53 protein-coding genes and 1 pseudogene (2 of these 54 running past the window's edge) are annotated in these 55694 nt (G+C 65.5%); 26 read left to right on the forward strand and 28 right to left on the reverse strand.

The window, feature by feature from the left end:
- Both ACLIJ1_RS04750 and ACLIJ1_RS04755 read left to right on the forward strand, forming a co-directional pair.
- Positions 1-485: the 3' end of a DUF1566 domain-containing protein gene (locus tag ACLIJ1_RS04750; protein WP_411364322.1), read on the forward strand. Its footprint begins 1360 nt before the window's first position; the window shows 485 of its 1845 coding nt (coding positions 1361-1845); the start codon falls outside the window, past its left edge; its stop codon occupies positions 483-485.
- 23 nt (positions 486-508) lie between these two features.
- The gene (locus ACLIJ1_RS04755) at positions 509-2335 is read left to right on the forward strand and encodes a DUF1566 domain-containing protein (protein WP_411364323.1); all 1827 of its coding nucleotides are present in this window, start codon (positions 509-511) and stop codon (positions 2333-2335) included.
- Positions 2336-2378: 43 nt separating this feature from the next.
- On the opposite strand, the gene ACLIJ1_RS04760 is transcribed toward ACLIJ1_RS04755, so the two are convergent.
- Positions 2379-4109: a hybrid sensor histidine kinase/response regulator gene (locus ACLIJ1_RS04760; RefSeq protein ID WP_411364324.1), complete on the reverse strand. Its 1731-nt coding sequence runs from the start codon at positions 4107-4109 to the stop codon at positions 2379-2381.
- A 31-nt stretch (positions 4110-4140) separates the two neighbouring features.
- On the reverse strand, positions 4141-4770 hold the full coding sequence (locus tag ACLIJ1_RS04765) for a LuxR C-terminal-related transcriptional regulator (RefSeq protein WP_411364325.1): 630 nt from the start codon (positions 4768-4770) through the stop codon (positions 4141-4143).
- Positions 4771-4944: 174 nt separating this feature from the next.
- Between ACLIJ1_RS04765 and ACLIJ1_RS04770 the strand changes: the two genes are divergently transcribed.
- The 13 genes from ACLIJ1_RS04770 (at position 4945) to ACLIJ1_RS04830 (ending at position 23538) form a co-directional block, all read left to right on the forward strand.
- Positions 4945-6660: a DUF1566 domain-containing protein gene (locus ACLIJ1_RS04770; RefSeq protein WP_411364326.1), complete on the forward strand. Its 1716-nt coding sequence runs from the start codon at positions 4945-4947 to the stop codon at positions 6658-6660.
- Complete coding sequence (locus tag ACLIJ1_RS04775) at positions 6657-8450, forward strand: DUF1566 domain-containing protein (protein ID WP_411364327.1); 1794 nt, start codon at positions 6657-6659, stop codon at positions 8448-8450. Before ACLIJ1_RS04770 ends, ACLIJ1_RS04775 begins: the two co-directional genes overlap by 4 nt.
- Before the next feature lie 109 nt (positions 8451-8559).
- The gene (locus tag ACLIJ1_RS04780; RefSeq protein ID WP_411364328.1) at positions 8560-10389 is read left to right on the forward strand and encodes a DUF1566 domain-containing protein; all 1830 of its coding nucleotides are present in this window, start codon (positions 8560-8562) and stop codon (positions 10387-10389) included.
- A 113-nt stretch (positions 10390-10502) separates the two neighbouring features.
- Positions 10503-12176 (forward strand): DUF1566 domain-containing protein, encoded by a 1674-nt coding sequence (locus ACLIJ1_RS04785; protein ID WP_411364329.1) that lies wholly within the window; start codon positions 10503-10505, stop codon positions 12174-12176.
- A 61-nt stretch (positions 12177-12237) separates the two neighbouring features.
- Positions 12238-14079: a DUF1566 domain-containing protein gene (locus ACLIJ1_RS04790; RefSeq protein ID WP_411364330.1), complete on the forward strand. Its 1842-nt coding sequence runs from the start codon at positions 12238-12240 to the stop codon at positions 14077-14079.
- Positions 14076-15695, forward strand: a complete 1620-nt coding sequence (locus ACLIJ1_RS04795) for a DUF1566 domain-containing protein (protein WP_411364331.1) — start codon at positions 14076-14078, stop codon at positions 15693-15695. Before ACLIJ1_RS04790 ends, ACLIJ1_RS04795 begins: the two co-directional genes overlap by 4 nt.
- Positions 15696-15755: 60 nt before the next feature.
- On the forward strand, positions 15756-16499 hold the full coding sequence (gene rlmB, locus ACLIJ1_RS04800; RefSeq protein ID WP_411364332.1) for a 23S rRNA (guanosine(2251)-2'-O)-methyltransferase RlmB: 744 nt from the start codon (positions 15756-15758) through the stop codon (positions 16497-16499).
- 39 nt (positions 16500-16538) lie between these two features.
- A complete protein-coding gene (locus ACLIJ1_RS04805; protein WP_411364333.1) occupies positions 16539-16880 on the forward strand; it encodes a hypothetical protein in 342 nt (113 codons plus the stop codon).
- Between the two features lie 219 nt (positions 16881-17099).
- Complete coding sequence (locus tag ACLIJ1_RS04810) at positions 17100-18863, forward strand: DUF1566 domain-containing protein (protein WP_411364334.1); 1764 nt, start codon at positions 17100-17102, stop codon at positions 18861-18863.
- Between the two features lie 126 nt (positions 18864-18989).
- Positions 18990-19985 carry an OmpA family protein gene (locus tag ACLIJ1_RS04815; RefSeq protein ID WP_411364335.1) on the forward strand — a complete coding sequence of 332 codons (996 nt, stop codon included), beginning with the start codon at positions 18990-18992 and terminating at the stop codon, positions 19983-19985.
- Positions 19986-20025: 40 nt separating this feature from the next.
- Positions 20026-20148: a hypothetical protein gene (locus ACLIJ1_RS04820; RefSeq protein ID WP_411364336.1), complete on the forward strand. Its 123-nt coding sequence runs from the start codon at positions 20026-20028 to the stop codon at positions 20146-20148.
- 226 nt (positions 20149-20374) lie between these two features.
- Positions 20375-22138, forward strand: coding sequence for a DUF1566 domain-containing protein (locus ACLIJ1_RS04825; RefSeq protein WP_411364337.1), 1764 nt, complete (start codon positions 20375-20377; stop codon positions 22136-22138).
- 164 nt (positions 22139-22302) lie between these two features.
- A complete protein-coding gene (locus tag ACLIJ1_RS04830; protein ID WP_411364338.1) occupies positions 22303-23538 on the forward strand; it encodes a Yip1 family protein in 1236 nt (411 codons plus the stop codon).
- 22 nt (positions 23539-23560) lie between these two features.
- Here the strand turns inward: ACLIJ1_RS04830 and ACLIJ1_RS04835 are convergent, their stop codons facing one another.
- The 7 genes and pseudogenes from ACLIJ1_RS04835 to ACLIJ1_RS04865 form a co-directional block, all read right to left on the reverse strand.
- Entirely contained in the window at positions 23561-24160 is a 600-nt protein-coding gene (locus ACLIJ1_RS04835; protein ID WP_411364339.1) for a chromate transporter, read from the reverse strand.
- Positions 24157-24756, reverse strand: a complete 600-nt coding sequence (locus tag ACLIJ1_RS04840) for a chromate transporter (protein WP_411364340.1) — start codon at positions 24754-24756, stop codon at positions 24157-24159. The genes ACLIJ1_RS04835 and ACLIJ1_RS04840 overlap by 4 nt, the downstream gene beginning before the upstream one ends.
- Before the next feature lie 51 nt (positions 24757-24807).
- Positions 24808-25281 (reverse strand): annotated as a pseudogene (locus ACLIJ1_RS04845) (GNAT family N-acetyltransferase); the annotation flags it as partial.
- Positions 25282-25310: 29 nt separating this feature from the next.
- The gene (fabG, locus tag ACLIJ1_RS04850; RefSeq protein WP_411364341.1) at positions 25311-26054 is read right to left on the reverse strand and encodes a 3-oxoacyl-ACP reductase FabG; all 744 of its coding nucleotides are present in this window, start codon (positions 26052-26054) and stop codon (positions 25311-25313) included.
- Positions 26051-27877 carry a tetratricopeptide repeat protein gene (locus ACLIJ1_RS04855; RefSeq protein WP_411364342.1) on the reverse strand — a complete coding sequence of 609 codons (1827 nt, stop codon included), beginning with the start codon at positions 27875-27877 and terminating at the stop codon, positions 26051-26053. Before ACLIJ1_RS04855 ends, fabG begins: the two co-directional genes overlap by 4 nt.
- A gap of 32 nt (positions 27878-27909) precedes the next feature.
- Positions 27910-30069 (reverse strand): 3-hydroxyacyl-CoA dehydrogenase NAD-binding domain-containing protein, encoded by a 2160-nt coding sequence (locus ACLIJ1_RS04860; RefSeq protein ID WP_411364343.1) that lies wholly within the window; start codon positions 30067-30069, stop codon positions 27910-27912.
- Between the two features lie 21 nt (positions 30070-30090).
- Positions 30091-31296, reverse strand: a complete 1206-nt coding sequence (locus ACLIJ1_RS04865) for an acetyl-CoA C-acetyltransferase (protein ID WP_411364344.1) — start codon at positions 31294-31296, stop codon at positions 30091-30093.
- Positions 31297-31407: 111 nt separating this feature from the next.
- Here ACLIJ1_RS04865 and ACLIJ1_RS04870 point away from each other — a divergent pair, with 111 nt between their 5' ends.
- Positions 31408-32571, forward strand: coding sequence for an acyl-CoA dehydrogenase family protein (locus ACLIJ1_RS04870; RefSeq protein ID WP_411364345.1), 1164 nt, complete (start codon positions 31408-31410; stop codon positions 32569-32571).
- Between the two features lie 16 nt (positions 32572-32587).
- Here the strand turns inward: ACLIJ1_RS04870 and ACLIJ1_RS04875 are convergent, their stop codons facing one another.
- The 10 genes from ACLIJ1_RS04875 to ACLIJ1_RS04920 all read right to left on the reverse strand — a co-directional run bounded on the left by ACLIJ1_RS04875 (position 32588) and on the right by ACLIJ1_RS04920 (position 40893).
- Positions 32588-33103, reverse strand: a complete 516-nt coding sequence (locus ACLIJ1_RS04875) for a YgjP-like metallopeptidase domain-containing protein (RefSeq protein WP_411364346.1) — start codon at positions 33101-33103, stop codon at positions 32588-32590.
- Positions 33100-33717: an ATP-binding cassette domain-containing protein gene (locus ACLIJ1_RS04880; protein ID WP_411364347.1), complete on the reverse strand. Its 618-nt coding sequence runs from the start codon at positions 33715-33717 to the stop codon at positions 33100-33102. The genes ACLIJ1_RS04875 and ACLIJ1_RS04880 overlap by 4 nt, the downstream gene beginning before the upstream one ends.
- Positions 33714-34301, reverse strand: a complete 588-nt coding sequence (locus tag ACLIJ1_RS04885) for a hypothetical protein (RefSeq protein WP_411364348.1) — start codon at positions 34299-34301, stop codon at positions 33714-33716. The genes ACLIJ1_RS04880 and ACLIJ1_RS04885 overlap by 4 nt, the downstream gene beginning before the upstream one ends.
- Entirely contained in the window at positions 34298-34705 is a 408-nt protein-coding gene (locus ACLIJ1_RS04890; protein ID WP_411364349.1) for a GtrA family protein, read from the reverse strand. Before ACLIJ1_RS04890 ends, ACLIJ1_RS04885 begins: the two co-directional genes overlap by 4 nt.
- The gene (locus tag ACLIJ1_RS04895) at positions 34702-35652 is read right to left on the reverse strand and encodes a glycosyltransferase (RefSeq protein ID WP_411364350.1); all 951 of its coding nucleotides are present in this window, start codon (positions 35650-35652) and stop codon (positions 34702-34704) included. Before ACLIJ1_RS04895 ends, ACLIJ1_RS04890 begins: the two co-directional genes overlap by 4 nt.
- On the reverse strand, positions 35649-36605 hold the full coding sequence (locus tag ACLIJ1_RS04900) for a UDP-glucuronic acid decarboxylase family protein (protein ID WP_411364351.1): 957 nt from the start codon (positions 36603-36605) through the stop codon (positions 35649-35651). Before ACLIJ1_RS04900 ends, ACLIJ1_RS04895 begins: the two co-directional genes overlap by 4 nt.
- A 110-nt stretch (positions 36606-36715) precedes the next feature.
- Positions 36716-37600, reverse strand: coding sequence for a general secretion pathway protein GspB (locus ACLIJ1_RS04905; RefSeq protein ID WP_411364352.1), 885 nt, complete (start codon positions 37598-37600; stop codon positions 36716-36718).
- Between the two features lie 8 nt (positions 37601-37608).
- Positions 37609-39246, reverse strand: a complete 1638-nt coding sequence (locus ACLIJ1_RS04910; RefSeq protein ID WP_411364353.1) for an AAA family ATPase — start codon at positions 39244-39246, stop codon at positions 37609-37611.
- 50 nt (positions 39247-39296) lie between these two features.
- On the reverse strand, positions 39297-39848 hold the full coding sequence (locus ACLIJ1_RS04915; protein ID WP_411364354.1) for a bactofilin family protein: 552 nt from the start codon (positions 39846-39848) through the stop codon (positions 39297-39299).
- 142 nt (positions 39849-39990) lie between these two features.
- Positions 39991-40893, reverse strand: coding sequence for a crotonase/enoyl-CoA hydratase family protein (locus ACLIJ1_RS04920; RefSeq protein ID WP_411364355.1), 903 nt, complete (start codon positions 40891-40893; stop codon positions 39991-39993).
- Between the two features lie 69 nt (positions 40894-40962).
- On the opposite strand from ACLIJ1_RS04920, the gene ACLIJ1_RS04925 reads away from it, so the two are divergent.
- From ACLIJ1_RS04925 to ACLIJ1_RS04935, 3 genes are all read left to right on the forward strand, one after another.
- Complete coding sequence (locus ACLIJ1_RS04925; RefSeq protein ID WP_411364356.1) at positions 40963-41808, forward strand: helix-turn-helix transcriptional regulator; 846 nt, start codon at positions 40963-40965, stop codon at positions 41806-41808.
- 82 nt (positions 41809-41890) lie between these two features.
- Positions 41891-43594, forward strand: a complete 1704-nt coding sequence (locus ACLIJ1_RS04930) for an FAD-dependent monooxygenase (protein WP_411364357.1) — start codon at positions 41891-41893, stop codon at positions 43592-43594.
- Positions 43591-43782 (forward strand): DUF2783 domain-containing protein, encoded by a 192-nt coding sequence (locus ACLIJ1_RS04935; RefSeq protein WP_411364358.1) that lies wholly within the window; start codon positions 43591-43593, stop codon positions 43780-43782. The genes ACLIJ1_RS04930 and ACLIJ1_RS04935 overlap by 4 nt, the downstream gene beginning before the upstream one ends.
- 3 nt (positions 43783-43785) lie before the next feature.
- Here ACLIJ1_RS04935 and ACLIJ1_RS04940 read toward each other — a convergent pair whose 3' ends face one another.
- Genes ACLIJ1_RS04940 through ACLIJ1_RS04955 form a run of 4 tightly spaced genes read right to left on the reverse strand, consistent with a single transcriptional unit; the run spans position 43786 to position 45732 of the window.
- The gene (locus ACLIJ1_RS04940) at positions 43786-44517 is read right to left on the reverse strand and encodes a GyrI-like domain-containing protein (protein ID WP_411364787.1); all 732 of its coding nucleotides are present in this window, start codon (positions 44515-44517) and stop codon (positions 43786-43788) included.
- 6 nt (positions 44518-44523) lie between these two features.
- On the reverse strand, positions 44524-44664 hold the full coding sequence (locus tag ACLIJ1_RS04945; RefSeq protein ID WP_411364359.1) for a hypothetical protein: 141 nt from the start codon (positions 44662-44664) through the stop codon (positions 44524-44526).
- Entirely contained in the window at positions 44661-45272 is a 612-nt protein-coding gene (locus ACLIJ1_RS04950) for a GyrI-like domain-containing protein (protein WP_411364360.1), read from the reverse strand. Before ACLIJ1_RS04950 ends, ACLIJ1_RS04945 begins: the two co-directional genes overlap by 4 nt.
- Positions 45256-45732, reverse strand: a complete 477-nt coding sequence (locus tag ACLIJ1_RS04955) for a GyrI-like domain-containing protein (protein ID WP_411364361.1) — start codon at positions 45730-45732, stop codon at positions 45256-45258. The genes ACLIJ1_RS04950 and ACLIJ1_RS04955 overlap by 17 nt, the downstream gene beginning before the upstream one ends.
- Before the next feature lie 129 nt (positions 45733-45861).
- On the opposite strand from ACLIJ1_RS04955, the gene ACLIJ1_RS04960 reads away from it, so the two are divergent.
- Entirely contained in the window at positions 45862-48177 is a 2316-nt protein-coding gene (locus ACLIJ1_RS04960; RefSeq protein ID WP_411364362.1) for a YgiQ family radical SAM protein, read from the forward strand.
- Between the two features lie 50 nt (positions 48178-48227).
- On the opposite strand, the gene ACLIJ1_RS04965 is transcribed toward ACLIJ1_RS04960, so the two are convergent.
- Positions 48228-48788 carry a hypothetical protein gene (locus ACLIJ1_RS04965; RefSeq protein WP_411364363.1) on the reverse strand — a complete coding sequence of 187 codons (561 nt, stop codon included), beginning with the start codon at positions 48786-48788 and terminating at the stop codon, positions 48228-48230.
- Between the two features lie 223 nt (positions 48789-49011).
- Here ACLIJ1_RS04965 and ACLIJ1_RS04970 point away from each other — a divergent pair, with 223 nt between their 5' ends.
- Entirely contained in the window at positions 49012-49980 is a 969-nt protein-coding gene (locus tag ACLIJ1_RS04970; protein WP_411364364.1) for a TraB/GumN family protein, read from the forward strand.
- Between the two features lie 137 nt (positions 49981-50117).
- Entirely contained in the window at positions 50118-50630 is a 513-nt protein-coding gene (locus tag ACLIJ1_RS04975; RefSeq protein WP_411364365.1) for a bacteriohemerythrin, read from the forward strand.
- Between the two features lie 19 nt (positions 50631-50649).
- Here ACLIJ1_RS04975 and ACLIJ1_RS04980 read toward each other — a convergent pair whose 3' ends face one another.
- Positions 50650-51333 carry a DUF1294 domain-containing protein gene (locus tag ACLIJ1_RS04980; protein WP_411364366.1) on the reverse strand — a complete coding sequence of 228 codons (684 nt, stop codon included), beginning with the start codon at positions 51331-51333 and terminating at the stop codon, positions 50650-50652.
- Positions 51334-51420: 87 nt separating this feature from the next.
- On the opposite strand from ACLIJ1_RS04980, the gene ACLIJ1_RS04985 reads away from it, so the two are divergent.
- Both ACLIJ1_RS04985 and ACLIJ1_RS04990 read left to right on the forward strand, forming a co-directional pair.
- On the forward strand, positions 51421-51768 hold the full coding sequence (locus ACLIJ1_RS04985) for a TA system antitoxin ParD family protein (RefSeq protein WP_411364367.1): 348 nt from the start codon (positions 51421-51423) through the stop codon (positions 51766-51768).
- Entirely contained in the window at positions 51668-52420 is a 753-nt protein-coding gene (locus ACLIJ1_RS04990) for an AAA family ATPase (protein WP_411364368.1), read from the forward strand. The genes ACLIJ1_RS04985 and ACLIJ1_RS04990 overlap by 101 nt, the downstream gene beginning before the upstream one ends.
- A gap of 12 nt (positions 52421-52432) precedes the next feature.
- Here ACLIJ1_RS04990 and ACLIJ1_RS04995 read toward each other — a convergent pair whose 3' ends face one another.
- Positions 52433-52906, reverse strand: a complete 474-nt coding sequence (locus ACLIJ1_RS04995; RefSeq protein WP_411364369.1) for an Lrp/AsnC family transcriptional regulator — start codon at positions 52904-52906, stop codon at positions 52433-52435.
- A 112-nt stretch (positions 52907-53018) separates the two neighbouring features.
- Here ACLIJ1_RS04995 and ACLIJ1_RS05000 point away from each other — a divergent pair, with 112 nt between their 5' ends.
- The gene (locus tag ACLIJ1_RS05000) at positions 53019-53711 is read left to right on the forward strand and encodes an aspartate/glutamate racemase family protein (protein ID WP_411364370.1); all 693 of its coding nucleotides are present in this window, start codon (positions 53019-53021) and stop codon (positions 53709-53711) included.
- A 10-nt stretch (positions 53712-53721) separates the two neighbouring features.
- Positions 53722-54567, forward strand: coding sequence for a class II glutamine amidotransferase (locus ACLIJ1_RS05005; protein ID WP_411364371.1), 846 nt, complete (start codon positions 53722-53724; stop codon positions 54565-54567).
- A gap of 14 nt (positions 54568-54581) precedes the next feature.
- On the opposite strand, the gene ACLIJ1_RS05010 is transcribed toward ACLIJ1_RS05005, so the two are convergent.
- Positions 54582-55496, reverse strand: a complete 915-nt coding sequence (locus ACLIJ1_RS05010) for a CoA transferase (protein WP_411364372.1) — start codon at positions 55494-55496, stop codon at positions 54582-54584.
- 85 nt (positions 55497-55581) lie between these two features.
- A protein-coding gene (gene pobA / locus ACLIJ1_RS05015; RefSeq protein ID WP_411364373.1) for a 4-hydroxybenzoate 3-monooxygenase crosses the window boundary here: on the reverse strand, positions 55582-55694 show its final stretch. 1072 nt of this gene lie beyond the right edge of the window; 113 of the gene's 1185 nt are visible here — the last part of the coding sequence; its start codon lies beyond the right edge, outside the window; its stop codon occupies positions 55582-55584.

Raw genomic sequence — 55694 nt, forward strand, 5'->3', positions numbered from 1 at the left:
ATGGAACCGGCATGAGCGCTGTGCGCCTTGTTAGAGGCCGCACCTGGACGGGTCAACGCTATCTGGTGACAACGGTTCCCTACGGCAGTGACGACGCCTATAACGCTGTGATTGATCGCAAGACCGGCTTGGTCTGGCGCCGGTGCCTCGAAGGCCAGAGGTGGGTGGGCAGCAAGACGATGGCTTGCGTCGGTGCAGCGGAACCAGTTACCCATCACTTCGCTCTGGCGCGTGCGACCGGTCAAGACGGCTGGAGATTGCCGAACATCAAGGAGCTCGCCGGATTTGCAGGTTTCAAGCCAACCGGTCCGGTGCTGGGGGTTCCGCCGGTGGTGATGTTTGCTCCCGGCGAAAGCGACTGGTCAGCGACCCCTTTCGCCTCAGATCCGCGGCAAGCCTGGGAGGTCACCATGTCAAATGGAACACTGACACATCTTGAGCGCCATTTCACCCGTACAGTGCGACTTGTGCGTTCGGACCCTTGACGTCCTCGCGCCGGAGTCATCGCATGTTCCCGTCGCAACCGCCCATGTTTTTTCGTCCGATCGCTTCCCGCTGGGCTGCGGTGTTCATGCTGGCGCTGCTTCTCACGGCCTGCGGCGGAGGGCTGGACAGTACCGGCCTCATGTCGACGCAAGCCGACGATCGTTCCACATCGACCAGTTCCTTGCCTGCGAGCTATGCACCGCCAAGCGCGGCGACTGTCTCGGCCCTGCAAGAAGGCGCTCGCCTGAACACGGCCGAGCTGGAAGCCATCGCCAGGACCGGTGTGTTGCCCAACGCGTCTGACGGGCCGCTGCTCGGCGGCGCGGACCCCTCTGCGGCGGCTGCTTCCGCAAAAGCGCAGGGCGTCTTGCGCAAGAGCGCGGCCTCCCGGGTGCCGGTCTACCGCTTCTTCAACACCCGCAACAGCGCGCACTTCTTCACCACCAGCACTGTCGAGCGCGACAACGTCATCGCCACGCTGGCTTTCATGAGCTACGAAGGGCCGGCTTTCTCTGCGAGTGCCACGACGGTTCCCGGCCTGAGCCCGGTGCACCGCTTCTACAACACGCAAACGGGAGTGCATTTCTACACCATCAGCGAGAGCGAGCGGGCACTGGTGGCCTCGACGCTGCCACAGTTCACCTATGAGGGCGTGGCCTACTACGCCAGCACCTTGCCGGGCACCGGCTACACGCCGCTGTACCGTTTTTTCTACACCGCCAAGGGCTTTCACTTCTACACCAACAGTGCAGCGGAGAAAGACACCATCATCGCCACGCTGCCGCAGTACCACTATGAGGGGGTGGGCTACTACGCGTTGGGGGACGACTGGCAGACGCCAGCCATCCCGCACAGTGGCGTTTCCAGCAGCCAGTGTTACCAGGCAGGCAGCTTCGCGCTGGTGAGCTGCAGCAGCACGGGAGCGCTGGCGTTGAACCCGATGCAGGACGGGCATCGCTCCACGATCAACAGGATGAGTTACAGCTTCGTCGGAAACTTTGCTGTGACCAGCTGTGTGAAGGACGATGTTACCGGGCTGATCTGGGAAGGAAAGCGTTCAGGGGGGAGCCGCGACGGCACCTTGACCTATACCCACCTGGGCAACAACGCGGCAAACGACACCAGCGGCTATCTGGCGGCGGTCAACGGCATCAACTTGTGCGGATTCAGCGACTGGCGCCTGCCGACCGTGGAAGAGCTTGAGAGCATTGCGCATTTCGGTGTCGCGGTTTCACCCAGGATCGACACCAATTGGATTCCCAATACCAACACGAGCAACGGCTATTGGACCAGCGATGCAGCCCCCACAGGCGCAGGGGATGGGTATGTCTTTTACTTCATCGACCTGAATCAGGAAGTCCGGTCAAAAACCAGCCCGCGCGCAGTGCGCCTGGTTCGTGGTACGTCCTGGAGCGGGCCGCGCCATGTGATCGCCAGCGCAACCTATGCGGGCGATGCCGCCAACAATGCGGTGATCGACCGCAAGACCGGCGTGATCTGGCGACGGTGCCTGGAAGGCCAGAGCTGGAACGGCAGCGCCTGTACCGGCACCGCGGCCAGCTTTTCGCACGCAGGAGCACTGGACCGGGCTCGAGGCCGGAGCGGCTGGATCTTGCCTGCCATCAGGGAACTTGCCAGTCTCGCGAATCGCGTTCAGTACGACCCCGCACTGGATGCAGCCACCTTGTTCCCGGGCGCGACCGGTGTGAATGCCTGGTCCTCGACGCCGTATGTGACGTCTTCCAACTACGCCTGGGTCGTCAGCTTCACCAATGGACAAACCCAGGTAGCCTCGCGCGATGCGGGCATCGCTGTTCGCTTGATGAGCCTGGCAACGATGCCGTTTTGAAGCGCTATCACGCTTCAACAATCCTGGGGCATGTGTCGACGGATCACGGCCCGGCGTTGGACCTTTCGACCTGCTCCAGATGTGCAGTCAACAACGCACGCAGGCGCAGCGGTCGCACTGGCTTGCTGACCACCGGGAAGTCGGACGGTACTTCTTGCACGTCGTCTCCGGTGAGCAAGGCGGCGAGTCGGGTGGAGGTGTTTTCGCGGGCGTGTCGCAGCACGCTCAGCCCGTCGCCGTCGCCTGGCAGGCGCCAATCACTCAGCACCGCGTCGAAGCTCTCGTGCCTCAGCCGGGCGATGGCGTCGCTGGCGTTGATTTCGGTGGTCGCCTTCATGCCCCAGCCAATGAGCATGGCGTGCAGCGCCTCGCGCACCAGGGCGTTGTCTTCGACCACCAGAATGCGCCACGGCGGCAGCGCGACCGAGCTGGCGCCGGATGCATCCGCCCGGGCAGGGGCTGGCGTTGCGGACGGTGGCTCGCCGCGCGCGACCGACAGCGAGAAGCAGGACCCTTTTCCGTGCGCCGAGCGCACCGATAGCGGGTGGTCCAGCAAACGGGCCAGCCGCTGGACGGTGGCCAGCCCCAGGCCGGTGCCTCGCGACGGATCGCGGGCAGGGTTGTGGAGCTGGGTGAACTCGCCGAAGACCGCATCCAGCCGGTCGTCGGGAATGCCGATACCGGTGTCGAACACCTGCAGCAACAGGAAATTGCCGCGGCGCCGGGCGGCAAACAGGATGCTTCCGCGCTCTGTGTAGCGCACGGCATTGCTCAGCAGGTTCGACAGGATGCGTTCGAGCAGCACCGGGTCGCTCAGCACCCATTCGTCCTGCGTGTGCAGCCTCAGCCGCAGCCCCTTGTCGCGCAACGCGAGGTCGTGCATGCGCGCCACGCGCAGCATCAGCTCGGGCAGGTGGATGGGCTCGACCCCTGCCACCACCTTGCCTGCGTCGAGCCGGGCGATGTCGAGCACGCCCGCGAGCAGGCGGTCCAGCGCATCGATGCATTCACCCATGCGCTCGATCACGTTGGGACTGGTGTCACCCTTGGCCAGGACCGTGTGGTAGAGCGTCAACGCCTGCAGAGGCTGGCGCAAGTCGTGGCTTGCGGCGGCGAAGAAGCGTTGCTTCTCTTCACGGACTTCCTGGGCTTCCATGCGCAGCGACAGCGTTTCTTCAAGCTGCTGGCCGCGATCATGGATGAGTCGGTGCATGACCACAAGAAAGCTGGTGCCGATCATGCCCATGACCCACATGTAGGGCTGCGGACTGATGAACAGCGACACGATGATGGGTCCGACCAGCAAGGGCAGCGCCAGTTTGAGTGTGGGCGCGTGGGACGAGGCGGAAAACGAAAAGCCGATGCAGCTGGACACCATGATCACGGTCAGCGCCAGTTGCCGCGCCGCATTGCCATGGTCGAACAGCAGAATGCCAGCGCTGCCCCAGGCCATCGCGCTGTAGAGCACACGGATCCGGTGCAAGCGAAGCGTGCGGCGGATGGCGTCGGGGTCCGGCCCCGGGTCGCGGGTTCTGAACACCAGGCGCATCGTTTGGCTGAGCGCCGTCAGGCCCAGCCAGATCCCGCCGGCCAGCAGGTGGTCGGGGTATGCGAAATACGCCACCGTCAGCAGGCTGATGGCGGTCTGCCAGACGATCGAGCCCACGGGCACTTTCGCGCTCAGGCGCAACAGTTCCCGCAGGACGCGGGCCCGGTGCTTGTCGAGAATGGCGGGCGATGCGGCTGGCAGGGGCGATCCGGCGCTGTCGGTCATGGGGCGGGCCTGAGATGAACCGGGGCTGCTGCTAGCGCAGCGCGGCCTTGGCGAGCATGACCGCCTGCAGGCGGTTGGTCACCCCCATCTTCTCGAAGATGGCGTCCAGGTGGTTCTTGACCGTGGCCGGCGAGATGCCCATGTTCTGCGCGATCGCCTTGTTGCTCTCGCCGGTGGCCAGCAACTGCAGCACATCCAGCTGGCGCGGTGTCAGCCCGAAGTCCTGCGCGGGCAGGCCGCGCGTGGCCAGGCTGGTGTTGAGGCAGTACACGGTCTCACCGCGGGACAGCTGTCGCAGGGCGTCCAGCAGGGCGCTCATCTCCAGCGACTTGGACAGGAAGGCCACCAGCCCGGCCTCCTTCGCCCGTTGGGGCAGCCGGTCGTCGTCCTCTCCGGAAATCAGTCCGAAGCTGACCATCGGATGGCGGGCCTGCAACTCGCCCACGCACGAGAGCCCGTCGCTGCCGGGCAGCTTGTAGTCGATCAGCACGAGATCGAACCGGTTGGGATCTTCGGCCAGCAAGGCCTTGGCCTGCGGCAGGGTCGCGACCGCCACCACCTCGCAGTCCGGCTCCAGCTTGTTCAGGGCCATCACCAGGCCCTCGCGAAACAGCGGGTGGTCGTCCAGCAGCAGCAGTCGAAAGCTCTTGAGCGTGTCCAAGCGGCATCACCTCGATGGGGTATGAAAGTACAGCTTAACCGGGGAGGGAGAGCATGTTCATAGGCTGTTCGGCCTATTGTCCGGCCCGGTGGGCACGTGTCTCAATGTAAACACGCGTTCGGCTGGTTGCGACAGGGCTGCTCGCGTGCCGTCCAACGCCCGGAGCCCACCGCGATGTTCAAGCCGTTCCCATTTGCCCGCAGCGCAGCAAGGCGTCTGGCCGTGCTGGGGATCGCGTGTTTCCTGGTCGCCTGCGGCGGTGGCGGGCCAGACAGCGCCGAAGCGGTTCGCGAGCCTGCGGAAAAACGCCTTGCCGGGGCTTCGGAAAAGGCCCTGGCCACCCGCATTCCGGTCTACCGCTTCTTCAACACCCGCACAGGCGCCCACTTTTACACCACCAGCGAAGCCGAGAAGGCCGATGTGCTGGCGACCAAGCCGTTCATGACCTACGACGGGCCGGCGTTTTCCGCCGCCAGCGCGTTCTCTCCGGGCCTGAGCCCGGTGCACCGGTTCTACAACACCCGGACCGGCGTGCACTTCTACACCATCAGCGAGACCGAGCGCGCGTCGATCGCCGCGACGCTGCCGCACTTCACTTACGAAGGCGTGGCCTACCACGCCAGCCAGGTCGCCGGGCAGGGCTTGACTCCGCTCTACCGCTTCTTCGTGCCGTCACGGGGCTTCCACTTCTATACGGCCAGTGCGCAGGAGAAGCAGAGCATCCAGAGCACACTGGCGGGCCTCTACACCTACGAAGGCATCGGCTACTACGTGCTCGACAGCCGCTGGCTGCCGGAGAAGCTGCCACACACCGGGATCACCGGCACGCAGTGCTACAAGGCCGACAGCAATGCCTTCGCAGACTGTTTCCCCACGCTCGAGCAGCAGTTGTCCGGACGACCGACCTCGGTCGGCCTCAACGCGCAGCAGGACGGCCGCCGGGGCAGCATCAACCCGATGCGCTACGAGAGGGTGCCGAGCGCCGTGTTGATGAACAGCGACTACGCCGTCACCACCTGCATCAGAGACAGCGTCACAGGCCTCATGTGGGAGGGCAAGACGGCGACCGGAGAGCGGGCCGGGTCCAACCTCTACACCAACGACGGAACCGGCGCGGCCGACGACGCCAGCGGCTACGTGACCAACGTCAACGCGGCAGGCCTTTGCGGCTACAACGACTGGCGCATGCCGACAGCCTTCGAACTGCAGACGCTGCTGGACTACGGCGCTGGATATCCCGCTGGTACCAGCACCTATGACACGTGGTTCCCCAACTCCCGGACGCTCTCCGATGGCATCAGCCTGATCATTTCCTACTGGGCGGTGAAGACACCGAATGCGTACGCACCATTTTTTGTGAGCTTCAACGATGGCTACATCGCGAACTCCACCCTGTCCAACACGTCCAGGAGGTCTGTGCGCCTGGTCAGAGGAGCGCTGCTCAGCGGTACCCGGTTCACCTACAGCAGTGTGCCCTATGGCAGCGACGCGGCCAACAACCTGGTGAACGACGCGCTGAGCGGACTGCAGTGGCGTCGCTGCGCAGAAGGCATGACCTGGACCGGCAGCAGCTGCAGCGGCTCCGCGCTCACCCTCAACCACCAGTCGGCGCTGGCTCGCGCGGGCGGGCAGGCGGGCTGGCGGCTGCCGAACGTCCGGGAACTGGGGAGCCTGGTGGTGCGGCCCACAGGGTTCATCGTGTTTCCGTCGGCCTCCGACTTCACCGACACGATGGCGTTTCCCCAGTCACCCATCGGTACCTTCTGGGCGTCGACCCCGTACGTCAGCAGCCCCCAGCAAGCCTGGACGGTCTCATTTGCAAATGGCGTGGTCGTCTATGGCGACCGTGCCAGCACGCAGGCCGTGCGTCTGGTGCGCACCAACCCTTGATCACCTTGCAAAGGGAACAGATGACCACCTTCTTTGAGATGACTCGGCGGACCTTGGGGGTCATCGCACTGGTCTTGCTGCTTACCGCCTGCGGCGGCGGGCAGGGCAGCAACGGTTCCGCAGAACCGGCCACCCGCAGCGAAGCGTTGAGCGAAGAAGCCACCGTCGCCCTGCAGCAGGAGGGCGCGCGCCTGAACAGCGAAGAGCTGGCGCAGATCGCCAGGACGGGCGTGTTGCCCAAGGCTTTTGAAGGCAAGCTGATCAGCGGAGCCACCGCGAAAGTCGCGGCCACCCGCATCCCGGTCTACCGCTTCTTCAACACGTTGACGCAGGGTCACTTCTATAGCTCCAGCGAGACCGAGAAAGCGACCGTGCTGGCCACGCAGCCGCACATGCACCTGGACGGTACGGCCTTTCACGCCACGATGACCAACGTGCCCGGGCTGAGCCCGGTGCACCGCTTCTACAACACGCAGACCGGGGTGCACTTCTACACCATCACCGAGAGCGAGCGCGCCCACGTCGCCGTCATGCTGCCGCACTACACCTACGAAGGCATCGCCTACTACGCCAGCACGCTGCCCGGGACGGGCTACACCCCGCTGTACCGCTTCTTCTACGCGGCCAGGGGCTACCACTTCTACACCAACAGCGCGGCGGAGAAGGACAGCATCATCGCCACGCTGCCGCAGTACAGCTACGAAGGGATTGGCTACTACGTGCTGGGCGATGACTGGGTGAACCCGGCGGTGCCGCACACGGGCATCACCAGCAGTCAGTGCTACCAGGCGGTAGCGGACGCGCTGGTGTCGTGCACTGGTGCGGCCAATACTCTGAATCCGCAACAAGACGGACACCGCACCGCCGTCAACCCAATGAGCTACAGCGAATTGGTATTCCTTCCAGGTGGTAGCTTCGGTCCGATCAACTACGCCAGGACGGGTTGTGTTCGGGACAACGTGACCGGCTTGGTCTGGGAAGGCAAGACCGATGACGGGGGGCTGCGCGACAAAGACAACCTATACACCAACCAGGGCAATGGCTTGCCGGGCGACACGAGTGGTTACCTCGCTGCCGTCAACGCTGCCAACCTTTGCGGCCATCACGACTGGCGTTTGCCGACTGTGAACGAGCTTCGCGGAATCCTCAAGCATGACATCAACGACAGCTCGATCAGCGTGATCGTTGACTCGACTTGGTTTCCCAACACCCAAGCCGAACGCTACTGGACGGGTGATGCGGATTCGAACGATTCACGGTATGCCTGGTCTGTCAACTTTGGTGCTTCCGGAAGCACCGCTGCGACGCAGTTCCGATCGTCGGGCAATTTTTACTTGCGACTTGTGCGCGGGGCCACCTGGTCTGGGCAACGCTATCTGGTGAATTCCATGGCCTATCCAGGGGACAGTTCAGGCAACGCCGTTCTGGACCGAAAGACCGGGCTGACATGGCGCCGATGCGAAGAGGGGCGCAGCTGGACGGGAACCGCCTGCGCCGGAACACCTTATTCGAGTTCTCATGTCGTGATGCTTGATCAAGCTCGGCAAAGAGCGGGATGGCGTATGCCCAATGCCAAGGAACTCGCCAGTCTGGTGGACCGAACGGTGACGACCGGTGCACGCGTGGACCCGGTGGTATTCCCCGGTGCTGTTCAAAAGTATCTGTGGGCGTCCACGCCCGACACCTTGTACTCCAGCTCCGCAAAGGCCGTCTTCTTTGGGGATGGCACCGAATCATTCCAGGCTCGAGGCCAAGCGCTTACGGCGCGCTTGGTATGGATCGGCCCCTAGCGGGGTTACCCGCTTCCCGCGTCAAGCATTCCCTTCGGCTTCCAGTGCGCGCCGCTGAATGGACGTGGTTGATGTCCCCAGATGAGACGACATCGATAGACGAAATTGCATGAACGACACCATGAATGCGCCCGCCCCATCCCACGCCCCGTTTCTGACCCTCTGGTCCGCGATATTCGCATGCAGCTTTTTGCTTGCCGCCTGCGGTGGCAGCCAGGATAGCGGCGGTCAAGCATCGGCGTCCGTCGCCCGCACTGAAGCGATCGGTACCAGCACCGGCGTCCTTCCGTCCTTCCGCAGCGCAGCGCCCACCGAAGAGACCGTCGCCCTGCAGGAAGAGGGCGCGCGCCTGAACAGCGAAGAGCTGGCGCAGATCGCCAGGACGGGGGTTCTTGCAAAAGCCCTCGAAAGCAAGCTGATCAGCGGAGCCACCACGAAAGTCGCGGCCACCCGCATCCCGGTCTACCGCTTCTTCAACACCCGGACGGGCGCCCACTTCTACACCACTAGCGAAAGCGAGAAGGCCAGCGTGCTCGCCACGATGCCTTTCATGACCTACGACGGTCCGGCCTTTGCCGCAGCAAGCGCGTTCTCGCCTGGGCTGAGCCCTGTGCACCGCTTTTTCAATACGCGCACTGGCGTTCATTTCTACACCATCAACGAAGCCGAACGCGCTTCGATCGCTGCGACGATGCCGTATTACAGCTATGAGGGTGTGGCCTACCATGCCAGCCAGGTGACCGGGCAAGGTTTCACGCCGCTCTACCGCTTTTTCGTGCCGGCGCGCGGCTACCATTTCTACACCTCCAGCCTGGCAGAGAAGCAGAACCTCCAAACCACGCTGAGCGGCACTTACAACTACGAGGGTGTGGGTTACCACGTGCTGGCCAGCAACTGGCGCGCGGAGAAATTGCCGCATACCGGCGTGACCGGTTCCCAGTGCTACAGGGAGGGCGACAACGCCATGGTGGCCTGCAGTGGCATTGCGATCGCTGCGGCGCTTCTGAATTCCCAGCAGGACGGGCACCGCACGGCCATCAATCCGATGAGCTACAGCGAAGTGGTGTATCTCCCGGGCGGCACCTTCGGTCCGATCAACTATTCCAGGACCAGTTGTGTGCGGGACAACGTCACCGGTCTGGTATGGGAAGGCAAAACGGACGACGGTGGAGCGAGGGACAAGGACAACACCTATACCAACCTGGGCAACAACGCAGTCACCGATGCCAGCGGTTACGTCGCAGCGGTCAATGCTGGCAACCTGTGCGGCTTCAACGATTGGAGGTTGCCGTCCGTGCTGGAACTGCAGACGATCGTGGACTACGGCAAGCCCGTCGTTGGTCCGTCCATTGATACCACCTGGTTTCCAAACACAGCGCCTACCTTCTACGCTTCATCCGACCTCTCAGGCGCCACTGACATGCAGGTGTATTTTTGGGGTGATGGCGGGTGGACCTACCTCGGCCCAAGGAGCGAGGCGAAATCGGTGCGGCTGGTGCGAGGAAGCATGCTCAGCGGTCCACGCTATTCGCCAGGCACCGTTGCGTATGCGGGCGATGCGGCAAACAACCTTGTCAACGACGCGCTCTCTGGTTTGCAATGGCGCCGCTGCGTCGAGGGTATGAGCTGGACAGGCAGCGGGTGTGTGGGAACACCGCAGGCGTTCACCCATGAAGAGGCGCTGGTTCATGCACGAAACCAGACCGGATGGCGACTGCCCAACATCAAGGAGCTGGGCAGCCTTGTGGATCGGAGTGTGACCTCCGGTACACGTATCGATTCCCTTGCGTTTCCGCAGGCCCCCCAAAGACTGTGGACATCCTCACCTTATGTGGGAAATCCCGTTGGAGCATGGGTCGTGCAGTTCGCCAACGGCGCTCTGGGCAGCGAGCTGCGCAGTTTCCGAAATGCAGTTCGTCTGGTTCGCACCAACCCGTAAAGCAACCCTGCTCGCTGGATGTTTTTTCCTGAGGAAACAAGGTCATGAATTCAACAGACACAGCTTTTTGCAGGTATGCCGCACGTTGTGGAGCCGCGTGGGTTCTCACGTTCATGGTCGTCGCCTGCGGTGGCGGGCAGGGCAGCAGCGGTTCCGCGGAGCCGACCACCCGCGGCACAGCGCCCAGCGAAGAAACCGTCGCCCTGCAGCAGGAGGGCGCGCGCCTGAACAGCGAAGAGCTGGCGCAGATCGCCAAGACGGGCGTGTTGCCCAAGGCTTTTGAAGGCAAGCTGATCAGCGGAGCCACCACGAAAGTCGCGGCCACCCGCATCCCGGTCTACCGCTTCTTCAACACGTTGACGCAGGGTCACTTCTACACCTCCAGCGAGACCGAGAAAGCGACCGTGCTGGCCACGCAGCCGCACATGCACCTGGACGGCACGGCCTTTCACGCCACGATGACCAACGTGCCCGGGCTGAGCCCGGTGCACCGCTTCTACAACACGCAGACCGGGGTGCACTTTTACACCATCACCGAGAGCGAGCGCGCCCACGTCGCCGCCACGCTGCCGCACTACACCTACGAAGGCATCGCCTACTACGCCAGCACGCTGCCCGGGACGGGCTACACCCCGCTGTACCGCTTCTTCTACGCGGCCAGGGGCTACCACTTCTACACCAACAGCGCGGCAGAGAAGGACAGCATCATCGCCACGCTTCCGCAGTACAGCTACGAAGGCATTGGCTACTACGTGCTGGGTGATGACTGGCGGGTGCAGGCGGTGCCGCACACGGGCGTGACGTCCATGCAGTGCATGCTGGATCAGTCGGGGTATCCGCTGGGCAACTGCAGTGATCCCGCTGCCTTGTCACTCAATCCCAAACAGGATGGTCACCGCACTGCCGTCAACCCGATGAACTACAGCCAGTTGCCGTCGCTGTTTGGTCCCTATCCCAAGACCAGTTGCGTTCGCGACAACGTTACCGGCCTCGTGTGGGAAGGCAAGACCGCCAGCGGGCAGCGCGCCGGAAGCAACACCTACAACCACTACACCGAGGCGGTCGCCTATGTGGCAGCGGTCAATGCGCTCGAACTCTGTGGCTACACCGACTGGCGCCTTCCTTCGGCACAGGAGCTTCAGGGCTTGGTCGACTATGGGGTTGAACTCGGTGCACTGATCAATGTCTCCTGGTTCCCGAACTCGGCGGCCGTGGATCACTGGAGCCAGACAGTCGCTTCCAACGACTCCAGTCTCGCGTGGCGGGTCAGCTTCTTTGACGGCAGCGTGAGTGTCAACACGCGTTCTGCATCACATGCCCTGCGTCTGGTGCGCGGGGCGCAGCCCACAGGCCCACGCTATCTGGTCACCACACGAAGCTACAGCGGAGACGCGGCCAACAACGCCGTGGTCGACCGGTACTCGGGCCTGGTCTGGAGGCGGTGCCTGAGAGCGCAGTTCTGGAATGGAACCGCTTGCACCGACATCGGCGGATCCATGATCTCTTCGCTGTTCAATTCCTTCAGGGACGCCGCGAACGTTTCCGGGTGGAGGCTGCCCAATGTGAAAGAGCTGGGGACCCTCGTCGATAGAACCCGATCGCTGCCCAGCATGGACGCGACAGCGTTTCCTGATACGGGCGGATTCACGTCTCTCGCCGTGTGGTCGTCGACGCCGGAAATCATCAGCGATCGGCGGTTTGTGGTGAATCCTTCCACCGGGGCGGTCAGCAATGGGTACCTCAGCTCATCCTCCAACGCTGTTCGCATGGTCGCGGATTTCGACTAGTCCCCTACCAAGACCTCTGCGAAAGCGCCCAGACCGGTAAACAAGCGCCAAGGGAAACAAGATGAATACCCACTTGATCTGCACCAGCACTCCATACCGGACTTCAGTTCGCTGCGGGGCGACAGCCTGCCTGTGGACGCTTGGTTTTCTGCTGTCCGCCTGTGGCGGATCGCAACCCGACACCAGTCGTTCTGCGGCCAGGGAGGTTCCTTCCATCAGCTCCACCGCAGATCGTTCGACCGCTGCATCGCCCAACGCGAAGCTCACCGAACAATCGCTGGCCGCAGCCGAGCGGCAGGCCCTGGCCGCAGACAACAGATCTGCGGTTGCACTTTCCGATCTCCCGGCGGGCCAGATCGCACCCAAGAGGGCCTATCTCTCCGGCGAGGTTGCCCGCAAGGCGCTGGCGGTGCGCATCCCGGCCTACCGCTTCTACAACGGCAGCACCGGCGCCCACTTCTTCACCACCGACACCTCGGAGCGGGACAACGTGATCGCGACGCTCTCGCCACCGTTCAGCTATGAAGGCCCGGCCTTCTCGGTGGCCAACGCGTATTCACCGGGCCTTTCACCCGTGCACCGCTTCTACAACACCCAGACCGGCGTGCACTTCTACACCATCAGCGAAACCGAACGGGCCAACGTGGTGGCCACGCTGCCGCACTACAGCTACGAAGGCGTGGCCTATCACGCCAGCCAGGTGCCCGGTGCGGGGCTGGTGCCGTTCTACCGGTTCTATGTGGCGTCCAAGGGCTTTCACTTCTACACCGCCAGCGAGACCGAGAAGAACAGCATCGTGGCCAACCTCGGCGCGGTCTATGCCTTTGAGGGCATTGGCTACTACGTGCTTGACAGCAACTGGCGGACCGAGAAGCTGCCGCACACAGGCATCACCACCAGCCAGTGCTATCTCAACGGCACCAACACGCCCGGGCCCTGCACCGACAGCAACGCCACCGGCCTGAACCCGCAGCAGGACGGTCAACGCGCATCGATCAACGCCATGAGCTACAGCGCGGTCAGCGGCCAGCCGGTGACCAGTTGCGTCAAGGACAACATCACCGGGCTGGTCTGGGAGGGCAAGGAAGCCAGCGGCACCCGCGCCGGCACCAATACGTACACCAATACCGGCAACAACAGCCCGGGCGACGCCAGCAGCTACGTGGCGGCGGTCAATGCCTTGAACCTGTGCGGCTTCTCCGACTGGCGGCTGCCCACGGTGATGGAACTGCAGAGCATCCTGGTCTACGGAAGCGGTACCGACCCGGTGGTGAACCCCACCTGGTTCCCCAACACCACCTGGCTGCCCACCTCCACGGCGCCCGGCCACTACTGGACCTCGCAGCAGGCGGTGTTCAATAACGCGCAGGCCTGGTTCGTCCGGTTCACCTACGACGGCGGTGTGACGACCGACGGCCGCGGACTCGGCAAGGCGGTGCGACTGGTGCGCGGCGTCATGGCCGCTGGTCCGCGCTTCACCTACAGCACCGTGGCTTACGGCAGCGACGGGGCCAACAACGTGGTCACGGACGCCTGGACCGGTCTGCAATGGCGCCGCTGCGAACAGGGGCGGGTCTGGAACGGCAGCGCCTGCACAGGGGCATCCACCACCTTCTCGCACAACAACGCCCTGCTGCACGCCGCCGCGCAGTCGGGATGGCGCATGCCCAACATCAAGGAACTGGGCAGTCTGGTCGACCTGAACGTGAACATCACGGGCACCAACCACGCCAGCATCGACCCCACCGCATTCCCCGGTGCGGAGGACGTGGTTTTGTGGGCATCCACGCCATACATTGGCTTCAACTATTACTCTTGGAGCGTCTACGCCGCTGCCGGCTATATCTTGGGCTCCATGCGCAGCGAACTTCATTCGGTCCGCCTCGTGCGTCTCGTGCCATGAAAACCTCACTTCTTGCTTTGCTGGTTGCTCTGTTGGTGACCGCCTGCGGCGGAGGCTCCGAGCCGCAGGCCGCCGAGTCCGAACCGGTGTCCGCCAAGTCGCTGGAGTTCACCGAGGCCGGTACCGCCAAGTCCGCCGCTGCAGGGATACCGGTCTACCGCTTCTACAACCGCGGAACGGGCGCGCACTTCTACACCATCAGCGAGACCGAACGTGCCACGATCCAGGCGACCCGGCCCGACATGCTGTTCGAAGGCGCGGCGTTCTTCGCCAGTCCCGAGTTCACGGCGGGCCTGAGCCCTGTCTACCGTTTCTTCAACACCCGTACGGGCGTTCACTTCTACACCATCAGCGCCTCGGAGCGTTCGATCATCCGGGCTTCGTGGCCGTATTTCACCGACGAAGGCATCGCCTACTACGCCAGCACGGCGCCCGGGTTCGGCCTCACCCCGCTGTACCGCTTCTACATCCCCAGCAAGGGGTTTCACTTCTACACCGCCAGCGCCACCGAGCGCGACCGCATCCAGTCGACGCTGGCGGGCACCTATTCCTATGAGGGCGTCGGCTACTACGTGATGGACAGCAGTTGGGTCGGGGAGAAGCTGCCCAACACCGCGGTTTCGAGCGCGCAGTGTTTCGAGACCGGTTCGAACATCCTGGTGAACTGTGCCGCGCCGAGCGCACGCGAACTGAGCCAGCAACAGGACGGCACGCGGTTCTACTACAACACCGAGTTCTTCAGCCCGGTGGGCAGCAACCCCTTGACCAATTGCGTGCAATCCGACCTGACGGGGCTGGTGTGGGAGGGCAAGACCACCTCCGGGCTGCGGGCGGGGAGCAACAGCTACACCAACGCGGGCGGCGGGGGGGCGGGCGACACCAGCGGCTACATCGCCGCGGTCAACGCCAGCAACCTGTGTGGCTTCAACGACTGGCGGCTGCCCACGCCGCAGGAGCTGCAGAACCTGGTGCTGTACGGGGTGGTGGGGCCGATCAGCATCAATATGTCCAAGCTGCCCAACAGCAGCGACGCCGCTGGCGGCTACTGGACCAGTGCCTCGGCGCCGCTGGGTGGCACCCAGCGCTGGAGCGTGTCGTTCGGCACGGGGGCTCGCTCCACGGCGACACCGTCGACGTCGCGGCATGTGCGCCTGGTTCGAGGGGCCGCGTTCACCGGTGCGCGGTTTGTGTTCGGGTCGGCCAGCTACCCGGGCGACGCGGCCAACAACCTGGTGATCGACCGGCAGACGGGTCTGCAGTGGCGGCGCTGTGTCGAATCGAAGACCTGGAACGGCAGCACCTGCGTCGACGGTGGGGTCAGCACCGTCCGGCACGCCTCCGCGTTTGCGCTCGCCGCCAGCGTGCCCGGCTGGCGCCTGCCCAACGTCAAGGAACTCAGCAGCCTGGTCGAACCGTCCAGGGCCAGCGCTCCGCTCATCGACACCACGGCGTTTCCGAACACGCCCCAGACGGCGTTCTGGTCGACCACGCCGGCGGTGAATTCCGCGTTGGCGTCCGAGGTGGATGCCTATGGCGTCGACTTTGTCGGCGGTGAGGTGCGGGCGTTCTGGCGCGCTTACCTGTTTGCCGTGAGATTGGTCCGTGTCCCGGGTTGAGGGACGGCGGCATCGCCGCCGGCACGGCTGGCCCGGACCCGGCGCGGGGATAATCGCCGGATGTCCTCTCCCAAAGTCCTGTTCGGCTTTCACGCCGTCGGCGTGCGCCTGAAGACGGCGCCGCAGTCCATCATCGAGATCTATTTCGAGCCGACCCGGCGCGACCAGCGCATGCGGCAGTTCATCGAACGCGCCAAGGAAGCCGGTGTGCGCCTGATCGAGGCCGACGGACTGCGTCTGTCGAAGCTGGCTGGCAGCCATGGCCACCAGGGAGTGGCCGCACGGGTGAACCCGCTGGAGCAGGCCCATTCTCTGGACGAACTGCTGGAGAAGCTGGAAGCCGACGGTGTGGCGCCGCTGCTGCTGGTGCTCGACGGCGTGACCGACCCGCACAACCTCGGCGCCTGCCTGCGCGTCGCCGACGGGGCAGGGGCCCACGCCGTGATCGCACCCAAGGACCACGCGGTGGGCATCAATGCGACGGTGGCCAAGGTGGCCAGCGGGGCGGCCGAGACCATGCCGTACTTCATGGTGACCAACCTGGCGCGCACCCTGAACGAACTCAAGGAACGCAACATCTGGATCATCGGCACCAGCGACGATGCGCCCAAGACGCTGTACCAGGTCGACCTCAAGGGACCGGTGGCGCTGGTGCTGGGCGCCGAGGGCGACGGCATGCGCCAACTCACCCGCAAGACCTGCGACGAGCTGGTCGGCATTCCCATGAAGGGCGGCGTCGAGAGCCTGAACGTCTCGGTCGCCAGCGGCGTCTGCCTGTACGAAGCGCTGCGCCAGCGCGGCTGATTTCCACTTTCTTTCTGTCTGTCTGATCAGGACCGCTCCATGAACCTCCGAATCGCCTCCGTCACCGGACTCCTTGCCCTCGCCATGCTCGCCGGCTGCACCCAGGAACAGCAGAACAAGATCAGCCGCGACATCCAGAACTGGACCGGCACCAACGGCGTGCTGGAGGTCTATGCCGGCGACAAGCTGGCCCGCCGTTTCCTGTCCATCGACAAGATGAGCACCGCCATGGGCACCGAAGACGGCAAGCCGCGCGCCTACCGCTACGGGTACGGCGTGCTCGACGAAAACCAGAACATGACCGTCGATCCGGGCGAGAAGAAGGTCTATTTCGAGATCAGCGACTACACCAACGCGGTGTTCTTCGAGAGCCCGCGCTGACGCGATCCGGTGTCCTGCCGGGTTCGGCCGTCGGACTGTGAATTCCGGCACCGCTCTGGGCCAAACGGCCTATGGTGGTGAGTGCTTTCGTTCCATAGACTTGGCCCCAGTTGCGGGTCGCCGGGTCGCTGATGTCGGCCTTGCGCCTCCGCCAGTGCACGCTGGAGGCCCAAGGTGACCATTGTTCTCTGCCCCATCCCGGGGCCATTTGTTTGCCGGTTGGCAGTTGTCGCATTCGCATTGGCGCTGGCTGCCTGCGGCGGCAGCGGCTCTGGCGTTGCAGTCGACCAGGGCAGCGGCGCCGGTTCCTTGTCGGTCACCCCGACCCTGTCCCGCGGTGCCGCGCTGAATGCGGAGGAACTGGCGGCAGCCGAACGCAATGCCCAGTTGGCGGAGGGCAGCGGTTTGCCGACACCGCTGGAAGACGTTGGTCAGGGTCAGGCCGCCGCCAAGAGCTTCTACCTGTCGGGAGACGTCGCGCGCAAGGCGGCTGCGGTGCGCATCCCGGCCTACCGCTTCTACAACGGCAGCACTGGCGCGCACTTCTACACCACCAGCGAAACCGAACGCGCCACCGTGGCGTCCACGCTCTCGCCGCCCTTCAGCTTCGACGGTCCCGCCTTCTCGGTGGCCAGTGCGCACTCGGCGGGCCTGTCTTCGGTGCACCGCTTCTACAACAACCGCACAGGCGTGCACTTCTACACCATCAGCGAAGCCGAGCGCGCCAATGTGGTGGCTTCACTGCCTGACTTCAGCTACGAAGGCGTGTCCTACTTCGCCAGCCAGGTGGCCGGAGCCGGGCTGGTACCGCTGTACCGCTTCTACGTTCCCAGCCGGGGGTTTCACTTCTACACCGCCAGCGCGGCAGAGAAAGCGTCCATCGAAGCCACGCTGAGCGCCACCTATTCCTACGAAGGCATTGGCTACTACGTGCTCGACACTGGGTGGAATGCCCGCGAAAAGCTGCCGCACACCGGCATCACCACCAGCCAGTGCTACCAGGAGGGAAACAACACCCTCGTGGCCTGCAGCAGCGCCGAAGCCCTCGGCCTGAACCCGCAACAAGACGGGCACAGGACCACCATCGCGCCCATGAGTTACAGCACCGTGCCATCGTTGTTTGGCCCCTATCCCATCACCAGCTGTGTCCGCGACAACGTCACCGGCCTGGTGTGGGAGGGCAAAGCTGCTGCAGGTGAGCGCGCTGGCAGCAACCGGTACACCAACCTGGCCAACAACGCGGCCAACGACAGCAGTGGCTATGTGGCGGCAATCAACGCGATGGAGTTGTGCGGCTACACCGACTGGCGACTGCCGACGCGGCAGGAGCTGCTGACCATCGTGGACTACGGTCGTCCGACAGGTGCGCCGATCAACACCACCTGGTTCCCCAACACCGCGCTTGCTCGGTACTGGAGCGCCAATACGCTAAGCGGCGACAGCACCAAGGCCTGGTTGGTGGACTGGGCCGCTGGCGGTGGGGGGTCAGACAATGCGCTTCGCGCCTCCTCGTCCTTCGCAGTGCGCCTGGTGCGTGGCAGCGCCGCCACGGGGCCGCGCTACTCCTTCAGCACGGTGGCATACGGCAGCGACGCTGCCAACAATGTGGTCAACGATGCGTCGACAGGTCTGCAGTGGCGCCGCTGCGAACAAGGGCGGGTCTGGACCGGCAGCACCTGCACCGGCATCGCCAGCAGAATTTCCAACGAGGCCGCCCTGGCCCACGCCCGGGCGCAAACGGGCTGGCGCCTGCCCAACGTCAAAGAGCTGGCCAGCCTGGTTGACCTGCAGGTGAGCAGCGGAGCCCCCATGGATCAGGCAGCGTTTCCGGGTGCCGTCATTTCCACTCTATGGACATCAACTCCCTACGTTGGCGGTGCCAATGGTGTGTATGGAGTCAGCTTCTACGAGGGTTTTGTTGGCGCCTTTGTTCGCTCCACCGGCAATGTCGGCGAGGTCCGTCTGGTGCGTACCAGTCCGTGATTCGCATCTAAAGCGCAGCAGCCCTTTGGCTTTGTTCGTTTTTTTAGGCAACGAGAGATGACCACTCCCCACTGCGCCAGTTCCCCATACCCTCGTGCATCTGCATGGAAGTGGCCCCTTGCATTGATGGCCATGTTGTCCATGGCCATGCCGGTTGCGGCACAAACCGCTGACGCGGATCTGGCCGGTGCAAAAGACCACCCGTACATCAAGCGCTTTGCCAATTCGAGCATCGTGCTGTATGACGCCAAACAATTTGACTCGGTCAAGATCCCTGTTTCCACGTTCACCCAATTCAATCTGACCAGCCGGCAGCGTGAATTTGTCGAACCACCGGTGACAGCGGAAGGTGCGCGCACCCGCATTTGGTACGAAGCAAAAGGCGACACCACGAGCATCGAAGTATTCAGGAACTACCTCCACGAACTGCAAGAGCAAGGCTTTGCGGTTTTGTACGACTCGTCCAAGGACAGCAAGGCGGGCCGCTGGAATGGCTACCTCACCGCTTACGGGTTTGGCAGCAACAAGCTGACCAACAACCGCTCGGAATTTGTCATGTATGGCGCGCCGATGAAGAGCATTCACACCCTGTCGGCCAAACGGGAGAAGGACGGCCAAACGACCTATGTGCACCTCACGACCGTGCAGTGGGACCAGGACAACAAGACCTTCAAAGCCCACAAAGGCGCCTATGCCACGCTGGACGTTGTGGACGTTGGCGCCATGAAGCAAAACATGGTGGTGGTCAGTGCTTCAGCCATGGCCCAGTCCATGGCCGCCACCGGGCGCGTGGCCTTGTACGGGATATTGTTTGACACCGGCAAAGCCGACGTCAAACCGGAATCAAAGCCAGCTCTGGAAGAAATCGCCAAGCTGCTCAAGTCGGATTCCAACTTGAGGCTTCGGGTCGTGGGGCACACCGACAACCAGGGCAGCCTCGATGGAAACATTGCGTTGTCCAAACGCCGCGCGGAATCGGTCAATGCTGCCTTGGTGGGCCAATACGGCATATCAGGTCAGCGGCTGTCGGCGTTCGGCGTGGCAGATCTTGCCCCGGTGGCGTCCAACGCGCAGGAAGAGGGGCGCTCCAAGAACCGACGCGTCGAACTGGTGCCACAGTAAGTGGCCTGCTACCTCCTGTGCATTCGAGACAAGACACCAGATGGGCAACATCCACCGTTCCAACGCGCTGCATGCTTGCAAGCCGAACGACCCGGGCGACAAGAAGGTCTGTTTCGAGATCAGCGACTACACCAACGCGGTGTTCTTCGAAAGCCTGCGCTGACGCATCCCGGTGTCCTGCCCGGTGCAGCCACCGGATGGGGGACGCCGGCAGCCGACTGCGCCAAACGGCCTATGGTCATGAATGCTTTCGGTCCATAGAATCTGCCCCAACTGCTGGAGCGGCGCCCATGACCTCGGTCTTTCGCTTCCACCGGTGCACGCTGGAGGCTACTGTGACCATACTTCTCCGCCCCATCGCGGGACCATTTCTTTGCCGGTTTGCCGTTGTGGGTCTTGCACTGGCGCTGACCGCCTGTGGAGGCAGTAGTTCCAGCGGTGCAGTGGACAAGGGCAGCAGCGTCGGTTCTGCAGCGGTCAACCCAACCCTGTCTCGAGGTGCTGCGCTGAGCGCCGAGGAGCTCGCGGCCGCCGAACGCAATGCCCGGCTGGCGGATGGCGGAGGCTCGTCGACACCGCTGGAAGACATTGGCCAGGGCCAGACCGTCGCCAAGAGCCTGTATCTGTCCGGCGCAGTGGCGCGCAAGGCGGCCGCGGTGCGCATTTCGGTCTACCGCTTCTACAACGGCAGCACGGGAGCCCATTTCTTCACCACCAACACGACGGAGCGCGACAACGTCATCGCCAACCTGTCGCCGCCGTATGCCTACGAGGGGCCGGCGTTTTCGGTGGCGAGTGATTTTTCTCCCGGGCTCAGCCCCGTGCACCGCTTCTTCAACACGCAGACGGGGGTGCACTTCTACACCATCAGCGAGACCGAGCGGGCCAATGTCGTGGCCACCCTGCCGCACTTCACCTACGAGGGCGTCGCCTACCACGCGAGCCAGGTGGCGGGGCAGGGCCTGATTCCCTTCTACCGGTTCTTCGTGCCTAGCAAGGGCTTTCACTTCTACACCGCCAATGAGGCGGAGAAGGCCAGCATCCAGGCCAACCTGAGCGCCGTCTACACCTACGAGGGCGTGGGTTACCACGTGCTCGATGCCAACTGGCATGCCGAGAAGCTGCCCCACACCGGCATCACCACCAGCCAGTGCTATGCGGCCGGCAGCAGCACGCTGGTCACCTGCACGCCAACGCGGACGGAGATCCAGGCAGGTGGGACCTCGGTGAACCTCTATGCCCAGCAGGACGGGCACCGCACGGAGGTCAATCCCATGAGTTACAGCGAGGTGGCCAACCCCGCGGGCGGGACCTTCCCGCGCGCCAGCTGCGTGCGCGACGACGTGACGGGACTCGTCTGGGAAGGCAAGACACCGACGGGCGAGCGTGCCGGCGACGTCGAGTACACCTACTACAACGACGGTTCCAATGGCGACGCCAGCGCCTACGTGGCCCGCCTCAACCAGCTGGCGCTCTGCGGTTTCACCGACTGGCGAATGCCCAAGCGCCACGAGCTGATGACCATCTACGACCACTCGAAAACCACGGTTCCAACAATCAACACCACGTGGTTTCCCAGCACCGTTGCCAAGAGCTATTGGGCTGCGGAGAGTGTCCGGGGAAGCAGTTCCCAGGCCTGGTACCAGCCTTTTGGCGGTCACAACGTCATCTCGAACTTTTCATCTCGGGACATCCTCCGCTCGGTGCGGCTGGTGCGCGGGACCTTTGGCGCGGGGCCTCGTTTCAGCTACAGCTCCGTGAGCTATGGCAGCGACGCGGCCAACAACGTGGTCAACGATGCATGGACCGGGCTGCAATGGCGTCGCTGCATGGAGGGGCAGACCTGGAATGGCTCCACCTGCACCAACAGCGTTGTCACCTACACCCACGAAGCGGCAATGGCCCTTGCAAAGACCAAGACCGGTTGGCGGATGCCCAACATGCGCGAGCTGAGCAGTCTGGCCGATGTGGATCCCGCGCATTCCACGGCCATCGATGCGGTGGCCTTCCCGGCAGGGCAGCACGACGCGTGGTCGACGACACCCGTGCCCGGCACCGGCTTTGCCTGGCACATGGAGTTTCAGCAGTACGGAATGCGAACTATTGTGAGCCGCGGTGGTGCCCTGGGTGTCCGCCTGTTGCGAGCCAACTGACGCTGAATGACTCTGAATGGCTGCTGACACCATGACTTTCGGGACGTGTTGTGGTGGCGTCCTGTCTTTAGAGTGCAACCTTCTAACGCTATACGTACCGCAGTGACCACAATGGTCCGGCTGCGCGCCTCTTTCAGATACTTGTCTGCAACCTGGAGTACTCCATGAATCTCGTCGAACGTGTGCAAGCCATCCTGCTCAAACCCAAGGGGACCTGGCCGGTCATTGAAGCGGAGGCGGGTGACATCCCGTCGATCTACAAGAACTACCTGGTCTACCTGGCGGCCATTCCGGCGGTTGCCACCTTCATCGGCATGAGCCTGTTCGGATTCGGTGCCTTCGGAGTGAGCTTCCGGGTGCCGATCCTGACCGGGCTGGTGAACATGGTGGTTGGCTTTGTGCTGTCGCTGGCGATGGTCTACGTGCTGTCGCTGATCGCCGACGCACTGGCGCCCAGCTTTGGCGGCCAGAAGAACGGGCTCAACGCCTTCAAGCTGGTGGCTTACGGCGCGACGGCCGGCATGGTCGGTGGCGTGTTCAATCTGATTCCCGCGCTGTCGATGCTGGGTGTGCTGGCAGGCCTGTACTCGATCTACCTGCTCTATACCGGCATTCCGGTGCTGATGAAAGCGCCGCAGGAAAAGGCGCTGGGCTACACGGCGGTGCTGATCGTCTGCGGCATCGTGGCGGGTCTGATCATGGGCGCGGTGTCTGCGATGTTCTCGGGCGGTGGCCCCGGCATGTCGATCGGCTCTTCCGAACCGGCAGAGGTCAACATCAAGGTGCCGGGCTCGGACGTGACCATCAACACCGCCAAGCTCGAAGAAGCCGCCAAGAAGATGGAAGCGGCAGGCAAGGAAATGGAAGCTGCGCAGGCCAAGGGCGACTCGGCCGCCGCCGGCAAGGCAATGAGCGAGATCATGGGCGCGGCCCTGGGCGGCGGTCAGGGTGGCAAGCCCATCGCACCCGAAGCCCTGCAGGCCTTCGTGCCCGCCAAGCTCGGCGCGATGGAACGCTCCGCCATCGAGGCGCGCACCGACAACGCCATGGGCATGAGCTTCTCCAGCGTGACCTCCGAGTTCCGCAACGACAAGGGCCGCGTCGAGGTCAAGGTGCAGGACATCGGTGCCATGCCCGCCCTGATGATGGCCATGGGCGCCTGGGCCAGCAGCACGGTCAACCGCGAAACGCAGACCGAGGTCGAGAAGGTCTACAAGAAGGACGGCGTCGCGGTGAAAGAGGAATACCGCAAGGACGGCAGCCGCGCCGAGATGACCATGATGCTGGCCAACGGCGTGATGATCGAAGTGACCGGCGACAACGTGGACATGGACGGCGTGCGCACCGCCCTGAACAGCCTGGACCTCAAGGGCCTGTCGGGCATCGCCCGCGAGAAGTGACCGTATCGGCTCGCCTGGCTGGTCAGACCCAGCCCAGCGCGCCCGCGAGCGCACCCGCGCCGATCATCCACAGCAGGTGCAGCCTGGTGCGCCAGACCAGCAGAGCCGCACACGCCGTCAGCAGCCACAGCGGCCAGTCGCGCGCCGGGTTGTCGTGCGACGCACTCAGCAGCCAGCCGGTGGCGATCAGCAGGGCGATCACGATCGGTGCCATGCCGGTCTTGAAGGCCCGCACCGCGCGCAGCTCGCGGTTGCGGTGACCCCACTGGGTCGCGGTGTAGGTCAGGATGGACGAGGGCAGCATGATCGCCACCAGCGTGACCAGCACCCCCACCAGCGCCCATACCCAAGCCATCCAGCCCGCGGCCGGTCCTCCGCCGGCATTCAGGCCGACGTTCCAGCCCAGCAGCGCCACGAACAGCACGTTCGGGCCGGGCGCGGCCTGCGACAGGGCGATCGACGAACTGAACTGGGCGTCGCTCAGCCAGTGCTGCTCGCCCACCAGATAGCGGTGCATGTCGGGCGCGGTGGTGATCGCGCCGCCGACCGCCAGCAACGACAACGAGGCGAAGTGCAGAAACAGGTCCAGCCAGTTGGCCAGGGTGAGCGCCATCTGGTTCATGCCTTGGTCTCCTCGCCCAGCACGCGGTAGGCCCACAGGCAGGCTCCGCCTCCGACCACCAGCAGCACCCAGGCCAGCGGCAGGCGCAGCAGCGCAATCGCGACGAAGGTGATTGCGGCCAGGCCGATGCAGGCCCACAGGCCCATGGCGTTCTTGTCCAGCGCGGCGATCAGCTTGATGCCGGTGGCGGTGATCAGGCCGGCGGCGACCGCGCCCATGCCCTTGAGTGCACCCTGGGCCGCTGCCGTGTCGGCGACGCTGCCGTACAGGGCCGCCAGCAGCAGCACGATCACCAGCGGCGCGGCCAGCATGCCGGTGAGTGCGGCCAGCGCCCCCGGCAGACCGAAATAGCGGCCACCAATCATCAGCGAGAGGTTCACCACATTGGGCCCCGGCATGATCTGCGCCACGGCCCAGTCCTCGACGAACTGCTCGCGCGTCATCCAGCGCTTCTTTTCGACCAGCTCACGTTGCACCACCGCCAGCACGCCGCCGAAGCCTTGCAATGCGAGAAAGGTGAAGGAGAGGAAGAGGTCTGTCTTGGATCGGGGGCGGTCTGGCGCCGCTTCGTCGGCGGTGGTCGGCATGTCGAACATCGGGAGATTATCCGTGGGAGCCGTTCACCCTGGAGCCCACGGGGGACCTGATCAGAGCGCGCGTTCCCAGTGCTCGCCGACCAGATCCTGTCCGTAGCTGTGGTGGTGCTCGCTGCCGACCAGCGTGAAGCCGCGCCTGGCGTAGATCGCCCGGGCGGCGTCGAGGTTGCGGTTGGTCCAGAGCAACATGCGCCGGTAGCCTTTCTCGCGGGCGAAAGCGATGCACTCGTCGGTCAGCCGGCCGCCCAGGCCCAACCCGCGCGCAGCGGGCGTCAGGATCAGCAACCGCAGCTGCGCCACGCCTTCGCTCTTGCGCACCACAAATGCCGAGCCGACCCGCTCGCCGTCGCGCTCGGCGATCCAGCCCCGCTCCCAGGCCGGATCGTGGTTCTTCATCATGTCGGCCACGATGCCGGCCACCAGCGCCTCAAAACGGGCATCCCAGCCGTACTCGCGCCAGTAGAGATCGCCGTGTTGCTGGATCACCCAGCCCATGTCGCCCGGCTGCGGCTGGCGCAGCGTGATACCTGGTGGCAGCGGTGGCCGTTCCATGGTCAGACCGACATGCCGCCGGAGACTTCGATCACTGCGCCATTGATGTAGCTGGCCTCGTCGCTGGCGAGGAAGGCGTAGACGTTGGCGATTTCTTCCGGCTGACCCAGGCGGCGCAGCGGTACGCGGTGTTCCATCTCTTCGATCACCTTGCCCGGAATGGTGCTCAGGATCGGGGTGCTGATGAAGCCCGGCGCGACCGCATTGACGCGCACGCCCTTGGGGCCGAGTTCGCGGCTCCAGGTCTTGGTGAAACCGATCACGCCAAACTTGGTGGCGGCGTAATTGGTCTGGCCGAAGTTGCCGTAGATGCCGACCACCGACGAGGCGTTGAGGATCACGCCGCTGCCTTGTGTCGTCATGGTGTCGGCCACGGCCTGGGCGCAGTGAAAGACGCCGCGCAGGTTGACGTCGATCACGCGGTCGAACTGTTCCAGCGTCATCTTCTGCAGGCGCGCGTCCTGCGTGATGCCGGCGTTGTTGACCAGCACATCGATGCGGCCGAAACGCTCCTTCACTTGCGCGACCACGGCGTCGACCATGTCGCGCTGTGTCACGTCCATCACGAAGCCAACGGCGGTTGCGCCTTCGGCCTGGCATTGCTTCACCGCTTCGTCGACCGCCGCCTGCTTGACATCGCAGACGATGACGGTGGCGCCTTCGCGTGCGAACTTGAGCGCGGTGGCCAGGCCAATGCCTTGGGCGGCGCCGGTGATGAGGCTGATTTTTCCTTCGAGTCGTTTCATGGTTCTTGGGGAGGGTTGGATAGAAAGCTTTGGTGCATCGCCTGCAGGGCCTGGGTCCAGTCGGCGGCAAAACGGACATTGTCGAACAGCGGGCTGACGCGGCAGCGCTCGCGCAACCCGCTGCGAAGAGTGGCCAGCGCCTGCAGGCCCGTCGGGCTGGCGTGGCGGACGGCCAGTTCGACGAACTCGGTTTCGCTGTTGGCCACCCAGTCGTCCAGGCCGAGGTTGCGCAGATGGGCTTCACCCTGGCGACCCAGCATGCCAGGCGAGGTCAGTGTCAGCGTGGGCACGCCCATCCACAAGGCCTCGGTGGTCGTGGTGCCGCCGGTGTAGGGAAAGCTGTCGAGGATGAAGTCGACGTCGTGGTGCGCGCGCAGGTAGTCGGCGCGGGTGGTCGCTGGCAGCAGGTCGCAGCGGTCGGGGGTGATCCCGGCAGCGAGCAGCCGTTCGCGCATGAGCGCGACTTCCGCTGGTTTCGACAGCCGCTTGGACTGGATGCGCAGCTGCGCTTGTGGCAGCGCCGCCAGCACCCGCGACCAGAGCGACAGCACCCGGTCATTGAGTTTGGCCAGCTCCTGGAACGAACCCAGTGTCACATGACCCTTGGTCAGCGCAGGCAGAGCAGACACAAAGGGTGCGTCGTCCGGTGGCGCCATGCAGAAGCGGCTGTGCGGCAGGCGCCATACCCGCTCCCGGTACAGACCCTCTTCCCCGGGTGGCAGGCACAGCGGATCGGCCAGCACCCAGTGCATGGTCGGCAAGCCGGAGGTGCCGAAATAGCCCAGCCAGTTGACTTGCACCGGCGCCGGTTGGCGGGCCAGCACGCCCAGGCGGTGGCCGGCGGTCATGCCCGACAGATCGACCAGCAGGTCCATACCGTGCGAGGCGATCAGCTCGGCCGCCGCGTCGTCGCCCAGGGCATGGATGTCGTGCCAGCCGTCGCAAGCGGCGCGCAGGCGCGCAGTCAGTGCGTCGCTCTGGGTGCCGTTGTTGAAGGCCGTGACGCGGAGTAGTGCTGGGTCGAGCAGCGGCAGAAAGCCTGCGAGGAACCAGCCGACCGAATGGGCGCGGAAGTCGGCCGACAACAGCCCGACGCGCAGCGGGCCGGGTGTCCGGCTGCGGTGGTGCTGCTTCGGCGCCATGTGTCGGCACAGCGCGTCCCCGCGTTCGGTGGCGCACCGCAGCCGGTCGGCGGGAGTGACTTCGGGCAGGAAGTGCTGCAGGAACAAGCCATTGCTGATCGCGCCCTGGTGGGTCGGGTCGATGGAGAGGGCCTGTTCATAGCAGCGGCTGGCCTGGGCGAACCGGTCTTCGGCCTGCCAGAGGCTGCCGAGATTGAACCAGGGTTGGGCCAGGTCGGGCCGCAACCGGGCAACTTCTTGTGTGTGTTCGCGGGCTTCGGCGTACCGGCCCAGGGCATGCAGGCAGGCACCGAGATTGAGCCGGGCGGTGTAGTCCTGCGGCGCGAGCTCAACGGCGCGACTCAGCAGTTCCCGGGCCTCATCCAGCCGGCCGGCTTTCTCCAGCATGCGCCCGAGGTTCGGCAGCACCCGGGATTCCTGGCCAGGCAGGGTGAGCAACTCACGCCAGACCGATTCGGCATCGGCAAAGCGCTGCTGCTGCGCGCAGGCAATCGCCAGCAGGTGCATGCCAACCGCATCGCGGCGACCGATCACATCGGCTTGCCGTAATGCGCGTTCGGCCGCGTCAGGACGGCCACTTTGCAAGGCGGCGTCGGCGGCTTCGAGGGGCGGGCGCTGCGGTGCGGGTGAAGGGGCAGGGCCGTGGGTAACGGACAGGCGGTGCCGGGAGGGCCGGTTCATGCGGTGTAGCTTACCCGCCCGTCTCTGGCCGTTCAGTAGACCGGCTGGTGCGTGTGCAAGGCCGCCTTGACCGCGTCACCCAGCACGAACCCGCTGCCGTACTTCGCGGCCAGTTCGGCGCAGCGCTGCTCGAAAGCGCCGACGCCTTGCCCATAGACGAACTGCAGCGCGCCGCCGGTCCAGGCCGGGAAGCCGATGCCGAAGATGGAGCCGATGTTGCCGTCGTGCACGCTGGTCAGCACGCCCTCGGCCAGGCAGCGCGCGGTCTCCACCGCCTGGCGGTAGAGCAGGCGGTCTTTCACATCCTGCAGGTCCCACGCCACGTCAGCCTTCTCGAACAGCGTCTTCAGCTGCGGCCACAGGTGCTTCCTGCCGCCCTCGGGGTAGTCGTAGAAGCCGCCGCCGGCGGCGCGGCCGCTGCGGTTGTGTTGCTTGACCATGTGCTCGACCAGGGTCTCGCCTGGTGTCGCCACGTACTGCTTGCCTTCCTTCTGGAAGTCGATGCGGGTCTGCTCCAGCACGTGCACGGAGAGGCTGAGCGCCGTCTCGTCCAGCACCGCCAGCGGCCCTACCGGCATGCCGGCCTGCATGGCGGCGTTCTCGATCACCGGCGCCGGGATGCCTTCGCCCAGCATGGCCGCGCCTTCCATCACGAAGGTGCCGAAGGTGCGGCTGGTGTAAAAGCCGCGCGAGTCGTTGACGACGATGGGCAGCTTGCCCAGCGACTGCACGTAGTCGTAGGCGCGGGCGATCGTTTCATCGTCGGTGTCCTTGCCGCGGATGATCTCGACCAGCTTCATCTTGTCCACCGGGCTGAAGAAGTGGATGCCGACAAATTTCTTGGCGTCGCGGCTGGCCTGGGCGAGGCCAGAGATCGGCAGGGTGGAGGTGTTGCTCGCAAAGAAGCCGCCCTCGGCCAGCATGGGTTCGGCTTCCTTCGTCACCATGGCTTTCAGCTCACGCTGCTCGAACACAGCCTCGATGATCAGGTCGCAGCCTTTGAGGTCGGCAGCGGTGGCGGTGGGGGTGATGAGGCTCAGGATGTCTTGCTGCTTCTCGGCCGACATCTGCCCTTTGTCGACGCGCTTCTGCGTGAGCCTGGTCGTGTAGCTCTTGCCCTTCTCGGCGGCGTCGGCGGTCACGTCCTTGAGCACGGTCGCGATGCCCCGGGTCGCCTGCGCGTAGGCGATGCCCGAGCCCATCATGCCTGCGCCGAGCACGCCGACCTTTTTCGGCTGGTAACGCGGCACATCCTTTGGCCGCGACTGTCCGCCCTTGATGGCGTTCATGTTGAAGAAGAAGGTGTTGATCATGTTGCGCGCGACGTTGCCGGTCATCAGCCCGGCCAGGTAGCGGCTCTCCACGCGCATGGCGGTGTCGAAGTCGACCATCGCGCCCTCGACCATCGCCGCCAGCGCCGCTTCGGGCGCGGGATAGAGGCCGCGCGTCTTCTGCTTGAGCACGGCTGGCGCCACCGTCAGCATGCCGGCGATCTTGGGGTTGCTCGGCGTGCCGCCGGGCATCTTGTAGTCCTTGCGGTCCCAGACGTGCTGGCAGGCATCGGGCTTGCCCTGCGCGGCCTCAATGAAGGCGAGGGCGTGTGGCATCAGTTCTTCGGGTGTCGCCACCAGTTCATGCACCACACCGATCTTCAGCGCCTCCTCGGGGCCGAACAGCTTGCTTTCCAGGATGTAGGGCTGCGCCGCCATCAGGCCGAGCACCCGCGTCATCTTGGTGATGCCGCCGCCGCCGGGGATCAGACCCAGCGTGATTTCCGGCAGGCCAAACTGGACCTTCGGGTTGTTCACGGCGATGCGGTGGTGGCCGACCAGCGCCACTTCCCAGCCGCCGCCCAGCGCCGCGCCGTTGAGGCAGCTCACCACCGGCACACCCTGCGTCTCGATGGTCCGGAAGTTGCGCTTGATGCGCTCGATCTCGGTGAACACGCGAGGGCCGTCGGCCTCGGTCGAGCGCATCACGCCCTTGAGGTCGGCGCCGGCGAAGAAGGTGCTCTTGGCCGAGGCGAGCACGATGCCCTTGAGCTGGGCCTTGTCCTTCACCACCTGGGCCGCGATGGCGTCCAGGTCGTCCTGCCATTGCAGGCACATGGTGTTGACCGGCGAGCCCTGCTCGTCGAAGGTGATGGTGGCGATGCCGTTGGACAGGTCGTAGCGGATGGTCTTGGTGATCATGTTCGTGGTCTCCGCTTTCAATCAAACGCGTTCAACGATCGTCGCAATGCCCATGCCGCCGCCGACGCACAAGGTGGCCAGACCGTATCGAAGTTTCCGGCGGTGCAGCTCGTCGATCAGCGTGTTCAAAATCATCGCGCCCGTGGCCCCGAGCGGGTGGCCCAGGGCAATGGCGCCGCCGTTCACGTTGACCTTCTCGTGCGGCACGCCCAGCTCCTGCATGAATTTCATGGGCACGGTGGCGAAGGCTTCGTTGACCTCGAACAAGTCGATCTGGTCGATGGTGAGTCCCGCCTTGGCCAGCGCCTTGCGCGCGGCCGGCATGGGGCCGGTGAGCATGATGGTCGGGTCGGCGCCCGACAGCGCGACCGAGACAATGCGCGCGCGCGGCGTGAACCCGTGCGTCTTGCCGGCGGCTTCGCTGCCGATCAGGATGGCCGCTGCGCCATCGACGATGCCGGATGAGTTGCCGGCGTGGTGCACGTGGTGGATGCGCTCGACCTGCGGGTAGCGCTGCAGGGCCACGGCGTCAAAGCCCATCGCGCCCAGCTGCTCGAAGGCTGGTTTGAGCCCGGCCAGGCCTTCCATCGTCGTGTTCGGCTTGATGAATTCGTCCTTGTCCAGGATGGTCAGGCCCATCGGATCCTTCACCGGCACCACGGACCGGTCGAAGTACCCGGCAGCACGGGCTGCGGTGGCGCGCTTCTGTGATTCGAGTGCGAAGGCGTCGACATCCTGCCGGCTGAAGCCGTTGAGCGTGGCGATCAGGTCGGCGCCGATGCCCTGCGGCACGAACAGCGTGGCGCTGTTGGTTTCCGGGTCCTGCGCCCAGGCGCCCCCGTCTGACCCAATGGGCACGCGGCTCATGCTCTCCACGCCACCGGCGACCACCAGGTCTTCCCAGCCGCTGCGCACCTTCATGGCCGCCATGTTCACGGCTTCCAGGCCCGAGGCGCAGAAGCGGTTGAGCTGGACACCGGCGCAGCGCCAGTCCCAGCCGGCCTTGAGCGCCGCGACCTTGGGCAGCACCGAGCCCTGTTCACCGATGGGTGAGACCACGCCCATGACCACGTCGTCCACCGCGGCGGTGTCGAGGTCGTTGCGCCTCTGCAGCTCGGTCAGCAGGCCGGCCAGCAGGTTGACGGGCTTGACCTCGTGCAGGCTGCCGTCCTTCTTGCCCTTGCCGCGCGGGGTGCGGATGGCGTCGTACACGAATGCTTCGCTCATGGTGTCTCCTCGGGGATTTGTCCGGATGGTCCGGACGATCGGATCAGTATAGACTTTTGCCAAGCAAATGCTTTGTAAAAATCTATCCACCCAGTCCAAAAGGTGACAGCCATGATCGACCGCAGCCTGTTCAACGCCGACCACGAAGCCTTCCGCGACAGCTTCCGCCGCTTTGTCGATAAGGAAATCACACCCTTCCACGAGGGCTGGGAAGAGCAGGGCTATGTGGACCGCACCGTCTGGCGCTCGGCCGGTGAAAACGGCTTCCTCTGCATGACCATGCCCGAGGAGTACGGCGGCGCAGGCGCGGACAAGCTGTACTCGGTGGCGCAGATGGAGGAAATTGCGCGCGCCGGGGTGAGCGGCATCGGCTTCGGCCTGCACAGCGAGATCGTGGCACCGTACATCCTGCACTACGGCACCGAGGCGCAGAAGAAGAAATACCTGCCCCTGCTGGCCACCGGCGAGATGGTGGGCGCCATCGCCATGAGCGAGCCCGCCGCCGGCAGCGACCTGCAGGGCGTGAAGACCACGGCCATCCAGCAGGCCGACGGCAGCTACCTCCTCAACGGCAGCAAGACCTTCATCACCAACGGCTGGCACGCCGACCTGGTGATTGTGGTCGCCAAGACCGACCCGGCGGCCGGCGCCAAGGGCACCAGCCTGCTGCTGGTGGAGCAAGGCATGCCGGGGTTCAGCAAGGGCAAGCGCCTGAAGAAGCTGGGCATGAAGGCGCAGGACACCTCTGAGCTGTTCTTCGACAACGTGAAGGTGCCGGCCGACAACCTGCTCGGTGGCGCGGCGTTCGAGGGCCGGGGCTTCATCTGCCTGATGGAGCAGCTGCCCTGGGAGCGGCTGCAGATCGCCATCGGCGCCGTGGCCGCGGCGCAGGCCGCGATCGATTGGACGGTGCAGTACGTGAAGGATCGCAAGGTGTTCGGCCAGGCCGTGGCCAGCTACCAGAACACGCGCTACACCCTGGCGGAGCTGCAAACCGAGGTGCAGGTGGCGCGCGTGTTCGTGGACAAGTGCTGCGAGCTGGTGGCGGTGGACAAGCTCGACACGGCCACTGCGAGCATGGCCAAGTATTGGTGCTCGGACCTGCAGTGCAAGGTGATGGACGAGTGCGTGCAGCTGCACGGCGGCTACGGCTACATGTGGGAATACCCGATCACCCGCGCCTATGCCGACGCGCGCGTGCAGCGCATCTACGGCGGCACCAACGAGATCATGAAAGAGGTGATCTCGCGCTCGATGGGGCTGGGCGGGAAGTGACCGCGCCTGGGGCTGTTCAGCCCCAGGCCAGCGGACCGACGGCGTCGCGGTGGGTGAGGTACAGCCGCACGTCGAATTCGAGCTGGTGGTAGTCGGGCAGCATGTGGGTGCACAGCTGGTAGAAGGCCTTGTCGTGCGCCGCAATCTTCAGGTGCGCCAGCTCGTGCACCACGATCATGTCGAGGAACTCGGGCGGCGCTTCGCGGAACACGGTGGCGACGCGGATCTCGCGCCGTAACTTGAGAGAGTTGCCCTGCACCTGCGAGCGCCGGGTGTGCGTGCCCAGCGCGTGTTCGATCACCTGCAGCTTGCTGTCGTAGCAGACCTTGTGCACCGGATCGGCGCCGCGCAGGTAGCGGCTGCGCAATTCCTGCACGTACTCAAACAGCGCGCGGTCGCTGCGCACCACATGGGCCTTGGGGTACTTGCGCAGCAGCACCTCGCCCAGCCGACCTTGTGCCAGCAGTTCGCGCGCCTGCGCCTGCAGCGGCTCGGGATAGCCGCCCAGGTAGTTGACGGTCCTGGGGTTCACAGCGCGATCGTGCCCGACAGCGGTACGTCGGCCGGTGCTTCGAAATCCGCGATGACCCAGACACGGTCCGGCACGTCGGCCGCGTCCTGCAGCAGTTCACGCAGGAAGCGGATCGCCGGGCCGTCGAGCGCCGCGAACGGCTGATCGATCAGGGTCAGCGGCGCATTGGCCGCGAAAGCGGCGCTGAGCCAGACCTTGCGCTTGCTGCCGGTCGAGAGCATGTACATCGGCTTGGCCAGGTGCGGTTCCAGTCCAAAGCCTTCGATCAGATCGGCGAGGGCTTGCCGCGAAAAGCGCGGGTAACGCGCTGGCAGGCTGGCGAACCAGTCGCTGGCACAGATCTGGTCGTGCACCTCGGTCTGCGGGTGGATCCAGAACACCTGCCGGTGCCAGGCCTCACAGGCGCTGTCGATGGTCTGGCCGGAGAAGGCAAGGTGGCCGGTCTTCGGGACCATTTCACCGGCCAGCAGGCGCAGCAGCGTCGTCTTGCCACATTGCTCATCGCCGGTCACCAGGCTGACGCCAGGTCCGACAGACAGGTTCAGGTCCTGGAACAGCGGCGTCTGGCCGGGCCAGGCAAAGCCCAGGTCCCGGACCTCCAGCAAGGCGCTCACTGGCACTTGTAGTCGCTGATGTCCGCGCTGTTGCGGAACGGATCGGTCAGGTCCGACGAGTACTGGCCCATCAGCAGGCGCTTCTTGGGCAGGAAGTTCTGGCGGAAGTAGCGGCTGGCGGCGGCGAACTTCTGGCCTTTCTCGGTCAGCTTGACGCAGCCGTTGACGATCTGGATCGTGCCCGACTCCATCTGTTCGGTCAGGCGCACATCGACGAGCCGGTGTTCCTTGAGGTATTCCTTGGTGAACACGTCGGCGAAACGGCTTTGCTGGATGCCGCCGCCGCGCTGCTGCAGCTTCTCCAGGATGTAGAACGACAGCGAACGGTCGATCACGGTCGGCACCGAGATCGCGAAGCAGTAGCCAGCCAGTACCCAGATCACCAGCAGCTGAAACTTCTCGAAACCGTTGAAGGTCCGGCTCGGGTACATCACCAGCGATGTCACCAGCGCGGCAATCACGCCGTCGGCGATGGCGGCGTAGAACACCACATTGACCGTGAAGAAACGGATGTGCAGGTAGTACGTCGAGAGCAGCAGCAGGACGAACAGGACGGTGGCCGCAAAGGCGCGAAACAGCTTCATGACTTGAACACCAGGAATTTGTTGCCGACGTAGCTGAGCACGACCTGAATACCGGTGGCGATGACGAATCCGATGCGGTAGTCCAGGCCCAGGCGGTCGGTCCAGGCCCAGAGCACCAGCCCGTGCAGCACGGCCGCGAAAGCGTACAGACCGCTGAACTTCACCACTTGCGGCAGCCAGGCCTGCTGCGCCGAACCGGCGAAGACGTAGAAGCGGCTGCCCAGGAAGGAGGTCGTGATACCGAAAACGGCGGCCACCATGTTGGCCAGGCCGGCCGAGTCGAAGCCCAACACCTTCAGATTGAAGGTGAGCACCACGAAGTGCACCGCGGTGGCAACCAGGCCGTTGACGATGAAACGGATCAGCTCGGCGCGGGGGTGGCCGGACGTTGCCGTGGCACTCATGCCGCCGTCTCGAACACTTCGGCGATGAACTCGCGGTGGGCCACGGCGGTGACCACGCTGCCGCTGCGCATCACGCCCGTCAGCATCAGCGTCATCAGCGCCAGCGCGCCGGTCTGCAGGAAGATCAGCAGCAGCACGCCGAGTGCGATCGAGAACCAGCCTGGCGTCGAGTAACCGAACAGCTTGAGAAGAATCGCCAGCCCCGAGCCACCGATGGACAGCACCGCCAGCCCCGCGCTGAAGATGCCGACACGCACCAGCACGTCTTCGGCGAACACCATCAGGGCCTTGAAGCCGTGCAGCGCCAGGCCGACGAAATTCATCTTGGACTGGCCGGCGTAGCGCGGGCCGCGGTCCAGCGGGCAGATGCCGGTGCGCAGCTTGGAGGCCAGCACGGCTGCTGCCACGTGGATCGGCAGTTCCTGCATGGCGACCAGGCGCCTCACGGCCGCTGGCTTGAGCGCCATGAAGTTGCCAAAGCTGATCGGGCGGCCGGTCATCAGGCTGAAGAAGCGCTTGTAGACCTGGTAGAAGGCCTTGAACTTGAAGGTTTCGACGCGGCTCTTGCGCTGCGCGACCACAACGTCGATGGACGGGTTGTCCAGCTGGGCGAGCAGGGGGGGAATGGTCGAGGGCAGGTCTTCGCCGTCGGAGTCCATGACGACCACCTTCTGGCCCGGCAGCAGCCGCTCGTCGGCGTAGCCCAGGCCGATCGCGATCGCGCGCTGGTGGCCGACGTTGCGGCGCAGCTTGAGCACCACGCCGTCCACGCCGCCTTCGCGAAGGCTGGCGATGTCCAGCGGCTGGCGCACCGAGCCGTCGTCCACCGCGATCACGAACACCCGCTGGCCCAGTTCCTTGGCCAGCTCCTTGAACAGTCGACCGCTCGCCTCCTGGTCTTCGTAGACCGGCGTCACGATCACGATGTCGTGCTGCGTCTGGCTCATTGTTGCTGGAGGAAGCGGCAGAAGTAGTCGATGGTTTTGTCCAGGCCGTCTTCGAGCTGGATCTTGGGCGCCCAGCCGAGCACGGCCTTGGCCTGCTCGATGTTGGGCTGGCGCTGCTTCGGATCGTCCGAGGGCAGGGGCAGGCAGATCAGCTTGGACTTGCCACCCACCTTGCGCAGCACGGCCTCGGCCAGTTCGCGGATGGTGAATTCGTTGGGATTGCCCAGGTTGATCGGGCCGGTGACGTCGTCGCCGCTGGCCATCAGGCGCACAAAGCCTTCGATCAGGTCTTCGTAGAAGCAGAAGCTGCGCGTCTGCGAGCCGTCGCCGTAGATCGTGATGTCTTCGCCGCGCAGGGCCTGCACGATGAAGTTGCTCACCACGCGGCCGTCGTTGGGGTGCATGCGTGGGCCGTAGGTGTTGAAAATGCGGGCGACCTTGATCTTGACCTGGTGCTGGCGGTGGTAGTCGAAGAACAGGGTTTCGGCGCAGCGCTTGCCTTCGTCGTAGCAGGAACGGATGCCGATCGGGTTGACCTTGCCCCAGTAGCTTTCCGGTTGCGGATGCACCTCGGGGTCGCCGTAGACCTCGCTGGTGGAGGCCTGGAAGATCTTGGCCTTGGTGCGCTTGGCCAGGCCCAGCATGTTGATCGCGCCGTGCACGCTGGTCTTGGTGGTCTGCACCGGGTCCCACTGGTAGTGGATTGGCGAGGCCGGGCAGGCCAGGTTATAGATCTCGTCCACTTCCACGTAGAGCGGGAAGGTGACGTCGTGGCGCATCAGCTCGAAATGCGGGTTGCCCATCAGGTGGGCCACGTTGTCCTTGGTGCCGCTGTAGAAGTTGTCGACGCAAAGCACGTCGTTGCCTTCGGCCAGCATGCGCTCGCACAGATGCGAGCCCAGAAAGCCGGCTCCCCCGGTGATCAGGATTCTTTTTCGGTTGGAAATGCGCATGCAGGACTCCGCGAACTCTTTTGTGGGACGAATACAGGATTGTCGCCTCCTTTGCAGGGGGCTCCTGGCGCTGCGTCCGTAAGCAGGGCGTATATGGGCCCGGTTGGCGGTCAGTAGTTGACGTTGAAGCGCGTTCCCTGGCGTTTGAACACGGCGCTGCGGGGAGAGATCACCTCCAGCACCAGGCCGGGTTCGACCTCCTGGCCTTCCTTGACCACCTTGCCGTTGACGATCAGCAGGCGGTGGGCCGGGTTCTCCGAGTAGGTGGCGCCGGTGACCTTGAGGCCGGCGTCGGAGGCGAGCGTGCCACTCTGACCTCCCTGGTTGGTTGTGGGCGTTGTGCGCGTGACGGGGGGCTGGGCCGGTGTTGCCGGATTCGGGGCAGCGACCGGCATCGCCGGCGGAGCGGCCGGAACGCCCGCGCCCGGGGCTGCGGGCGCGCCGGGCGCCATGGTGCCGGTGGCGTCGCTGGTGCCATCGGCGGGCGGCGCATTCGGGGTGGCATCGCCCGGACCGACCAGCCGGCCCTGGATCGGCATCAGGGCGGCGCCCCGGGCGGCCGACTGGGCTGGCGTTGGAGTCGGGGTCTGTCCGCGGTCGGGGGCATTGGCTGGCATGGGCGGCGGCCTGAGCACCGGTGCCGCCGACTGGGTGGGGCCCACGAAGGGTTTTGGCGTCGCAGGGGGGGCTGTGTCGCCCTGTGTCGCGTTGGGCGGTGACGCGGTGCCCGGGGCTTCTGGAGAAGCCGGTGCCACCGCGACGACCGAAGGCGCGACGGCCTGTCCCGGAGCGCGTTCCTTGCGCAGCCACCAGGTCGCCAGCGCGGCGACCACGATCAGCGACACGGCGCCCAGCAGCAGCCCTCTGGGCAGGCGCCGGCCGCCGGCCGCGGGCGGGAGCGCGAACGCCTGTGTGCCGGACTGGGTGGTCCCGGCAGAAGCCGCGTGGCTGCGATCGGCATGGGCGCGTTTGAGGGCATCCAGGATGTAGGACATGAATCGGCTCAGGGGTTCGTGACGGACAGGCGCGGCTCGTTTTCGCCGCTGGCCCGGTTCAGCAGTATCAGGGTGGTCGGGGTGGCGCGACCGTCCACCTCGACCCCGCGCGAGCGCTGGAATGCCGCGACTTTCTGGGGCAGCGACACCGCCTTGGGGTCGATCTGCCCTTGTTGTTGCAAGGAGTTCAGGGTCTGGGTCATCCAGCGCACGGCGGGCGGGCTGACAAGCCCGTTGCTCAGGTGGCCTTTCTGGCCCTGGGGCGTGCGCCAGAGTGTCAGGTATTCGCCTTGCCAGGTGCGCTGCAGCCAGCTGTCGTCCACCGTCCAGCGGCGGTCGCCGGCCGAGAGGGTCAGGCGACCGTTGTCGAGGCCCTCGACCACCGCGTAGCCTCCACCAGCCTGCAGGCGCAGCCGCAGAAGGGCGGGACGGTCCATCTGCCCGATGCCGTGCAGCGTCATGCGCGTGGTGAAGTAACACTGCAGGCCCTGCGTCAGTGCTGCCGGGCACAGCGCACCCTCTACGGGCTTCATGCCCCAGCGCGGCGCCAGAGTTCGCCAACCGGCTTCTTCGCTGGTCAGGAGTTCATTGGCCGCCGGCATTGGGGCGACGGCGGCGGGTTTGGGCGGGGCGGGTGCGGGCTGAGGGGCTGCCGCCGGTGCGGCGCCCGAGGCCGCAGCAGGCGGCACGCTGTTGGCTGGCGCCACGGTGGCCGTGGTCGAGGAAGCGCGCCATCCCCACAGCAGGGCGCCCGCGATAACCGCACCTGCCAGTCCCCCGGCCATCAGCAAGGCCAGCGAGCGGGCCCGCAGCGCGGTGGTGCCCGCGGGGCCGAATACCTCGACCGCCGCCCGTTCGATCACCTGCGGACCGGCGCTTCGGGCGCCCGTGGCATACGCGCCCAGCAGTGCCCGGCCGCAGAGCAGGTTGATCTTGCGCGGCACACCGCCACTCAGCGAATGGATGCGTCGCAGGGCGCGGGCCGTGAAAGGCACGGGGCCCTCCAGGCCAGCAACCACGAGCCGATGCTTGATGTAGCGCCTAGTGTCCGCCTCGTCCAGCGGTCCGAGGTGAAAGCGCGCCACGATGCGTTGCGCCAGCTGTTCCAGTCCGGGCCGCGAGAGGATGCCGCGCAGTTCCGGCTGGCCGATCAGCACGATCTGCAGCAGCTTGCGCTCGTGGGTCTCGAGATTGGTCAGTAGGCGCAGCTGCTCCAGCACCTCGGGCGAGAGGTTCTGCGCCTCGTCGATGATCAGGATGGGGTTGCGTCCGGCCGCGTGGGCCGTCAGCAGGAAACGGTTGAGCGGGTCGACCAGTTCCTTGACCGTGGTCTCGCGGTTGCTGTGCGCCGGTACGGCGTAGCCGAATTCGTCGGCAATGCTGCGCAGCAGCTCGTTGACACTCAGTCGCGGATTGAAGATGTAGGCGACCTGGCTCTGCGCCGGGGTGTGTTCGAGAAAGTGGCGGCAGACCGTGGTCTTGCCGGTACCGATGTCGCCGGTGAGCAGCACGAAACCGCCATTGCCGTGTGCGCCGTACATCAGGTGCGCAAAGGCCTCCCGGTGGCGCTCGCTCAGGAAGAGGTAGCGCGGATCGGGCGAAATCGTGAACGGATCGCGCTGCAGGCCGAAGAACGCGGTGTACATGCGCCAAGCATAGCGGGCGCAGACACCGCGTTGAACGGTTCAGGCGAGCTTTACGCGGCGAGCGCCATGGCTGGTTTCGCGCCGCCGGACGACGCCGTCGTGGACGACTTCGCTGCACCGGCCACCGAGCACTCGATGTCGCCCGAGAGCTGGCCGCCTTCTTCGATCACCACCTTGCCGTAGCGGATCTTGCCCGTGACCCTGCCGGTCGCGTAGATCACCAGCTTCTGGCGCACGGTCAGATTTCCGTCGAAAACGCCGTGGATCTCGGCGATATCGATCTCGGCCGAGCCCTTGAAGGCTCCTTGCTGTGCAATCTGGATCACGCGCGAATCCATCGTCGCCTCGACCAGACCCTCGACCACCAGCGTGTCGCAATCGGTGATTTCGACGCCCTTGAGCTTGATGTTCGGGCCGACGGTCAGTTTGCTGCCGCCTTCGGGCACGTTGCTGCTCGCCGGAGCGGTCGACGTGGTCCGGGTTTCGGCCGGGTTCGGCGTGTTGGTCGTGCTGGTGCCGCTGGCGCCGTAGCGGGGTGTGTTCAGCCCCGAGTTGAGGTTGTTGGTGGGTTCGTTTTCGCGTTTACCGAAATGCAGTGCCATGCGAGCTCCTTCTGAAAGTGGAGCGCCCATGCTACGGAGCATGCGGCTTACATTCGGGTTGGGTCCGTAAGAGGGGTAACGAGATGAACCGTACGTCTGGTTGCGCCTGTTGCGCAAAGCGCCTTGCGTTCCGCGAATGCCTTCAGCCCTGTCTGCGCGACTCCATCTCGCGGATCAGTGCGCGGGCCTCGTCGCTTTCCGGAATTGGCGTTCCACTGTCGCGCCACTGCACCGCCGCCTTGTAGCCCTGTTCCTGCGCGTAGCGGCGGAACCAGAGGCCTTCGGGGTTGTGGCGCGTGATGCCGTCGAACACGGTCGCCATTTGCTGCGACTGCTCCAGCCCCATCGCCAGCATCACCTGGTTGGCCACGATCTTGTGCATCGCCAGGTGCGATCGCGGCACGCCTGCGATGCGGCCCGCCAGCGCCATCACCTTCGCCTCCAGCTGGTCGGCGGGCACGGCTTCGTTCGCCAGCCCCCAGGCGGCCGCGGTGCGACCGTCGATCACGTCGCCGGTGTACATCATCTGTTTGGCGCGCAACGGGCCCAGGCGGTAGGTCCACATCGCCGTGGTCGGGCAACCCCAGACGCGGGTGGGCATGTAGCCGATGCGCGCGTCCTCGGCCATGACCAGCAGGTCGCAGCACAGAGCAATGTCGCTCCCGCCTGCCACCGCCGCACCGTGCACCTTGGCGATGGTCGGCTTGGCCGAGCGCCAGAGGCTCATGAAGTCCTCGGTGTGGCGTTTCATGACGGCGTAGTCCTCCAGCGGGTCCCACGGTTGGCTTTCCTGCTGGCAAGGGTGCTCGATCTGCTGTTCGGCGTAGCCGACCAGGTCGTAGCCGCCGCAGAAGCCCTTGCCGGCACCCTCCACCACGATCACGTGTATCTCCCGTTGTTCGTTGGCCCACTCGACCGCGGCGCGGATCTCGCGCGGCATCACATCGTTGATCGCGTTGTAGCGTTCCGGGCGGTTGAGCAGCAGGCGCGCAATGCGGGGCTGGTCGGGGTCGGGCGCGATGCGCAGGGTGCTGAAGTCGGGCATGGTGTTCTCCGGTGGCGGTGGCCTGCATGCTAGGAGCGCAGCGGCGTCGCCTGCGCTACAGTGCCCCGCATGTCCCGTCCCCCGCCGAGCCACTGGGTGCTGGGCAGTCGCCCGCTTCCCGCGCTGAATCTGCCACTGGCGCAGGCCAGCGCGTTGCTGTCCCACCTCGGGCAAGGCGCGCGCGACGCCGTGGCCGAAGACCTGCTGCGGCTGGTCGGGGCGCATGCTCCGCTGGCGCAATGCACGGTCTTCGCCTTCGAACCGGGCCGCAAGCCGGTGGTGGTGGCGGTCGGCGACCGCTCGCGCACGCAGGAGCTGCCCCACATCGCCGAGTCCTATGTGAGCCGCTTCTACCGGCTCGATGGGCTGGCGGAGGTGATGCAGGCCGAGTGGGCCGCGGCGCAGAGGGCCGGGTCGGACGCGCCGCGCATCCTGCTGCACCGCCAGACCGGCGCCGACATCGCCCACGCGGAGTACCGTCGGACTTGCTACGAACTGCCGCAGGTGGCCGATCGGCTGGCGGTGCTGGCGCTGTACGAAGGGCGGCGCTGGATGTCGGTGCACCTGTACCGCGGCACCGAACACGGCCCCTTTGACGATGCTGCCGTCGCCGTGGTCGAGGCCTTCGCGCCGCTGATCGTGCAGGCTGTGCGCCTGCACCACACCGGGCTGGCGGTGCACCAGGACTTGCGCGGTCTGTTGCTGGCGCGCGCGGTGCGGCGCTGGCCTGCTCTGACGCAGCGCGACAGTGATGTGGTGATGGCGCTTATGGACGGGCTGGACACCGCCGCGCTGGCTGCGCGCCTGGGGCTCACGGCGTCGAGCGCCCAGACCTACTGCCAGCGCGTCTACCGCAAGCTGGGTGTGGCCGGGCAGCGCGAACTGGTCGCGGCGCTGCTGGAGTCGGCCGGCTGAGGGCTTTCCCTTTCTGTCCTGTTTTCAGGACATGCGGCAGGCAACCGCTGCCTACACTGCGCGGCAGCACAGGAGACAGACCATGCACCAGCCGCACGCCGAACCCCGGCGCTCGATCTACTACGACTACCAGGTGTTCGACGCCTGGTTGCCGTCGTTGCACCCCAAGGAACAGCACGCCCCGGTCGTGATCGCCGGCGCCGGGCCAATCGGTCTGGTGACCGCGCTGGCACTGGCGCAGCACGGCGTCAAAAGCGTCGTGCTCGAAGCCGAGCGCCAGGTCTCCGAAGGCAGCCGCGCGATCGCATTCACGCGCCGTTCGATGGAGATCCTGCAGCAGGTCGGCGTGGCGCACCGCATCTCCGAGAACGGTCTGCCCTGGAACTGCGGCAACTCCTACTACCGCGGCCAGCGCGTGTTCCGCATGGAGAACCCGCACGACCCCGACGACCGCTTCTTCCCGCTGATCAACATCCAGCAGCAGTACCTGGAGCAGTACCTGGCCGAAGCCTGCGCGGCCAGCCCGCTGATCGAGCTGCGCTGGGGCAACAAGCTGGTCTCGTTCGAGCAACACAGCGCGGGCGCCACGCTGCAGGTCGACACCGCCGAAGGCCCGTACACGCTGAACGCCGACTGGCTGGTCGCCGCCGACGGTGCGCGTTCGGTCGTGCGCGCGCTGATGGACCTCAAGCTCGAAGGCGCGTCCTACGAAGGCAGGTTCGTCATCGCTGACATCCGCATCGACCTGCCGCTGCCGACCGAACGCCTGGCCTTCTTCGACCCCGACTGGAACCCGGGCAACACCATCCTGATGCACCGCGAGCCACACGGCCTGTGGCGGCTCGACTACCAGCTGCCGCCCGGCGAAACGCCCGAAGAGGCGCTGAAACCGGAGTCACTCAAGGCCCGCATCGACGCGCAACTGACCATGATCGGCCACGCTGGCATTTCCTGGGAAATGGACTGGTACTCGGTGTATTCGGCGCGCGCGCTCACGCTGCCCGACTATGTGCACGGCCGCGTGCTTTTCACTGGCGACGCGGCCCACCTGCTGCCGATCTTCGGTGTGCGCGGCGCGAACACCGGTTTCCAGGACGCGCAGGGCCTGGCCTGGCGGCTGGCGCTGGTGGTCAAAGGCCTGGCGCCCGCATCGCTTCTGCAGAGCTACAGCAGCGAGCGCGTGGGCGCCGCACGCGAAATCATCGACGAGGCCGGCAAGAGCACGCGCTTCATGACGCCGCCCACCCGCGGTTTCCGCCTGCTGCGCGACGCCGTGCTCTCGCTGTCGCTGACCCAGCCCTTCGTCGGGCCGCTCTACCACTGGCGCACTTCGCGGCCGCACGAATATGGTGCCTCTCCGATCAACGCCGTCGGCGACGACAACGACCTGTTCGACACCGGCCCGGGCCACGGTGCGCCGCCGCGCAACGTCTGCCTCGGCCCCGACGACTTCCTGCTGGATCACCTGGATCACCGTTTCACGCTGCTCCTCGCCACGGAGGCGTCGATCCCGGGCGAGCTGCTGGCAGTGGTCGCAGAAATGCGCGCCAAAGGCCTGCCGCTGCAGGTGATCGCTGTCGGCGCCAGCCAGCCGGTGTCCGGCGCCGACCTGACCCTGCCGGATGCCAGCGGCCATCTGCGCGAACGGCATGGCCTCCTGGACGGTGGCGCCTACCTGCTGCGGCCCGACCAGCACGTCTGCGCGCGATGGACGTCGCTGGACGCGACCCGCCTGCGCGACGCCCTCCATACCGCCGCCGGCCTGAACACGGGAGCCACCGCATGAGCAGCCAGAACGCCCTGACCATCCCAGGCCTTGAGCAGGTATACGACCAGCTCGCCACCGCCATCGACGCCGTCGGCGCCGAAAAAACCGAGTTGTTCCTCGTCAAGCTGGCGCTGATGAACGCCAACGCGCTGGCCGACCCGGCGCTGTTCCAGGCGCACATCGACGCTGCGCTGAAAGACCTGTGAGCCTCAGCGCGCAGTGGTGACCGGCGAGGCCAGCGGCAGGTAGATGTCGGTCAGCAGGTCCGCGGGCGCTGTGTCGCGCGGGCTGTTGAGGTATTCCTCGAACACCGGCTGGTCGGCGAGCGCGTGCCCCGAGCCGATGAGCCAGGTGCCGTAGAGCCACTGGTAGGCGTCGCGCATGTTGGGGTAAGGGCCGCGGTAGCGCAGCACACCGCAAGGAGTGCCGCCCAGCGTGAATCGCTGCAGCGGCGGCGCGACCTCGGCGCCGGGAGGCAGCGAGAACCCGGCGCGTGAACTCAGCTGCGATTCGGGAAAGGCAAACGGATCGTCCAGGTACTGCGCCAACCAGCGCGTGTCCGGCCGCATCAAACCCTGCGCCGCGAACCGGATCTGCGCGGTTTCGAAGGCGCGCCCGATGCGCATGTAGCTTCCCCGGTGCGGCAGGCCCGCAACCTCGATCGCAGGCACCTCGCGCACGGTCACCGGCCAGCCATCCGGCTGCGCCGCTGCGGCTGCCCTCCAGGGAAGGCCGTCGGTCCTTGTCTCGCGCCAGGCTTGCGGGCTCTCGCCGAAAAACTGGCGGAACGCGCGGGTGAACGACTGCGCATTCGGGTAGCCGCAGCGCCGGGCGATCTCGGTCACGGTCAGCGCGGTCTGCGCGAGGTAGCCCGAGGCCTGGTGCAGCCGCAGACGCCGCACGGTCGCCGCCACCGTTTCGCCCATCAGCGCGTGGTAGATCCGGTGCTAGTGGAAGGGCGACAGGTCAGCCACCACCGCCAGTTCGGCCAGGTCCAGCGGCTCGGCGAGGTGGTCGTGGATGTGGGCAGTGACGCGCAGCAGCTGAGCCCGGTAGTCAACCCATTGCGGTGATGGTGTGTTGCTCATGCCATCGGCTGCCGGACGATGGTTTTCCACTTCGCCGCCTCCGCGCGCCGGATGTCGCTGAGGTAGATCTCGTGGTGCTTGCCGCGCAGCGCCGAGCGCGCGGTGATGAAGGCGTGCAGCCGCTCGATGGTCGGGCCTTCCTCGGAGAACGGCCCGACGTGCAGGATCTGCGCGCAACGGCCTTCCGTCAGGCTGTCCAGCCGCAGCCGGTCCACACCCGGCAGCTTCTTTTTCTTGCGCACCTCGTCGATGGCCGCGCCGATCACCTCGTCGCCCACGAAGTCCGGCTGCACGATCATCGCGGTCCACTTCCAGCGGTCCTTGGCGCCGGTGCGGAAGGCCGACAGATCGTCCGACCACCACAGGCCTTCGAGCGGCATGACGCCGTAGTCGATGGCCTGTGGGCCCTTCTTGACCATGAACTTCGCCATGTACGAAACCGAGAACAGTGCCTCGACCGCCTCGGCATAGGCCGACGCGGTGTTGGGGTCGCCTTCGCCGTCGACCATCAGGTAGCGCAGCGTCGGCACCTCGACCACCGCCGGCTCTTTGGCCGAAGCCTGGTACAGGTCCTTCAGGGTCTTCTTCAGATCAATCTTCTCGTTCATTCAGGCCCCCCAAAACGCCGATGTGGATGCTGATCGAGCCGTCCGGCTGGTATCGCTCGTAGTCTGCCAGCGTGGTTTTCTGCAGGTCGCTGCGTTGCCAGATCTGCTGCCATTCGGCCTCAACGAGGTCGGGCCTGCCTTGCGCCACCTCAAACACCGCGCGCCGCGAGGCCGGCGCGACCACATGCACCAGCCCCTCGGGCGGCAGCGCGGGCGTGTCGCCGGGCACGGCGTGTCCGATCACCAGGGTGTACCAGCCCTGGTTGTCGACGCCCGCATTCTGGAAGTGGGTGTAGACCGCGTAGACATCGTCCGACAGCCGGTGCGGCACGCGTTCGGCGAGACCGGACTGTGCGAACCGCGCCCAGAGCGGCGGAATGGTCTGGAAGGCCTCGCCGTTGTGGGTGCGCAGGGCGAGGCCGACGACGTGCAGGGCCTGGGGTTGGGGGGTGAATCGCATGAGATCGCTCCAAGAAGGGTGGGGGAGCGACCCATTCTGGGCACGGGATACGGACATTTCTTGCGGTCCCGGACGGCAACAAGGTTGATGCCCAACACCTACACTTGCGGGTTACCCCGAACGCCCTCCATGAACGCCCCGATCGACGTCTCCTTTTTCGCGCGCAACGCCAAGCCGCTGACCAGTTACCGCCCGTACTGGGCCAAGCGCTTCGGTGTCGCTCCTTTCCTGCCCATGAGCCGGGCAGAAATGGAGCAGCTCGGCTGGGATTCGTGCGACATCATCCTGGTCACGGGCGACGCCTATGTGGATCACCCCAGCTTCGGCATGGCCGTGATCGGCCGGGTGCTGGAGGCACAGGGCTTCCGGGTCGGCATCATTGCCCAGCCCGACTGGCAGAGCGCCGAACCCTTCAAGGCGCTGGGCAAACCCAACCTGTTCTGGGGCGTGACGGCGGGCAACATGGATTCCATGATCAACCGGTACACCGCCGACCGGAAGATCCGCAGCGACGACGCCTACACCCCTGGTGACGTGGGCGGCAAGCGCCCCGACCGCGCCGCCATCGTCTACAGCCAGCGCTGCCGCGAGGCCTACAAGGATGTGCCCATCGTGCTCGGCGGCATTGAAGGCAGCCTGCGCCGCATCGCCCACTACGACTACTGGAGCGACAAGGTGCGCCGCAGCATCGTGGTGGACGCCAAGTGCGATCTGCTGCTCTACGGCAACGCCGAGCGCGCGCTGGTCGAGGTGGCACACCGCATCGCCGCGCGCGAACCCATCGAGCAGATCACCGACGTGCGAGGCACCGCCTTCGTGCGCCGTCCCGGCGACCCGACAGCCGAGGGCTGGATCGAGCTCGATTCGACCGAAGTCGATCAGCCCGGCCACGTCGAAGACCACATCAATCCTTACCTGACCACCAGCGAGCAGGCGCAGGCCCAGGGCCAGAGTTGTTCGAAGGAAGAGGGCGCCCCGGCCTCCGACCCCACCGTCAAACCCATCACCATTCACCGCCCGCAAGGTGCGGGCGGTGTGGCCAAGCTTCCGCGTGAGCGCACCGTGATCCGCCTGCCCAGCTACGAGCAGGTGAAGAGCGACGCGGTGCTCTACGCCCACGCCAATCGCGTGCTGCACCTGGAAACCAACCCCGGTAACGCCCGTGCGCTGGTGCAGGCGCACGGTGAAGGCAGCACGGCGCGCGACGTCTGGATCAACCCGCCGCCCATCCCGCTGACCACGGCCGAGATGGACTACGCCTTCGATCTGCCCTATGCGCGCAGCCCGCACCCGGCCTACGCCGACGAACACGGCAAACACGACGGCGCGACCAAGATTCCGGCCTGGGAAATGATTCGGTTCAGCGTGAACATCATGCGCGGCTGCTTCGGTGGCTGCACCTTCTGCTCCATCACCGAGCACGAAGGCCGCATCATCCAGAGCCGCTCCGAAGATTCGATCATTCGTGAAGTCGAAGAGATGCGCGACAAGGTGGCGGGCTTCACCGGCGTGGTCTCTGACCTGGGTGGCCCCACCGCCAACATGTACCGCCTGGGCTGCCGCAGCCCGGCCATCGAAGCCGCCTGCCGCAAGCCCAGCTGCGTCTACCCCGGCATCTGCCAGAACCTCACGACCAACCACGACCCGCTCATCAAGATCTACCGCCGCGCGCGGGCCTTGAAGGGCATCAAGAAGGTCCTGATCGGCTCCGGCCTGCGCTACGACCTGGCCGTCAAGAGCCCGGAATACGTGAAGGAACTGGTGCAGCACCACGTCGGCGGCTATCTCAAGATCGCGCCCGAGCACACCGAAGGCGGGCCGCTGTCCAAGATGATGAAGCCCGGCATCGGCAGCTACGACAAGTTCAAGCAGCTGTTCGAGAAGTACAGCGAAGAGGCCGGCAAGAAGCAGTTCCTCATTCCGTACTTCATCGCCGCGCACCCCGGCACCAGCGACGAGGACATGATGAACCTCGCGATCTGGCTGAAGAAAAACGGCTTCCGCGCCGACCAGGTGCAGACCTTCTACCCCAGCCCCATGGCCACCGCCACGGCCATGTACCACAGCAACCTCAACCCGCTCAAAGGCATCCACAGGGACGAGCGGGCCGAGCGGGTGGACATCGTGCGCGGCGACAAACGCCGCCGCCTGCACAAGGCCTTCCTGCGCTACCACGACCCGAACAACTGGCCGCTGCTGCGCGAGGCGCTCAAGGCCATGGGCCGCTCCGACCTGATCGGCAACGGCAAACACCACCTGATCCCGACCTTTCAGCCGATGACCGACGGCGGATATCAGAGCGCGCGCAAGAAGAACTCGACGCCAGGTGGGGCAGGGAAGGGTTCCGCTTCAAGCCCCGCTGGCAAGGCTCCGGTCAAGGGCCGGATCCTGACGCAGCACACGGGATTGCCGCCGCGGGCGGGGGTGAAAGACCGGAGGAAGTGAGGGCCTGGCCCTGGCGCTGGACGAACCCACTTCCCCCGGCGAGTGGCCTGTTAGCGGGAGTACCCAGTTTGCTGGGTTGCCGGTGCCAGGCCATCGCTGTCGCCGCTGCTCTTGATCAGCGCAGGTGCTGGTGCCTGTTTGGCCTCGGTTCTGGAGTAGGGCGATCCGACGCCCCAGCCGGTGAGGGTGATATTGGGTGCATCAGCAACGATGAACAGTTGCGATGCGCTGACCGTCATGTAGCCGACCAGGGTTTCCGATGGAAACGTCGCACTGATCGAGTCCACTTCGCCGCCCAGAAAGCTGGCCTTGGGGCCCAACTGGATGGTTCCTCCGGACGGACTGGGAATGACACCCAGGACGTTGTTACAGGCAGGGTCGGAGTGTGCGGTCGAATCGGTGAACGTTACGTTCAGTGAGGTGGCTGAAGCCTTGGAAAAATTGTTCGTTAGCCGTTTGAAGTAGGTATTGCCGTCATTTCCCACATAGGAATAGCAGGCAGACCTCCATGCGCCGACATATGCGTCGGCTGGTTCACTGGAACCTCCACCGCACGCGGCCAGGATCGAGATTCCTGCGGCGGTAAAGAACGTTTTGGACAAGCGGTTCATGAAATTCCTCCTTGAAAGTTGTGTGCCCAATTCGTGGATCAAGCGTAAGAAATCTTAACGATTGAAACAATATTGGCCGAAATATCGTACTACACGCTTCGGCTGGTTCTCGCCTCGCCAACAGGTCCGTTCGCTATGCAATTGACCACCAGCGTGCCGCGTCTGGCGAGGTCTTGTTGCCTGTCCTGTGACGCCAGCTGCGCACTGCACTGACAATGCATTGATGCTGCAAAGAACCCTCTCACGGCGTCACATCGCAAGCCTCGCCTTGGCCTTTGCCGGCCTGTGCGCCGCGGCAAACTCCAACGCCGCATCGGCTGGCGCCGGTTCTTGCCCACCCCAGCCCACGCCCCCCAGTCGCGAGCTGATGCTCAAGGCACAGCAGCAGGCGACCGACCGCGGTTTTCTCTGGCGCATCAGTCGCAACGGACGCGACTCCTATCTGTACGGGACGATCCACGCCGGACGGCCGGAGTGGTTCGCGCTGGGGCCGAGGGCGGAAGCTTCGCTGTTTCGCACTGGCGTGCTGGCGCTGGAGATTGATGTGACCGACCCGGCGGTGCAGTCGACCTTGCAGGACGCGACGCAGGGGCCGCCGCGGGCTCTGCCGGCTGAGCTGATGCAGTCGCTGCGCGCGGCCTGGGCAGCGGAGTGTCTGCCGGCGGCGGATCTGGATCGGGGCGCGCCGGAGTTTCATGTGTCCCAACTCGCGGTTGCGCAGGCGCAGCGTCAAGGCCTGTTTCCGCTCTACGGCGCCGAGTCGGTGCTGCTGATGCGCAGCCTGGGCGGTCAGCGCCCGGTGGTGGGGCTGGAGACGGCGCAGACCCAGCTTTCGGCGATCCTCGCGCGCAGCGACGACGAAGCGGCGGACATGGTGCGCGAAGCGCTGGCGGAGTTGCAGCGGCCGAAGGCGAACCAGGGGCTGGCGCGGCTGGCCCGTGCATGGGAGACCCGCGATTTCAAGGACATCGAGGCCTATGCGGAGTGGTGTGATTGCCTGAACTCACCGAACGAGCGCGAGGCCTATGCGCGCCTGGTGGACGGGCGCAACCCGGGGCTGGCCGATGCGATCGAGCGGCTGCATGCGGATGTGAGCGTGTTTGCGGCAGTGGGTGCGCTGCACATGGTGGGGCCGCAGGGCTTGCCCAGGTTGCTGCAGGGCAAAGGTTTCAAGATCGAGCGCGTCTACTAGGCAGCATGTACTCAGGCTTGGTGTGAAAAATTGAGGTAGGTCATGGTCTGAGTGGATTTCGCCACACCGCTGCGCGATCTCTCACACAATTTGTCACTTTTCCGGGTGGCACCTGTCACCTGATGAGGGGCACCCACATGACACATCTGAACTGGACGACCGACCTCGAAACCGGCATCCGCGAAATCGACGGTCAGCACAAGCGGATCGTTGAGTACATCAACCAGCTCTATGACGCACGTGACCACCACGACCGCGCGGCCGTGGGTGCGGTGATCGACGAGATGGTCGACTACACGCTGTCGCACTTCGCGTTCGAGGAATCTCTGATGGCGGACGCGGGCTACATGTTTGCCGGCCCGCACAAGAAGATCCACGAGCTGTTCACCCGCAAGGTGGGCGAATACCGCATGCGCTTCGATGCGGGCGAAGACGTCGCGTCCGAACTGCACGCCATGCTCTCGCGCTGGCTGTTCAACCACATCCGCAACGACGACCGCAGCTACTCGGACGCGGTGAAGGTGTATCTGAAGAACGTCAGCCACGGTGACGCCGACATGAAGGCGCAGATCAAGGAAGAGCTGATCCGCGAGCTGCACCTGAACAAAAAGAAGGGCTTCTTCGCGCGGCTGTTCGGCGGGGGCGAGTAAGCAGACTCCGCCCGGGCGTTCAGCGGGCCAGCGGCAACCAGGGCAGCAGCACCCAGCCGCCCAGTGCGATGACGTTCAGGATCGCCGTCATCCAGTAGACATTGCGGAACGCCTGCTTGGACGACTTGTGCCGCAGGATCTGGTGCGCAAACCACGCGCCGGGCCAGCCGCCGAGCAGGCCGAAAAGGTGCAGGGTGTTTTCCGCCGTGCGCCAGGCGCCCTTGGTTGCGGCGAACTTGTCCTGCCAGTAGACGAAGAACGTGACCAGGTTCAGGACCAAAGCCGCAGGCAGGAACATCCAGGTCAGGCGACCGAGCGACACGCCCGCGACGAGCAGGCCAAGCCAGACGATCATCAGTGCAAACGCAGGCCAGGCGGAAGTTTCCTGCCGGGGCGCCGATGTGTTGCGGGAGGACTGGCTTCGCTGCGGCCTTCGGGCCGCGGGCGCTGCCGTGCGCGAGGTGGCGCGCGGAGACTGCAGGGGGGCGGCGGCTCGCTCGTTCTCCGGGCGGACGTCCATGGCCCGGGGGCCTTTGCTGCCAACATGGATTTCTTCGAAGCTGACCCGGGAGTTGATGGCGGGTGGTGCCTTGCCGCGCCAGTCGCGGATGTGGACAAACAGCTGTGCGCTGGATTGCGGGCTTTCGATGAAACCGAAGCCCTTGGCGTCATCCCATCGGATGAGGGTGCCTTGTTTTCTCATGACGGCGCTTTCCTCCTAGAGCGGCCGATGATACAAATTTGCCGATTGCCGCACTTTGGCGCAAAATGCGCCAAACAGGAGTCTGCCATGCCCGCTTCCCCGAGCCCGTTTGCATCCGTGAAACTGCCCGCTGCCCTGGTGCAGCAGGCGCGTGAGGCGGCCCAGCCGCAGCGCCGCTCGGTGGCGGGGCAGATCGAATACTGGGCCACGCTGGGTCGCATCGCCGACGAAACCGGCCTGACGGTGCAGGAGGCCCGCGAAGCCATCGCCCGCTACGACGCCCGCCAGAGCGGTGGCGCCCTGGACGAATCGCTGGACGCGATCGAAGCGCGCTTTGCCGACGCCGAAACCACCGGCCGGCTGGTGCAGGCGGTGCGCAGCACGGTCAGCGCCAACCGCCAGAAGGCCGACGCCGCAATGCCGCGCGCCGCCTGACGAAGCCCGAACCGACCTCGCGTCCACGCCCGGTTTGGCTGCCCCGGTTTTCTATCTGCTGGCCGGCCCCAACGGCGCCGGCAAATCCACGCTCTACCGCTCGGCCGTGGCCGAGGGCCTGATTCCTGCCGGCGCCGAATTCATCAACGCCGACCTGCATGAGACGGCGCAGCTGCAGCACATCGCCGACCCGTCCGAGCGCTCGCGGCAGGCGCGCCTGTGGGCCGACGCACGGCGTGCGCAGTGCCTCGAACAGGGGCGCTCGTTCGCCAGCGAAACCGTGTTCTCGCACACCTCCAAGCTCGACCTGATGGCTGCGGCAAAGCGGGCAGGCTTTGCCGTGGTGCTGCTGGTGGTGTGCGTCGACGATCCGCAGCAACTGCTCGGGCGCGTGGCGCAGCGCGTGCGGGAGGGCGGGCACCCGGTACCGCCGGAGCGCATCCTCGCGCGCTATCCGCGCACGGTGCGGCACCTGGGAGTGGCGGTGCGGCGGGCCGATCTGGCCTTGCTCTACGACACCTCGGTGCCTCCGGGCGAGCTGTTCCAGCTGCCGCGGCTGGTGGCGAGGCTGCGGGCGGGGGCGGTCAGCTGGCAGGCCGAGCCGCTGCCGGGCTGGGCGCACGAGGTGCTGGAGCCAACGCCCCAGCGTTGATGGGCATCGCCTTCAGTCGGCGTAGTCCAGCGGCAGGGCGGTGGTGTTCTTGAGTTCTTCCATCGCGAAGCTGCTGCTGACGTCCGACAGGTCGACCGAGCGGATCAGGCGCTGGTAGACCCTGTCGTAGGCCGCGATGTCGGGCACCAAGATCTTCATCAGGTAGTCGACGTCGCCACTCATGCGGTAGAGCTCGACGATTTCGGGAATGTCGCGCACCGCGTCGCGAAAGCGCTCGAACCAGGCCTGGTTGTGCTGGCTGGTGCGCACCGAGACGAAGACCGTCACGCCCAGATTGATCTTGGCCGCATCGACCAGGGCGACCTGGCGCGTGATGAAGCCCTGCTCCCGCAGGCGCTGGATGCGGCGCCAGCAGGGCGTGGACGAGAGGTGCACCGCGGCGGCGACCTCGGCCAGCGGGGTATCTGCGCTGCGCTGCAGAATCTCCAGAATCTGTCGGTCCGTGGCATCCAGTTTTCTTTTCATGGTATTTCTGAGCAAGTTAATGCTCCATATTGCCTTCATCGAGGCAGAAAAGGCAAGCCATTTCCACGGGGGAGATGGGAAACTTCCTGCATCGCTTCACCACGGAGAATCCATGAAAACCATTGGCCTGATCGGCGGCATGAGCTGGGAGTCGACCACCCTCTATTACCAGATCATCAACCGCGAGGTGGCGCGCCGGCTGGGTGGCCTGAGCAGTGCGCGCATGAACCTGGTCAGCCTCGATTTCCAGGACATCGCCCAGCGCCAGCGCGCTGGCGACTGGGACGGCATGGCGGGCATCCTGTGCGACGCCGCGCGGCGCCTCAGCGATACCGGCGCCGAGTGCCTGCTGATCGGCACCAACACCATGCACCAGCTGGCGCCGCAGGTGCAGGCGGCGACCGACGTGCCGCTGATCCACATCGCCGACGTCACGGCCGACGCGATCCTGGCGCAGGGGCTGGACACGGTTGGCCTGATGGGCACGCGTTTCACGATGGAACGCGCTTTCTACGTCGAGCGGCTGGCCCAGCGCGGCATCCGCTGCGTGCTGCCCGACGAGGTGCAGCGCCAGGAGATCCACCGCATCATCTTCGAGGAGCTGTGCCGCGGCGAGCTGCACGAAATCTCGCGCCAGTGGTTCACCGACTGCATCACCGACCTGCGGTCGCGCGGCGCGCAGGGCGTGGTGCTGGGCTGCACCGAGCTGCCGCTGATCATCCGCCCCGAAGATAGCCCGATCCCGACCTTCGACACCACGGCCTTGCACGCGCTGGCAGCGGTGGAGTTTTCACTGGCGAACTGAAGGGTTGCCGATGTGCCAGCTTCTGGGCATGAACAGCAGCGCCGCGGCCTCGATCCGTTTCTCGTTCACCGGATTTGCGCAGCGCGGCGGCTGCACGGCGGACCACATCGATGGCTGGGGCATCGCGTTCTACGAACCATCGGGCGCTCGTTCTTTTCTCGACGACCGCCCCGCCAGCGAATCGCGGCTGGCGGCCTTCGTGCGCGAGCACCCGATCCGCTCGCACAACGTGATCTCGCACATCCGCAAGGCGACGCAGGGTGCGGTCGGCCTGGCGAACACCCACCCGTTCAGCCGCGAGTGGCTGGGGCGGCACTGGTTCTTCGCACACAACGGCGACCTGCAGAATTTCCACCCACCGCTGGACGGCAGTTACCTGCCGGCCGGCAGCACCGACAGCGAGAAGGCGTTCTGCTACCTGATGCAGCGGCTGCGCGCCGCGTTCGCCGGCTGGCAGCGGCCGCCGACCTGGGACGCGATTGCGCCTGAACTGGCGATGTGCAACGCCGAGATCGCGCGCCACGGCAACTTCAACTATCTGCTGACCAATGGCGAGGCGCTGTTCGTGCACTGCTCCAGCCAGCTCGCGACCCTGCAGCGCGCGCACCCGTTCCCGCACGCGCGGCTGATCGACTGCGACCTGAGCATGGACTTGGGTGAACTCAACGGGCACGACGACCGCATGGTGATCGTCGCGACCGAACCGCTGACCTCGGACGAAGTCTGGGAAACGCTGAACACCGGTGATACGCGGGTGTTCGTCGGCGGAACGCCGGTGTGGTCGCACCATTGCGAGCGCACACGCCGCTTTCCCGTGCCGGGTGAGGTGGCGGCACCTGTGTCCGAAACCGCCTGAGGCGGTAGGAGCCGTCAGCTGCCGAGCGTGTGCAGCGGAATGTCGCGCGCGGTGGCAAGCGCGTCGAGCTGCTTGCGCGTCTGGCCGGCGAGGAAGGCGGCAATCGCCTTGTGCGTGGCAGGCTGGAACAGGCTGCCCATGCCGTGCATCGCGACACCGGCCGCGGCGCACAGCGAGGCCGCGAAGTGCGGCTCCAGTGCGGCCACGGCGACTCGACCGTCCTTGCAGGGGTAGACGCGGTAGCCCGCGTGCGCACCGCCGACGGCGCCCTTGGGCTGCGTCAGGCCCCAGGTGCGGGGCAGGGCGAGCCAGGCGGCGGCATCGCTCAGCGCGACTTCCTGGAACGAGCCCTTGCCGCTGGTTTTCTGCACCAGCACGGCCTTCAGCGCCGCTTCGCTGGCCATGAGCGCGCCGCCCATGTCGGCAAACAGCGTGGCGGGCAGGTCCAGACCGGTCACGAGGCCCGCGTCGGCCAGATAGGTGAGGTCGTGGCCCGGTTCTTCGGCGCGCGCGCCGGGTGCGCCGACGATGGCGACCACCGACAGCGCCGGGTAGGCCTTGTGCAGCGCTTTCCACGTGAGCCCGAGCTTGGCCAGCGCCGAGGGGCGGAACGAGGTCAGCAGCACGTCGGTGCGCGCCAGTTCCTTGTGCAGGTTCTGCTGCCCTTTCTCGCTCTTGAGGTCGATGGTCACGACCTTGATGCCCGCGTGCAGCGTGTCGTAGGCACCGCGGTTGTACTGGCCCATCGGGTCGCCGGTGCTTGAGCCTTTCGGGCTGGGCGGTTCGGCCTTGAGGCAGGTCGCGCCCATGGCCTTCAGGCGCATGAACGCGGCCGGGCCGGGCAGGTTCAGCGCGAGGCTGAGCACGCGCACACCGCGCAGGGGTTTGAGGGGCTTTGCGATGGGGGAGGAAGAGGGGGATGCGGACATGGCGGTACAGGTTGACGTTTGCGTCAATGTACCGCCAAGTGATGACCACCGGCGCGCGCAGGAGACACGCCCGGCCGCATCGTGGTCACTGCCCGAAATCCAGCGGCAGGCCGACGTAGTTTTCGGCGATGGTTTTCAGGCCGGCTTCGGAGTGCATCAGGTAGTCCAGCTCGGCCTGCTGCAGCTTGCCGTTGATGG

The sequence above is a fragment of the Hydrogenophaga sp. RWCD_12 genome (assembly GCF_046604225.1).
Lineage (GTDB): Bacteria > Pseudomonadota > Gammaproteobacteria > Burkholderiales > Burkholderiaceae_C > Hydrogenophaga.

Excerpts from the sequence above, each read along its gene's own strand:
- ACLIJ1_RS04755 (WP_411364323.1), top strand. The coding sequence starts at position 509 with ATGTTCCCGTCGCAACCGCCCATGTTTTTTCGTCCGATCGCTTCCCGC.
- ACLIJ1_RS04760 (WP_411364324.1), bottom strand. The coding sequence starts at position 4,109 with ATGACCGACAGCGCCGGATCGCCCCTGCCAGCCGCATCGCCCGCCATT.
- ACLIJ1_RS04770 (WP_411364326.1), top strand. The coding sequence starts at position 4,945 with ATGTTCAAGCCGTTCCCATTTGCCCGCAGCGCAGCAAGGCGTCTGGCC.
- ACLIJ1_RS04780 (WP_411364328.1), top strand. The coding sequence starts at position 8,560 with ATGAACGACACCATGAATGCGCCCGCCCCATCCCACGCCCCGTTTCTG.
- ACLIJ1_RS04785 (WP_411364329.1), top strand. The coding sequence starts at position 10,503 with ATGGTCGTCGCCTGCGGTGGCGGGCAGGGCAGCAGCGGTTCCGCGGAG.
- ACLIJ1_RS04790 (WP_411364330.1), top strand. The coding sequence starts at position 12,238 with ATGAATACCCACTTGATCTGCACCAGCACTCCATACCGGACTTCAGTT.
- ACLIJ1_RS04795 (WP_411364331.1), top strand. The coding sequence starts at position 14,076 with ATGAAAACCTCACTTCTTGCTTTGCTGGTTGCTCTGTTGGTGACCGCC.
- rlmB (WP_411364332.1), top strand. The coding sequence starts at position 15,756 with ATGTCCTCTCCCAAAGTCCTGTTCGGCTTTCACGCCGTCGGCGTGCGC.
- ACLIJ1_RS04805 (WP_411364333.1), top strand. The coding sequence starts at position 16,539 with ATGAACCTCCGAATCGCCTCCGTCACCGGACTCCTTGCCCTCGCCATG.
- ACLIJ1_RS04815 (WP_411364335.1), top strand. The coding sequence starts at position 18,990 with ATGGCCATGTTGTCCATGGCCATGCCGGTTGCGGCACAAACCGCTGAC.
- ACLIJ1_RS04820 (WP_411364336.1), top strand. The coding sequence starts at position 20,026 with ATGGGCAACATCCACCGTTCCAACGCGCTGCATGCTTGCAAGCCGAAC.
- ACLIJ1_RS04830 (WP_411364338.1), top strand. The coding sequence starts at position 22,303 with ATGAATCTCGTCGAACGTGTGCAAGCCATCCTGCTCAAACCCAAGGGG.
- ACLIJ1_RS04835 (WP_411364339.1), bottom strand. The coding sequence starts at position 24,160 with ATGAACCAGATGGCGCTCACCCTGGCCAACTGGCTGGACCTGTTTCTG.
- ACLIJ1_RS04840 (WP_411364340.1), bottom strand. The coding sequence starts at position 24,756 with ATGTTCGACATGCCGACCACCGCCGACGAAGCGGCGCCAGACCGCCCC.
- fabG (WP_411364341.1), bottom strand. The coding sequence starts at position 26,054 with ATGAAACGACTCGAAGGAAAAATCAGCCTCATCACCGGCGCCGCCCAA.
- ACLIJ1_RS04855 (WP_411364342.1), bottom strand. The coding sequence starts at position 27,877 with ATGAACCGGCCCTCCCGGCACCGCCTGTCCGTTACCCACGGCCCTGCC.
- ACLIJ1_RS04860 (WP_411364343.1), bottom strand. The coding sequence starts at position 30,069 with ATGATCACCAAGACCATCCGCTACGACCTGTCCAACGGCATCGCCACC.
- ACLIJ1_RS04865 (WP_411364344.1), bottom strand. The coding sequence starts at position 31,296 with ATGAGCGAAGCATTCGTGTACGACGCCATCCGCACCCCGCGCGGCAAG.
- ACLIJ1_RS04870 (WP_411364345.1), top strand. The coding sequence starts at position 31,408 with ATGATCGACCGCAGCCTGTTCAACGCCGACCACGAAGCCTTCCGCGAC.
- ACLIJ1_RS04885 (WP_411364348.1), bottom strand. The coding sequence starts at position 34,301 with ATGAAGCTGTTTCGCGCCTTTGCGGCCACCGTCCTGTTCGTCCTGCTG.
- ACLIJ1_RS04890 (WP_411364349.1), bottom strand. The coding sequence starts at position 34,705 with ATGAGTGCCACGGCAACGTCCGGCCACCCCCGCGCCGAGCTGATCCGT.
- ACLIJ1_RS04895 (WP_411364350.1), bottom strand. The coding sequence starts at position 35,652 with ATGAGCCAGACGCAGCACGACATCGTGATCGTGACGCCGGTCTACGAA.
- ACLIJ1_RS04900 (WP_411364351.1), bottom strand. The coding sequence starts at position 36,605 with ATGCGCATTTCCAACCGAAAAAGAATCCTGATCACCGGGGGAGCCGGC.
- ACLIJ1_RS04905 (WP_411364352.1), bottom strand. The coding sequence starts at position 37,600 with ATGTCCTACATCCTGGATGCCCTCAAACGCGCCCATGCCGATCGCAGC.
- ACLIJ1_RS04910 (WP_411364353.1), bottom strand. The coding sequence starts at position 39,246 with ATGTACACCGCGTTCTTCGGCCTGCAGCGCGATCCGTTCACGATTTCG.
- ACLIJ1_RS04915 (WP_411364354.1), bottom strand. The coding sequence starts at position 39,848 with ATGGCACTGCATTTCGGTAAACGCGAAAACGAACCCACCAACAACCTC.
- ACLIJ1_RS04920 (WP_411364355.1), bottom strand. The coding sequence starts at position 40,893 with ATGCCCGACTTCAGCACCCTGCGCATCGCGCCCGACCCCGACCAGCCC.
- ACLIJ1_RS04925 (WP_411364356.1), top strand. The coding sequence starts at position 40,963 with ATGTCCCGTCCCCCGCCGAGCCACTGGGTGCTGGGCAGTCGCCCGCTT.
- ACLIJ1_RS04930 (WP_411364357.1), top strand. The coding sequence starts at position 41,891 with ATGCACCAGCCGCACGCCGAACCCCGGCGCTCGATCTACTACGACTAC.
- ACLIJ1_RS04935 (WP_411364358.1), top strand. The coding sequence starts at position 43,591 with ATGAGCAGCCAGAACGCCCTGACCATCCCAGGCCTTGAGCAGGTATAC.
- ACLIJ1_RS04945 (WP_411364359.1), bottom strand. The coding sequence starts at position 44,664 with ATGAGCAACACACCATCACCGCAATGGGTTGACTACCGGGCTCAGCTG.
- ACLIJ1_RS04950 (WP_411364360.1), bottom strand. The coding sequence starts at position 45,272 with ATGAACGAGAAGATTGATCTGAAGAAGACCCTGAAGGACCTGTACCAG.
- ACLIJ1_RS04955 (WP_411364361.1), bottom strand. The coding sequence starts at position 45,732 with ATGCGATTCACCCCCCAACCCCAGGCCCTGCACGTCGTCGGCCTCGCC.
- ACLIJ1_RS04960 (WP_411364362.1), top strand. The coding sequence starts at position 45,862 with ATGAACGCCCCGATCGACGTCTCCTTTTTCGCGCGCAACGCCAAGCCG.
- ACLIJ1_RS04965 (WP_411364363.1), bottom strand. The coding sequence starts at position 48,788 with ATGAACCGCTTGTCCAAAACGTTCTTTACCGCCGCAGGAATCTCGATC.
- ACLIJ1_RS04970 (WP_411364364.1), top strand. The coding sequence starts at position 49,012 with ATGCTGCAAAGAACCCTCTCACGGCGTCACATCGCAAGCCTCGCCTTG.
- ACLIJ1_RS04975 (WP_411364365.1), top strand. The coding sequence starts at position 50,118 with ATGACACATCTGAACTGGACGACCGACCTCGAAACCGGCATCCGCGAA.
- ACLIJ1_RS04980 (WP_411364366.1), bottom strand. The coding sequence starts at position 51,333 with ATGAGAAAACAAGGCACCCTCATCCGATGGGATGACGCCAAGGGCTTC.
- ACLIJ1_RS04985 (WP_411364367.1), top strand. The coding sequence starts at position 51,421 with ATGCCCGCTTCCCCGAGCCCGTTTGCATCCGTGAAACTGCCCGCTGCC.
- ACLIJ1_RS04995 (WP_411364369.1), bottom strand. The coding sequence starts at position 52,906 with ATGAAAAGAAAACTGGATGCCACGGACCGACAGATTCTGGAGATTCTG.
- ACLIJ1_RS05000 (WP_411364370.1), top strand. The coding sequence starts at position 53,019 with ATGAAAACCATTGGCCTGATCGGCGGCATGAGCTGGGAGTCGACCACC.
- ACLIJ1_RS05005 (WP_411364371.1), top strand. The coding sequence starts at position 53,722 with ATGTGCCAGCTTCTGGGCATGAACAGCAGCGCCGCGGCCTCGATCCGT.
- ACLIJ1_RS05010 (WP_411364372.1), bottom strand. The coding sequence starts at position 55,496 with ATGTCCGCATCCCCCTCTTCCTCCCCCATCGCAAAGCCCCTCAAACCC.